Source organism: Paracoccus sp. 22332 (assembly GCF_052045125.1).
GTDB classification, from domain to species: domain Bacteria; phylum Pseudomonadota; class Alphaproteobacteria; order Rhodobacterales; family Rhodobacteraceae; genus Paracoccus; species Paracoccus haematequi_A.
Genome location: NZ_JBQEOI010000008.1, coordinates 111343 through 164753, shown reverse-complemented (window position 1 = coordinate 164753; position 53411 = coordinate 111343). Strand labels below are relative to the sequence as shown.

Here is a 53411-nt window from a genome sequence, read left to right as displayed (position 1 = left end):
TGGCCTCTCTGGCGCCGGGCGCGTCCCAGGTGCTGACGGCGAGCTATGATCTGACCCAGGCCGATCTGGACGCGGGTCAGGTCGAGAATACCGCGACGGCCGAAGGTGAGGCGCCGGATGGCGGCACGGTCGATGATGTTTCCGGCACGGACGCGACGAACGACGATCCGACCATCACCGGCCTGACGGCGCAGCCTGCGATCACCCTGGTCAAGGCGGCGGATGACAGCGGCATCTCGTCCCCCGCAGCGGTGGGCGACCCGATCACCTACAGCTTCACCGTGACCAATACCGGCAGCGTGACACTGAAGAATGTCGTGTTGACCGAATCGCTGGCCGGGGCGGTCGTGACCGGCGGCCCGATCGCCGCGCTGGCGCCGGGGGCGGTCGATACGGCCAGCTTCACCGCGACCTATCGCCTGACCCAGGCCGATATCGACGCGGGCGAGGTCAGGAACAGCGCCACCGTGACCGGCACGCCCGACAGCGGCGGCCCCGTCTCGGACGTTTCGGGCACGACCGCCGGGGATGACGCGCCGACCCTTGTCACCATCGCGCCCCAGACCGGGATCCGGCTGGTGAAGTCGCTGACCGGGGTCGAGGACAGCAACGGAAACGGCATTCAGGACATCGGCGATCTGGTCCGCTTCGGCTTTGAGGTGACCAATACCGGCAACGTCGCGCTGCGGGTCGAGACCATCGCGGATGCCACGGCCAGCGTGTCGGGCGGGCCGGTGACCATCGCGCCGGGCGCGACCAACCGGGGCAGCTTCACCGCCATCCATGTCCTGACGCAGGCGGACCTGGATCGCGGCCACGTGCAGAACAGCGCCACGGTCGAGGGCCTGGCGGTGCGTGGCGACGGCAGCCCGATCCTGGGCAGCGACGGCGTGCCGCTTCGGGCCAGCGACGTGTCGGATGCAGGGACGGATCCCGAAGGGGCGGCCGTCGGCGATCCGGCGGCGGTGGAGACCCCCGACGGCGCGGGCGCGCGCGACGGCGATCCGGGCAACGATCCGACCGTGGCGCTCTTGACCCGCACGGCGGCGGTCGAACTGATCAAGAGCTATCTCGACTTCACCGATGCCAACGGCAACGGCGTCGAGGATGCGGGCGATACGCTGCGCTTCGGCTTTGCCGTCACGAATACCGGCAATGTCGCGCTGCGGATCGACACCGTCGAGGATCCGCTGGCGGCGGTCGCGGGCGGACCCGTGACCCTGGCGCCGGGCGAAACCGACGCGGCGGCCTTTACCGCCACCTATCTGCTGACCGACGAGGACATGCAGCGCGGATATGTGCAGAATTCGGCCCGCGTCACCGGCCAGACGGTCACGGCGGACGGCACGCCGATCCGCGACGGCCAGACGCCGCTGCAGGCCGCCGATGTCTCGGACGCGGGCACCGATCCCGAAGGCGCGGCCCTGGACGATCCGCAGGCGGTGGAGACACCCGATGGCGAGGACCGCACCGACGGCGACGGGACCAACGATCCTACCGTGGTCAAGCTGGGCTGGCCCGAGATTCTGCTGAAGATCTCGATTCTCGACACGCCCGACAGCAACGGCAACGGCATTTTCGACGCGGGCGACCGGATCGTCTATGCCTTCACCGTGACCAATACCGGCAACGTCCTGCTGGAGAATGTCACCGTCGATCCGGCCAGCCTCAGCCTGGACCTGCCCGGATTCTCCTGTCAGCCGATCCGGCTTGACGTGGGCGAAAGCGCGGTGCTGACCTGCACCGGCAACCTCTATACCGTCACGCCCGAGGATGCGCGCCGCGGCACGATCAATCTGGCCGCAACCGCGACCGGCAGTTCCATCGCAGGCGTGCAGGCCTCGTCCGATCACGCGGTCGTCTCGCCCACGATGGAAGCGGGCGGGCTGACGCTGACCAAGACGGCAGATCGCAGCACCGCGCTGGCGGGCGATCTGGTCGGCTATGTGCTGGAGCTTGGCAACGACGCCTCGGGGATCGCCACGATCACCGATCTGGTCGACACGCTCCCTTCGGGCTTCAGCTATCGCTCGGGCAGCGGCACGGTCGGCGGCAGCAAGGTCGAGCCCGAGATCCAGGGCAACCGGCTGATCTGGCGCGACCTGCGGCTGGCGGCGGGGGAAACCCTGCGGGTGCGGATCGAGGTTCTGGTCGGCGGCGGCGTCGAGCCGGGCGCCTATGTGAACCGGGCGCAGGCCTTCAGCCCCGCCACCGGCCGGCCGGTGACGCCCGAGGCCACGGCCACCATCCGGGTCGAGGCCGATGCGGTCTTTGCCTGCGCGACGGTCATCGGCCGGGTCTTCGACGACCTCAACCACGACGGCTATTACAATGGCCAGCCGTCGCGGCAGAGCCTGCGTCCCGATCAGGGCAGGCTGCCCGCCGCCGAGGGGGCCGAACGGGGCCTGCCGGGCGTGCGGCTGGTGACGCCGAACGGGCTTGCGGTGACGACCGACCGGCATGGCCGCTTCAGTCTGCCCTGCGCCGCCCTGCCGCGCGACATCGGCGCCAACTTCATGCTGAAGCTGGACGAACGCACGCTGCCGCTGGGCTATCGGCTGACCTCGGAAAATCCGCGCGTGGTGCGGCTGACGCCGGGGATGCTGACGAAGATGAACTTCGGGGCCACCCTGTCGCAGGTCGTGCGCGTGGATCTGTCGGCGCGCGCCTTCGACGGCCGCGACCTGCGCCCCGAGCTTGAGGCGGGCCTGCGCCAGCTGGTCGGCCAGATCGCGTCGAAGCCTTCGGTGCTGCGGCTGGGCTACCAGCTGCAACCGGGCGAGGCGAAGGGCGATGCCCGGTCCCGGCTGCGCCAGGTCGAGGCGGCGCTGCGCCGGTTGTGGCCTGCGAACGGCCGCTTTGCCCTGAATGTCGAGACGGCCGTGGAAACCGCTCCGGCCCGTGCGCGGAACCAGTAAAGATGGCGAATTTTCCTATCATGAACCCGATTGCTTCCTTCCGTCTGACGGCCTGTTCCGCCCTGGCGCTGATCCTGTCGCTGCAATCCACGCTGGCGGATCCGGCCGGCAGCCGGGGCTGCGCGCTGATCCAGGGCGAGTTGCCCGGCGACTGCGCCCATGACAATGCGGGCACCGTCGTCTCGCGCGAGCTGCCGGCCAATGCCCGGCACGAACCGGCGGGCGACCTGGGGCCGCTGGGCTTCTCGATCTCGATCGAGGCGACCCCGGCCGAGCCGCGCCGAACCGTCGCGGGCGCGGCCCCCGCGCCCGACCGGCTGCGCGAGATGGACCAGGATCTGGACCGGCTGGGACTTAGGGTCAGCGTCGACGGGCTGGGCGCGCGGCCGATCCTGAACGTAGCGACTGCCGATCTGCGCAGCAGCTATGGTCCGGGGCAGGCGGTGGTGTTCCGAACCTCGTCGAACTATCCGGGCTGGATCGCGCGGGCGCAGGTGATCGTCATCGATCCCGACCGCCCCGGCCATCCGCTGGCGGTGCTGCCGGCATCGCCGAACGGGCTGACCGAATGGCGGATGCCCGCCGAGGGCCCGGAGGAGATGACCTATGTCCTGCGGGTCGAGGACCGCGAGGGACGGCGCGACGAGACCGTGCCCCTGCCGCTGCGGCGCGCCTCGGCCGTCCTGGACGGCGCGGATCTGACCGGCCCGATCATCGCGCCCGGCGAGGGCGAGGACCGCACCGCCCGGCGCGGCATCCCGGTCCATGGCGCGGTGGTCACGGTTTCGGGCGAGGATCTGCCCGCCGGGGGGCGGCTGACCGTGCTGGGCGAACCGGCGATCCCCGATGCCGGCGGCCGCTTCGTGCTGCAACGCATCCTGCCGCCGGGCGAACATGACCTGCGCATCGCGATGGGCGACCAGGCCCAGACCCGCCACGTCACCGTCCCGCAGCGCGAGCTGTTCGCGACCGGCATCGCCGAGATCACCCTGGGTCGCGACCAGGTCAGCGACGAGACCTGGCGCTATGGCCGGGTGGCGGGCTTCGTCCAGGGCGTGCTGGCCGACGGGACCAAGGTGACGGCCTCGGTCGATACCCGCGATACCGAACTGCGCGACATGTTCCGCCATGTGACGCGGCGCTTCCCCGACCAGGTGCTGCGCCAGATCGAGGACCGCGACGTCTGGGTCACGACCGGCGACGACAGCACGGTCGAGAACCTGGCGCCGACCTCGGGGCGGCTGTTCGTGCGGCTGGAAAACGACCAGAGCTATGCGATGTGGGGCGATTTCCGCCCCGAGGGCGATCTGGACCGGATGGTGCGCAGTGACCGCACACTCTACGGCGCTTCCGCCGGGTGGCGTTCGGCCGAGACGGCCGCCGATGGCAGTCCACGGCAGAAGATCGGCGCCTATGCGGCCTCGACCGACCGGCTGAGCCAGCGCGACGTGTTCCGCGGCACCGGCGGCAGCGCCTATTTCCTGTCCCACCGCGACATCGAGGCGGGAACCGAAACGCTGCTGGTCGAAATCCGCGACCGGGTCTCGAACACCATCGTGTCGTCCCGCCGCCTGGTCGAGGGGCGGGACTATCGCATCGACTATGTGCAGGGCGTGGTGATCCTGAACGCGCCCTTGTCGCCCTCGGCGGGCGGTCCGGGGCTGGTCAGCGACAGCGCCCTGGGGGACCAACTGGTCAACCTGGTCGCGCAATACGACTATGTCCCGGCGAACGGCGCGGATTCCAGCGACAGCTATGGCGCGCGGGCCGAAAGCTGGGTCACGCCGCGTCTGCGCTTTGGCGCCACGCTGGCGCAGGAAGGGGCAGGGGGCGCCGACAACCGCCTGGGCGGTGCCGACCTGCTGTGGAAGCGCAGCGAGGACAGCTGGTTCTCGGCCGAACTGGCCGAGAGCGAGGGACCGGGCCTGGGCCAGGCCCTGTCTCTGACCGGCGGGCTGGATCTGGATCCGGCCAGCCCCACGGCGGGCGTCAAGGGGCTGCGCGCCAGGGGGATGCATGTCGAGGGGCGGCTGGATCTGGCCGAAATCGGCGGCGCGGGCCATGTCACCGCCTTCTGGGATCGCCGGGACGAAGGCTTCGTCTCGCCCGACTGGAACGTGACGGTGGGCCAGCGCAGCGGCGGTCTGGACGGCCGGGTCGAGATCGGCGGCGCGACTGCCCTGACCTTCGGCGCCACCCGGTTCCGCGACGATGCGGGCAAGCGCGACGACCGCGAACGCATCGGCATCGACCACTGGCTGAGCGGCGCCTGGCAGGTCGAGGCCGAGATCGCGCATCGCGACCTGGCCAATCCCACGGCCTTGGTCCAGGGAGAGAACGGCAAGTCCACCGACGCTGCCCTGCGCCTGACCTGGCATCGCGACGATGATCTGTCGGCCTGGGTCTTCGGGCAGGCGAACCTGTCGCGGTCTGGCGATGTGCTGCGCGACGACCGGGTGGGGATCGGCGCCGAGGCCGCGGTCACAGATCGGCTCAGCGCGCTGTCCGAAGTGTCGGACGGCACCCAGGGCGTCGCCGGGCGGCTGGAACTGGCCTGGGCCAAGGATGCCGCCACGACCTATACGCTGGGCTGGCGCGAAGATCCGACGCAGATCGACAACCTCGCCAGCGGCGAGCGGCGCGGCCTGACCTTCGGCGCGCAGCGGCAGGTCAACGACCGCTGGGCCTATACGACCGAGACGATCCGCAGCGGCGTCACCAGCCGCCGGTCGCTGGCTTCCAGCTATGGCGTCAGCTACACGCCGGACGAACGCTGGCGCCATGATGTCGGGGTGGTCACCGGCCGGACGCTGGAACAGGACGGCAGCCGGATGCGGCGCACCGGCCTGTCGCTGGGCACCCAGTTCTCGAACGGCGAGGATCAGGCAGCCAGCCTGCGCGGCGAATGGCGGCGCGAACGGTCGGACGACGCGCTGCAACCGATCCGCCGCAAGACCTGGATGGTCACGGGCGAGGACGACCTGCGCGACGGCCGCTATATCGAGGCGATGCTGGGCTACGCCTATCGCCCGGTCCATGACGACCGGCTGAACGCGCTGTTCAGCTATACCTATCTGGAGGATCTGCCGGGGGCCGATCAGGTCAATATCGACGGCGAGACGGACGGGCCGCGCCAGCGCAGCCATATCCTGAACGCGGCCTTCAGCTATGACCTGGACCAGCGGTGGACGCTGGGCGGCAAGTACGGCTTCCGCACCCGCCAGCAGGCCGACCGGGACGATTCGGATTTCACCCGTTCCACCGCGCATCTGGCGGCGCTGCGGGCCGATTACCACATCGTGCATCGCTGGGACGCCATGGCCGAGATCCGCGCCTTCCACGCGCCCCGCGCCGAGATGACCGAATATGGCGCGCTGCTGGCCGTCTATCGCGAGGTAACGCCCCATGCCCGGTTGGGGGTGGGCTATGCCTGGGGCGGCATCTCGGACGACCTGCGCAAGATCGAACCGGCCAAGCGGGGGATCTTCGTGAACCTGATCGGCAAGTTCTGACCCCCCTTAAGCAGGCCGCGACGCCGTTCCGTCGGCGCTGCGGCCTGCAACTTCTCGCCCCGGCCCCCGGCGGCCTGGGGCCACTGGGTTTCGTCGTGCTGGTCGCGCCGACATCCGGCAGGGCTGTGGCGGGGACCGGATTGCCGGCTGATCCTGCCATTCGCGGCGCTTCGCGGACGGGTGCCGGGCGCGACCATCTGGCCCCAAGCCGGGACGCGGCGCCGCGAATTGCTGGACCGAGGGCCGGGTGCCGCCCACCGGGCAGGGGCAAGGCTGACCTGATGCAGGGGCGATCCGGGCTGAGGCCTCTCAGTGCCCGCCGCCGCCCGCCGCCCCGCAGGCGGGGGGCTTCATCGCCAGGGCCATCACGGCAAGGCCCACGAACAGCATCGTCAGCAGGGTGAACACGTCGATGAAGGACATGATCGTGGCCTGTTGCGCCACCCGCCCCGCCATCTGCGCCAGGGCGCCGTCAACGGGCAGACCGTGGCTGGCCAGGTTGCGCTGCATCATCTCAAGCTGGCTCAGCGCCTGCGGGTTGGCCCAGGTCACGGATTCGTCCAGTCGGGCGGTGTGCAGCGCGCGGCGGTCGGTCAGCACGGTGTTGATCATCGCCAGCCCGACCGCGCCGCCCAGGTTGCGCATCAGGTTGTAAAGCCCGGACGCGCCCTTCATCTTGGCGGGCGGCAGCGTGCCCAGAGCCAGATTGTTGATCGGAACCATGCAGATCATCAGCGACAAGCCGCGCAGCACCTGCGGCCAGAACAGTTCCTGAAAGTCCCAATCGGCGGTCATGCCGGTCAGCATCCAGGACGAAATCCCGAAGCCGACGAAGCCGCACAGCAGCATCAGGCGCAGATCCATCCTCGACGCCAGGATCCCGGCCAGCGGCGCCGACACGAACATCGCCAGCCCCGAGACGAACACCGTCTCGCCGATCATCAGGCTGTCATAGCCCCGGATCGCCGAGAGATAGAGCGGATAGAGATAGGTCATCCCGTAAAGCCCGATCCCCATCACGAAGGAAAACACCGATCCGACCGCGAAATTGGTGTTCGCGAAGGCCGAGAAATCCACCAGCGGCTCGTCGCGGGTGAAGGCGCGCCAGAAGGTGACGATGCCGCCCAGGACCATCACCACGAACAGGATCGCCACGGCCTCGTCCTGGAACCAGTCGTTGCCAGGCCCTTCCTCCAGCACGAATTCCATCGCGCCCAGAAAGGCCGCCAGGGCGACCAGGCCGGTCCAGTCGAACTTGCCCCACAACGACCATTCCGGCTTGTCGAAATCCACAAGCGCCAGAACGCCCAGGGTGACGGCGATCCCGGCGGGGACGTTGACCAGGAACAGCCAGTGCCAGGACAGCGCATGGCTGAGATATCCGCCCACCGTCGGCCCCACGGTCGGGGCCAGCGTCGCCACCAGCCCGATCATGGGCGAGACGACGTTGCGCTTCGCAGGCGGAAAGATCGTGAAGGCGGCGGCAAACACGGACGGGATCATGCCGCCGCCCAGAAACCCCTGGACGCCGCGCCACAGGATCATCTCGTCGATGGACGACGAGGTGGCGCACAGGAAGGACGCTGCCGTGAACCCCGCCGCCGAAATGGCGAACAGGTATCGCGTCGACATCATCCGGCCCAGGAATCCCGACAGCGGGATCATCACCACCTCGGCGATCAGATATGAGGTCTGCACCCAGGAGATTTCGTCCGAGGAGGCGCCCAGCCCCGCCTGGATTTCCGGCAGCGATGCCGAGACGATCTGGATGTCCAGGATCGCCATGAACATGCCGAAGACCATGATGAAGAAGGCGGCGACCCGGCGCGGCGTCAGTTCGGGCGCGGCAGCCTGATCGGCAGGGGCGGCGGGGGCGGCCATCTATCCGGCGGCGGCCAGGGCCGCGTCGGGGCCGGTGCGGGTGTCGATCTCGACCTCGACCGACAGGCCCGCGCGCAGGCCGGGCGTGCCTTCGGGCAGTTCGATCCGAACCGGCACGCGCTGCACGATCTTGGTGAAATTGCCGGTCGCGTTCTCGGCCGGCAGCAGGGAAAACACCGCGCCGGTGGCAGGGGCGACCGACACCACGCGGCCCTCGATCGCGGGGCCGTCGAAGGCATCGACGGACAGGTGGGCGGTCTGGCCCGCGCGAACCTCGGCCAGTTGGGTTTCCTTCAGGTTGGCCTCGACATAGAGGCCCCGGTCGGGGACCACCGCCGCCAGCCGCGCGCCCGCGCTGACCAGTTCGCCCTGCTTGATGGCGATGTTGGCGACGGTGCCGTCAAAGGGCGCGCGCAGCGTGGTGAAATCCAGATCGCGCTGCGCCTGCGCCACGGTCAGTTCCAGGGCGCGGCGGGTCGCCCCTGCCTCGGCCCGCTGGGCCTTCAGCACCTCGACCTGGGCAAGGGCGCCCGCGATGGCGGCATTCGCGGCGTTGCGGTTTGCTTCGGCCGTGGCCAGGGATTCGTTGGCGTCGTCAAGATCCGCCTGCGATGTCACGCGCCGCCCCGCCAGATCGCGCGCCCGTTCGGCCGAGGCGCGCGCGGCCGTCAGCACCGCGTCGGATGCGGCAAGCTGGGCCTTCGCCTGATCCACGCCGCTTTCCGCCGCAGCGACCTGCGCGTCGATCCGCGCCAGCGTGCTGGACAGTTCGGCCAGCCGGGCCTGCGCCTGTTCCAGGGCGATGCGGTGATCGCCGTCGTCGATGCGCAGCAGCACCTCGCCCGCCCGGACATGCTGGTTCGCCGAAACCGGAATATCGGCGACATAGCCGGTGATCTTGGCCGAGATCAGCGACAGATCCGCCTGCACATAGGCATCGTCGGTCGAAACCAGGAACCGCCCCTGGGACCACCAGTGCCAGCCCTCGTATCCCCCCGCCAGCAGGGCTGCCGCCGCCAGCCCGCCCAGGATCCGCATCTTGCGGCCCTTCTGGGCAGCGGCTTGGGCCTTGGGGGATTCCGAACCGGGCGTGTCGGCGTCGGGCGGGGTTACGGGCCGGGTGGCCTCGGGACGTTCGTGGCGTGACACTGATGCTCACCCTGCGCTGGGGACATCGAACCATCCGGTTCGAAGCGCCGAAATAACCCGTCGCCGCGCGGTTTTCAATATTCCATCGAACCCCCCGGTTCGATTAAAATCGGAATCATGACAGACGATCCGCGCCGACCTGACGACACCCCCCCACGCCGCCACGCCGCCGGAGAGGATCCGCAGAAGCGCGACCAGATCCTGGCGGGGGCCTGGCAGGAATTCATGGCCAAGGGCTTTGACGCCGCCACGATGAACGGCATCTGCCGCGCGGCGGGCGTGTCCAAGGGGACGCTGTATGTCTATTTCCGCAACAAGGAGGATCTGTTCGTGGCCCTGGTCGAACACCGCCGGGTCCAGATCTCTGAACAGCTGCGCGCCGCCCTTGCCGTCCCCGGCGGGATCGAGGCGCGGCTGACCGCCTATGCCGCCGCGATCATCCGAATGCTGACCTCGGCCGAGGTGCTGCGGTCGCAGCGGATCGTGGTGGCGATGGCCGAACGGATGCCAGACCTGGCGCGCCGCTTCTATGACGCCGGAGCGCGCCAGGTGCTGAACGGCCTGGGCCGCTGGCTGACCGAGGCCGAGGAGGCGGGCCTTCTGCGCATCCCCGATGCCGAACGCGCGGCCCACCAGTTCGTGGAACTGGCCACGGCGGGGGTCTGGCGACAATATCTGTTCGGCCTGCGCAGCGATCCTCCCCGTCAAGGGGAAATCGACGCGCTTGCGGCGGATGCCGTGCGGATCTTCATGGCGGCCCACCGTTCCCCGCCCGCGGGTTAGGGGGCGTCATCGCCCCGCCTGGGCGGTATCCACGTGGACGACCACCGACATGCCGGGGCGCAGGTATTCGGCCATCTGCTGGCCGGGGTCGATGGCGATGCGCACCGGCAGGCGCTGCGCGATCTTGGTGAAGTTTCCGGTCGCGTTGGTGCCCGCCAGCAGGCTGTATTCCGATGCCGTCGCGGGCGAGAAGGAATCGACCCGTCCGGTAAAGGCGCGGTCCTGCATGGCATCGACGGTAAAGCGTACCGGCTCGTCCGGGCGCAGGCCGGTCAGGTGGGTTTCCTGGAAATTGGCGATGATCCAGATTTCGGTCCCGACATGGGACACAAGCGCGGTGCCCGGCGTCACATATTGCCCGACCCGGACCGAGACCTGCCCCAGATGCCCGTCCGAGGGCGCGCGGATGACGGTGTTGTCCAGGTCGATCTGCGCCAGTTCGACGGCCGCCTGAGCGCTGGCGATGTCGGCGCGGCGCGATTGCAGGGCTACGCGGGCGGATTTCACCGCCTCGGTCTGCACGTCCAGTTGCGCCTGGGTCTGGGCGACGGCGGCCTGGGCCTGCTGCAAGGCCAGTTCAGACTGATCGGCCGAGGATTGCGAGGCCACGCCGCGCGTGCGCAGCGCCTGCGCGCGGTCCCAGCTGGTCTGCGCCGTGGCCAGGGCCGATCGGGCCGATTCCGTCGCCGCCTCGCTGGCCCGCGCCGCAGCCTGGGCCGAGGCGACGCCCTGGGTCGCCACCTGCAACGCGGCCTGGGCGGCGGCCAGTTGCGCCTGGGCCTGGGCCAGCTTCTGCCGGGCGATGCGGTCGTCGATGCGCGCGATCACCTCGCCCGCCTTCACGGGTTGGAAATCGGTGACCTCGACGGCGCTGACATAGCCGGCGACCTGCGGGGCGACCGTCGTGACCTTGCCCCGGATATAGGCGTTCTCGGTCGTCGGTTGGGACGGCTGGAACGGGGGCAGGTGCCAGGCGAACAGCAGCAGCAGGACGCCTGCCGCGCCGATGACCAGGGCGATGACGGTGGGGATCAGGTTTTCTTTTTTCATGGGTTCGGGTCCGGTTTGGGCGCCATCCGCAGGGCCAGCCGGTCGCGCAGCAGGTGCAGGACTAGGGCCGAGGCGGCCGCAAGGGCGATCAGCGCCGTCAGGGCATAGGCGTCGTTATAGGCCATCACCCAGGATTGGGCGGACGCCTCTTGCGCGACCTGCTGGACGGCCTGCGCCCGGCGCGCGGCGGCATCGGGGATCGCCGCCGTCAGCGCCGCGGCGGCGCCGGCGATGGCCTGGAGGGTGACGGGATCGCTGGCGGCAAGCTGTTCGGTCAGGGTCGCGTAATGGGCGGCCTGGCGGTGGTTGATGAAGGTCGTGAACAGCCCCGACCCCAGCACTCCGCCCAGCGACTGGGTCGAGATGAAGACGATCACGAAGGACAGCAGGTATTGCGGCCCGCGCGCCAGGGCCTGGACCAGGCCCGCCATCATCGCGGGCGGCAGGAACAGCATTCCGGCAAATCCGATCAGCGCCTGGCTAACGATCATCTGCTGGGGCCGGGTGTCGATGGTGGCCTGCGCATCCATGAACGCCCCCGCCGCGATCAGCAGCAGCGCCGTCAGGTGCAGCGCGGGCACGCGGTTGGGGCGCATCCAGGCCACGCAGGCCAGCCCGCCCAGCAGGCTGGCCGCGACGATGACCGCGAACAGCCCCGTCATCTGCGCGGGCGCCACGCCAAGCGCCTGGAACATGCGCGGCGCGCCCGCGCTTTGTTCCGACAGGATCAGCCGGAACAGGAACAGCGTCGCGGTCAGGTGCAGCATCGCCGGGCTGACCAGCCAGCGGATGTCCAGAAGCGGCGCGGCGCGGTTCAGTTCCAGCGCGACCGCCACGGCCAGCGATCCGGCCGATGCCGCCAGCAGCATCCCGATCCAGGCCGCGTCGGTCCAGGAGTGGATCGGCCCCATGACGAAGCCGATGGTCAGCCCGGCGAAGCCGAAGCCGATCAGCGCGAAGCTGACGAAATCCAGCGCCTGGATCACCTTCTGATGCGGCACCGGGCGCAGCGGCAGGCGGAACACCAGCATCAGCGACACCATCGCCATGCCAAGCGCGGTCAGATGCACCCCGGTCAGCCCGCCGTCGCCGATCAGCGCGGGCGACACCACGCGCGCCAGGGTCGGCCCCGACATCATCACGGCCATCGCGGCGGGCAGGCCCAGGCGCATCTTCCAGTGCTGGGGCAGGGGTTCCAGCATGTACAGAAAGGCCAGCGTGGACAGAGGCGCGGCCGCCGCGCCCGACAATGTCTGGACCACCACCGCCGACCGGAAATCGCTGATCCAGACCGAGGCGAAGGCCACCACCACATAGGCGATGATCCCCAGTTCGGCGAAACGGCGCAGGCCGTACTGGGTGCGGATCTTGATCAGCAGCAGGGGCAGGGATGCGCGCGGGATCATGTAGGCCGCGACCAGCCAACTGGCCTGGGTGGTGGTCGTGCCCAGGTCGCCCGCAAACTGTGGAATGTTGGCCGACACGAAGCCCTGGCCCAGCCCCTGGGACAGGGCCAGCATCACGGACGCGCCCATATAGGCCAGGGCGCGGGGCACGGGCAGCGGCGGGTGGACCACCGGCGGCGGGGGCGCGGCATCCGTCATGGGCGGTCCAGCCGGGCGATATTGGCGGCGATGCGGTCCAGGACGGATTGCGCCACGGCCAGATCCTCGGCCGGGATGCCTGCCACCAGATCGGCCCGCATCCGGCGGGTGAAATCGACGATGCCGCTGTCCTGGCCGCGCGGGGTCAGGAACAGGGCGTTCTTGCGCCCGTCGCCCTGGGCCGGGCGGCGTTCCACGAAACCGGCCCGTTCCAGGGCGTCGATCTGGCGCTTCAGCGTCGGCGCCTCGATGTCGAGGGCGGCGGCCAGTTCGGCCTGCGTGGCCCCGTCCATCCGCGACAGCGTGGTCAGCGCGCGGGCGCGCGACAGGGTCAGGCCCATGGCCTCGGCCCGCGCGTCATAGCTGCGGCGCAGCAGCCGCATCAGTTGCAGCAGGGTGTCGAAGAAATGTGAGGATTGCGGCATGGCCAGGTTCCGATTATTCGTTAGCTAGCTAATGACATGGACCGCCGCCGTCAAGGACGGGCGCCCGTTCGGCCGGGTCTTCATCAAAGATCAATCGGGCAGGGGCCGCGCAGATCTGCCGCGCGGCAAAAAACGCCCGGCGCCGCGAACAATGCGGCCCGCCGCGCGTTACCTCGCCATAGTCACGAATTTCCAAGCGAGCGAGCATCATGTCAGCCAAGGACTATACCACCGAGACCGGCAGCGGCGGAGAGCTTCACCAGAAGGCTGGGGGCGACGTGCCGCCGCTGACCACGCAGGTCGGCACGCCGGTTTCCGACGACCAGAACAGCCTGCGGGTGGGGCGTCGCGGCCCGACCCTGATCGAGGACCAGGCCTTCCGCGAAAAGATTTTCCATTTCGATCATGAACGAATCCCGGAACGGGTCGTCCATGCTAGGGGCTATGGCGCGCACGGCTATTTCGAGACCTATGAAAGCCTGTCCGACATCACGGCGGCCGACATCTTCCAGCGCGCCGGGGAAAGGACCGAGGTGTTCGTGCGGTTTTCCACCGTGGCGGGAAACAAGGGGTCGATGGATCTGGCGCGCGACGTGCGCGGCTTCGCGGTCAAGTTCTATACCAAGGAAGGCAACTGGGATCTGGTCGGCAACAACATCCCGGTGTTCTTCATCCAGGACGCGATCAAGTTTCCCGATCTGGTCCACGCCGCCAAGCAGGAACCCGACAGCGATTTCCCGCAGGCCCAGACGGCGCATGACAACTTCTGGGACTTCATCTCGCTGATGCCGGAATCCATGCACATGATCATGTGGATCATGTCCGACCGGGCGATCCCCCGGTCGTTCCGCTTCATGCAGGGCTTCGGCGTCCATTCCTTCCGCTTCGTGAACGCGGCGGGCGAGGCGCGGTTCGTCAAGTTCCACTGGAAGCCCAAGCAGGGCTTGCAATCCGTGCTGTGGGACGAGGCGCTGCGCATCAACGGCGCCGATCCCGATTTCCACCGCCGCGACCTGTGGACCGCCATCCAGTCTGGCGATTATCCCGAATGGGAACTGGGCGTGCAGGTCTTCGACGACGCCTTTGCCGACCAGTTCGATTTCGACGTCTTGGACGCCACCAAGATCATCCCCGAGGAGATCCTGCCGGTCCGCCCTATCGGCCGGATGGTCCTGAACCGGATGCCCGACAACTTCTTCGCCGAGACGGAGCAGGTCGCCTTCCAGACCGGCAACATCGTCCCCGGAATCGATTTTTCCGAAGATCCGCTGCTGCAAGGGCGGAACTTCAGTTATCTGGACACGCAGTTGAAGCGGCTGGGCAGCCCCAATTTCAACCATATCCCGATCAACGCGCCGCGCTGTCCGTTCCACCACTTCCAGCAGGATGGCCACATGGCCATGCACAATCCGCGCGGGCGCGCGAATTACGAACCGAACAGTTGGGGCGGCGACCAAGGCGGCCCGCGCGAGGTCGCGCAGGGTGGCATCCGCGCGGTGCCGGTTGCCTATAGCGGTGAAAAGGCGCGGATCCGGTCGGAAACCTTCGCCGACCATTACTCGCAGGCCCGGCAGTTCTATATCAGCCAGACCCCGGTCGAGCAGAAGCACATGGCCGACGCGCTGACCTTCGAATTGTCGAAGGTCAAGACCAAGCCGATCCGGCTGCGGATGCTGGCCCATCTGCTGAACATCCATGAGGATCTGGCCCAGGCGGTGGCGGCGGGCCTTGGCGTCAAGGACATGCCCGCGCCCGCCCAGCCCGCCGTTCCGCCCCGCACCGACCTGCCGGAAAGCCCGGCCCTGTCGATCCTGAAGAACGGTCCCGACAGTTTCGCGGGCCGCAAGATCGGCATGTTGCTGACCGACGGATCGGACGTGGCCCAGGTCAAGGCCATCGTCGATGCCGCTCAGGCCGAAGGCGCGATGGTGCAGTTCATCGGCCCGATCGCGGGCAGCGTGGTTCTGTCGGACGGCACCGAACTGGACCTGGACGAGATGGTCGAGGGTGCGCCTTCGGCGGTCTTCGACGCCGTGGCGATCCTGCCGTCCGACGATCAGGCCGAGATGCTGGCCAGGATGGCCGCCGCCCGCGATTTCGCCGCCACCACCTGGGCGCATTACAAGTTCGCGGCCTTCAACGACGCGGCGCGCGTGCTGTTCGCCAAGGCCGGGCTGCCGCAGGAACTGGACGAAGGCTTCATCCCGGCCTCGGACGCCAAGGGCTTCATCGCCGCCTGCCGCGACCTGCGCTTCTGGGGACGCAAGAACGCAGCCTGACCGGCCACTCTACGAACGGCTGCGGCGGGCGGGCATGGTCAGCCCGCCGCATTCCGGCGGCCCTTGCCATTCGTCTGGATTGTCCCGATAGTGAATCATGACAATCTGGCGCCCCGACCCCCTGGCCTTGTATCGCCCCGCCTATCTGTCCCTGGCCGAGCAATATGCCCGCGCCATCCGGGACGGGCAGCTTCCCGCAGGATCGCGCCTGCCGCCGCAGCGCAAGCTGGCCGACGATCTGGGGCTGTCGGTGCAGACCGTCTCGCGTGCGTATGAGGATCTGATCCGGCGCGGGCTGGTGGTGGGCGAGGTGGGGCGCGGATCCTTCGTCCTGCCCGCCGGATCCGAGAATTCGCCCCCGTATCTGGCCGAACGGCCGGGCGGGCTGGTCGATCTGTCGATCTTGAAGCCGGTGACCGGGCGGATGCATGTCGACATCTTCCGCGAAGGTCTGCACTGGGTGGCCGAGAACCTGACCGCGCCCGCCGCCCTGTCGTTCCGGCCGAATTCAGTCCTGCCGCAGCATCGCCGGGTGGCGGCTGACTGGCTGCGGCGCGGCGGCCTGGACGTGGCGCCCGACTGCATCACCCTGACCGACGGCGCGACCTCGGCCATCACCACCGCGGTGATGAGCGCGGTTCCCCCCGGCGGCACGCTGGCGGCGGCGGCGCTGACCCATCATCTGCTGATGCCGCTGTGCAAATACCTGGGCCTGCATCTGGAAGGCCTGCCGGTGGACCATGACGGCATCGTCCCCGAGGCCCTGGACCATCTGGCCCGCAAGGGCAGCCTGCGCGCCCTGTATATGCAGCCTTCCGCGATCAATCCGATGGCGATCATGACCAGCCTCGACCGCCGCGCCGAACTGGTTCAGATCGCCCGCCGCCACGACCTGCTGATCATCGAAAACGACATGCTGAACACGCTGATCCAGGATCGCCCGCCGCCCATGGCGGTGCTGGCGCCGGAACGTGTGCTGCATATCCAGGGCTTCACCAAGACCACCCTGCCGGGCTTGCGCATCGGCTGGCTGGTGTCGCCGTCGCGCCTGGCCCCGATCGCCGCGAACCGGCATCTGGTCACGAACTGGATGGCGACGCCCGCGATGGTCGAACTGCTCAGCCATTGGATCAGCGACGGCACGGTGGACCGGCTGATGTCCTGGCAACGGGACGCGCTGCGCGAACGCCACGCCATCGCGAGAGAGGTTCTGGGATCCGCGCCCTTTCACGCCCATCCGCAAAGCCTGCATGTCTGGCTGGAACTGCCCCCCGGCCGCGACGAGGAGGAATTCGTGGCCCAGGCAAGGCAGCGGGGTGTGGCGGTCGCCTCGGGACGGGCATTCCGGCTGGACGAACGCGGGCGGCGGGACGCGGTGCGAATCGCCCTGGGTTCCACCGGAGCCGAGGATCTGCGGCGCGGATTGCGGCTGGTCGTGGAAACCCTGGGCAGCAATGCCGAGCCGGTTCTGACGCTGGTTTAGGCAAAGCGCCCCGAATAATTGTCATGATATTATTTTGTGATTGACCTGATATAATCCCGCTGCAAAGTTCCGCTGTGACAGCACGGGGAACGCATGGACCAACCGATCATCCGAATCCAGAACCTGCAAAAGTCCTTCGGTACGCTGAAGGTCATCGACGGGCTGAACTTCGACGTGATGAAGGGCGAGAAGCTGGCCCTGATCGGCCCGTCGGGATCGGGCAAGACCACCATCCTGCGCATCCTGATGACGCTGGAGGATATTTCCGGCGGCCGGATCGAAATCAACGGAGAGCCGCTGTATCACATGACCAAAGGCGGCGCCGAGGTGCCTGCGGACGAGGCGCATCTGCACAAGATGCGCCGCCATGTCGGGATGGTGTTCCAGCACTTCAACCTGTTTCCGCACAAGACCGTCTTGCAGAACATCACCCTTGCCCCGGTCCTGACCCAGGGCGTCGGCCGCGCGGCGGCCGAGTCCCGTGCCCGCGAATTGCTGGACATGGTGGGTCTGGCCGACAAGGCCGCCTATATGCCCAGCCAGCTTTCCGGGGGCCAGAAGCAGCGCGTGGCCATCGCCCGCGCCCTTGCCTTGCAGCCGCAGATCATGCTGTTCGACGAAGTGACGTCGGCCCTGGACCCCGAACTGGTCGAGGAGGTGCTGGAGGTGATGCAGCGTCTTGCGCGGGAAACCGACATGACCATGCTGCTGGTCACGCACGAGATGGGCTTTGCCCATGACTTCGCCGACCGGGTTCTGTTCTTCGACAAGGGCCGGATCGTCGAACAAGGCCCGCCCGACCAGATCTTCACCGCGCCGCAAGAGGACCGGACGAAGTCCTTCCTGCGCAAGATCATCGCCGCCGGACAGCGCGTGTGATGGACACCCAACAGGAGAAAGCCATGAAAACCACCCTGATCGCCGCCCTGCTGCTGGCGGCCCCGCTGCCCGCGCTGGCGGACAAGCTGGACGACCTGAAGGAAGCGGGCACCGCCCGCATCGCCATCGGCAACGAGCCGCCCTTCACCGCCATCGGCGCCGACGGCAAGGTTTCGGGCGCCGCGCCCGACGTGGCCCGCGCGGTCTTCGCGGCGTTGGGCGTGGCCGATCTGGAAGCCTCGATCCTGGATTACGGCGCCATGATCCCCAGCCTTCAGGCGGGCCGTGTCGATGCGATCACGGCGGGTCTGTTCATGAAGCCCGAACGCTGCGACGCGGTGGCCTATTCCGAACCGATCCTCTGCGATGCCGAGGCGCTGCTGCTGCCCAAGGGCAACCCCAAGGGCTTCAAGTCCTATGCCGATTTCGCCAACGATCCCGAAGCCCGTCTGGGCGCGCCCGGCGGCGGAACCGAGGAGAAGCTGGCCCTGGACGCGGGCGTGCCGCGCGACCGGCTGGTCGTGGTGCCCGATGCGCAATCGGGGCTGAAGATGGTGCAGGACGGCCGCATCGACGCCTATTCGCTGCCGGTTCTGTCGCTGAATGACCTGCTGGCGAAATCCGGCGACGCCAGCCTGGAGGTCGTGGCCCCGGTCCAGGGGGCGCCGGTCTATTGCGACGGCGCGGCCTTTAACAAGCGCGACACCGCGCTGCGCGACGCCTTCGACGTGGAACTGGCCAAGCTGAAGGAATCGGGCGAATTCGCCAGGATCATCGAACCCTACGGTTTCTCGGCCGAGGCGGCGATCTCGACCAACCGCGAGGCGCTTTGCGCGCAGCAGTGACGTGACGGGGGCGGGGCGCGGCCCCGCCCGATCATCCGACAGCAGAAAGGCAGGCATCAGCGCATGGGCGACTGGTCTGGATATCTGACGCTTATCCTTCAGGGGGCATGGGTCACCGTCAAGCTGACGCTGATGGGATCCGCGCTGGCGCTGGTGGTGGCCTTCATCGCCGGGCTGGGCCGCATCTCGGGCCACGCCGCCCTGCGCTGGCTGGCGACCGGATATATCGAATTCTTCCGGGGCACCTCGATCTTCGTGCAGCTGTTCTGGATCTATTTCGTGCTGCCGATGACCGGGCTGTGGGCGCCGACGCCGATGCAGGCGGGCGTCCTGGCGCTGGGCCTGAACGTGGGCGCCTATGGGGCCGAGGTGGTGCGCGGCGCCATCCTGGCCGTGCCGCGCGACCAGTACGAGGCCTGCACCGCCGTCAACCTGACCCGCTTCCAGCGGATGCGCCACATCATCCTGCCCCAGGCGCTGCCGCTGATGCTGCCGACCTTCGGCAACAACGCCATCGAACTGCTGAAGGCCACGTCGGTCGTGTCGTTGATCTCGTTGGCCGACATGACCTTCCAGGCGCAGGTGGTGCGGTCCCAGACCGGCAACACGCTGCTGCCCTTCGTCACGATCCTGCTGCTGTATTTCGCGATGTCCTCGGTGATTTCCTTCGCCATCCGCCGGTACGAGCGGCGCGTGACGCGCGGCCTGGACGGGGTGCGCTGATGGAATGGGATTGGGAATTCGCCGCCTCGATCATGCCGCAACTGCTGGCGGGGTTCAGGATCACGCTGATCGCCACCGCGCTTGGCGCCGTGGTCGCCGCCGTGCTGGGGCTGGTCTTTGCCATCCTGCGCCGGTCGCGGAATCGGATCCTGTCGCGCGGCACGGGCTTCGTGGTGGAATTCATCCGCGGCACGCCGCTGCTGGTGCAGCTTTACTTCATCTTCTACGTCCTGCCCGATCTGGGCATCCGCCTGCCCGCGCTGACGGCGGGGGTGATCGGCATGGGCCTGCATTACGCGACCTATGCGTCCGAGGTGTATCGCGGCGGGATCGAGGCCGTGTCGCGCGGTCAGTGGGAGGCCGCGAAGGCCACCAACCTGAACGCCCGCCAGACCTGGATCCACGTCATCCTGCCGCAGGCGGTGCCGCCGATGATCCCGGCCATGGCGAATTACCTGCTGGCGATGTTCAAGGAAACGCCGCTTCTGTCGGCCATCACCGTGCTGGAACTGATGAACCAGGCCCGGTCGGTCGCCAACAGCTCCTATCGCTATGTCGAGCCGATGACCCTGGTCGGGGTGATGTTCCTGATCGTCAGCGTGATCTCGGTCATCGGGCTGCGCTGGCTGGAACGGCGCTATGGCGGGGTGGGGAAATGACCGTGGTTCTGGACGACCGTCCCCTGCCGCATCGCCTGGGCCTGGTGACGCTGGCCACCGACCACACGACCGAGGTCGACTTCGCCGCCCTGCCGCCGCATGGCATCGGCGTCTATGCCACCCGGATTCCCTTCGCCAACCCGGTCACGCCCGAAACGCTGGCCGCGATGGCGGGCGACGTGACGCGGGCGGCGGCGCTGATCCTGCCGGATCAGGAACTGGACGCGGTGGTCTACAGCTGCACCTCGGCATCGGTGGTCATCGGCGACGACAAGGTGCGCGCTGCGATCGCGGCGGGCAAGCCGGGGGCGGCGGCGATCACACCGATCTCGGCCGGGTTCGCGGCGCTGCGGGCGCTTGGCGCGGACCGGATCACGCTGCTGACCCCCTATGACGCCCAGACGACCCGGCCGATGGCCGAGTGTTTCGAGGCGGGCGGCTTTGCGCTGCAAGCGGTGTCCTGCCTGGGCCTGACCGACGACCGCGACATGGCCCGCATCAGCCACGCCAGCATCGTCGAGGCCGCGCGGGCGGCCGTTGCCCCCGGCAGCCAGGCGCTGTTCGTGGCCTGCACCGCCGTCCGCGCCGCCGGGATCATCGACCGGATCGAAAACGCCGTGGGCATCCCCGTCGTCTCGGCCAATTCCGCGACGCTGTGGACCGCCGCGCGCGCCTGCGGCGTTGTGGGCGCCCTTGCCCCCGGCCAGTTGATGAGGCTGCCATGACGCTGGACGACATCCGGGCCGCCGCCGCCCGCCTTCGGGGCCATGTCGCGGAAACGCCATTGGTGCCCGACGAGGCGCTGTCGGCGCGGCTGGGCCATCCGGTCCTGATGAAATGCGAATACCGCCAGCCGACCGGCGCCTTCAAGCTGCGCGGCGCGACCAACGCGATCCTGTCGCTGCCCGCCGGGGTGCGGGGGGTGGTCACGGCCTCGACCGGGAACCATGGCCGGGCGCTGGCCCATGCGGCCCGCGCGCTTGGCGTGCCTGCCACGGTCTGCCTGTCGCGGCTGGTGCCCGCGAACCAGGTCCAGGCGATCCGCCACCTGGGCGGCCTGGTGCGGATCGTCGGCGACAGCCAGGACCAGGCCATGGCCGAGGTCGCGCGCCTGGTGGCCCAGGACGGCCTGACCCAGATCCCGCCCTTCGACCACCCCGATGTGGTCGCGGGCCAGGGCACCATCGGGTTGGAGATCGGGATGCCCGAGGCCGTGCTGGTGCCGCTGTCCGGCGGCGGGCTGGCGGCGGGGATCGCGGTGGCGATCAAGGCGGTCTCGCCCGCGACCCGCGTGATCGGCCTGACGATGGAGAACGGCGCGGCCATGGCCGCCAGCCTGCGCGCGGGCCGCCCCGTCGAGGTGGCCGAGGTCGCGACCCTGGCCGATAGCCTGGGCGGCGGCATCGGGCTGGACAACCGCGTCACCTTCCCCCTGTGCCGCGATCTTCTGGACGATGCGATCCTGCTGACCGAGGCGGAAATCGCCGCCGCCATCCGCCATCTGGGCCGCGCCGGCCATGTGGTCGAGGGCGCGGCGGCGGTCGGCCATGCCGCGCTGCTGGCCGGGAAATTCGTGCCTCGGGGTCCGACCGTCACCATCCTGTCCGGCGGCAATATCGACCCCGCCCAGCACGCCCGCCTGATGCAGGAGGACGCCGCATGAGACCGCCCGTGAAGATCCTGACGGAATCCGACCTGCGCGCCCTGATGCCCCTGGATACCGGGGCCGTGGCCTGCATCCGCGACGCCTTCCTGGCGCTGGCGACGAAACCCGTCGCCATGCCGCCGATCCTGCGGCTGGACATCCCCGAACACCGGGGCGAGGTCGATGTGAAGACCGCCTATGTCCCCGGTCTGTCGCATGTCGCGATCAAGATCTCGCCCGGCTTCTTCGGCAATCCGGTGCTTGGCCTGCCGTCCACCAACGGCATGATGGTGGTGCTGTCGGCCAAGACCGGCCTGGTCGAGGCGCTGCTGCTGGACAACGGCTGGCTGACGGATGTGCGCACCGCCGCCGCGGGGGCGGTCGCCGCCGATGCGCTGGCGCGGGCCGATGCGGCCACCGCCGCGATCCTGGGCGCCGGGATGCAGGCGCGGATGCAGTTGCAGGCGCTGACGCTGGTTCGCCCGCTGACCCGCGCCACCGTCTGGGCGCGCGATCCGGCAAAGGCGCGGGCCTTCGCCCAGGACATGACCGCCGCGCTGTCGATCCCCGTGACCGCCGCCGTCTCGGTCGAGGATGCCGTGCGCGATGCCGGGATCGTCGTGACCACCACGCCCGCGGAAAGCCCGATCCTGCACCGGGTCGCGCCGGGCACCCATGTCACCGCCATGGGGTCGGACGCGCCGCACAAGAACGAGATCGCCCCGGACCTGATGCGGGCCGCGCATTACGTCGCCGACCGCCTGTCCCAGACCCGCACGCTGGGCGAATTGCGCCATGCCGGACTGGACGGCGATTTGCCCGAACTGGGACAGATCCTGGCCGGATCGGCCCCCGGCAGGACCAGCCCGGATCAGATCACCCTGGCCGACCTGACCGGCACCGGCATCCAGGACACCGCCATCGCCACCCTTGCCCTGGCCCGCGCGGCCCAGGCGGGGGCAGGCCACGACTTCACCCTCTGAAAGCAACCCCCATGACAGATGTCGCATTGAAATTCACCCGCGAGGAATACGCGCAACGCCTCGTCAAGACCCGCCGGGCGATGGAGGCCGGTGGCGTCGACCTGCTGATCGTCACCGATCCGTCCAACATGAACTGGCTGACCGGCTATGACGGCTGGTCCTTCTATGTCCATCAATGCGTGGTCGTGCCCCCGGACGGAGAGCCGATCTTCTTCGGGCGCGGCATGGATGCCGTGGGGGCGCGCTTCACCGCCTATCTGAACGACGCCAACATCATCGGCTATCCCGACGATTATGTGCAGAACACCCAGAAGCATCCCATGGACCTGCTGTCGCAGATCCTGACGGACAAGGGCTGGGGCGCGAAACGCATCGGCGTCGAGATGGACAATTACTGGTTCACCGCCGCCGCCTTCGCCGCCCTGCAAAAGCACCTGCCCAACGCGACGTTCAGCGACACGACCGGGCTGGTGAACTGGCAGCGCGCGGTGAAATCCCCGACCGAGCTGGACTATATGCGCAAGGCCGGTGCCATCGTGACGAAGATGCACGAACGCATCTTCGAGAAGATCGAGCCGGGGATGCGCAAATGCGACCTGGTGGCCGAGATCTATGACGCGGGCATCCGCGGCACCGAGGGCTTCGGCGGGGATTACCCGGCCATCGTGCCGCTGCTGCCCTCGGGGCGCGAGGCCGCGGCGTCGCACCTGACCTGGGACGACCGGCCGATGCGCGCGGGCGAGGGGACGTTCTTCGAGATCGCGGGCTGCTATAACCGCTATCACGCGCCGCTGTCGCGGACGGTGTTCCTGGGCAAGCCCACCCAGGTGTTTCTTGACGGCGAAAAGGCCGTGCTGGAAGGCATGGAGGCCGGGCTGGAGGCCGCGCGTCCCGGCAATACCTGCGAACAGTTCGCGGGCGCCTTCTTCGCGGTGCTGAAGAAATACGGCATCGTCAAGGACGGCCGCACCGGATACGGCATCGGCGTCAGCTATCCCCCCGACTGGGGCGAACGCACCATGTCGCTGCGTCCGGGCGACACCACCGTGCTGCAACCCGGCATGACGTTCCACTTCATGACCGGCCTCTGGTCCGAGGACATGGGGCTGGAGATCACCGAAAGCATCGCCATCACCGAGGGCGCGCCGGAACTGCTGGCCTCGGTCCCGCGCAAGCTGTTCGTGAAGGACTAGGCCATGCTGCCCCTTCAGATGCAACTGACGCCGTCGCCCATCACGGCGACGGTCGATTTCGCGGAACCGGGCGTCCGCCACGGCTTCCTGCGCCTGCCCTATTCGCGCGACGACGCGGCCTGGGGGTCGATCATGACCCCCATCACCGTGGTCGTGGGCGGCGAAGGGCCGACCGTGCTGCTGACCGGCGCCAATCACGGCGACGAATACGAAGGTCCGATCGCGCTGTTCGACCTGGCCTCGACCGTCCGGGCCGATCAGGTGACAGGCCGGATCATCATCGTGCCGGCAATGAACTATCCGGCCTTCGGGGCGGGGACGCGCACCTCTCCCATCGACCGGGGAAACCTGAACCGCAGCTTTCCGGGCCGCCCGGACGGCACGGTGACGCAGAAGATCGCGGACTATTTCCAGCGGGTTCTGCTGCCCATGGCCGATGTGGTGGTGGATTTCCATTCCGGCGGCAAGACGCTGGATTTCCTGCCCTATTGCGCCGCCCACATCCTGCCCGACAAGCGGCAGGAGGGGCAGAGCTTCGATCTGGTGCGGGCCTTCGGGGCGCCCTGGTCGGTCAAGATGCTGGAGATCGATGCGGTCGGCATGTACGACACCGCCGCCGAGGAGATGGGCAAGGTCTTCGTCACCACCGAACTGGGCGGCGGCGGCACCGCGACCGCGCGCACGGCGGGCATCGCCAAGCGCGGGCTGAAGAACCTGCTGATCGCGGCGGGCGTCCTGCGCGGCGAGGTTCAGGCCCAGCCGACGCAATGGCTGGACATGCCCGACGCCGATTGCTTCACCTTCGCGGAAGACGGCGGGCTGATCGAATTCCTGGTGGATCTGGGCGATGCCGTCGCGCAGGACCAGCCGGTCGCCCGCATCTTTCCCGTGACCCGCACCGGGCTGCCGCCCGTGACCGTCACCGCCGCGCGCGCCGGGCTGATGATGGCGCGGCATTTCCCCGGCATCGTGAAACCCGGCGATTGTGTCGCCGTCATCGGCGTAGAGGTGGACGAATGATTGCCGACAAGACCCTGATGCGCCCCGACGCCTTCGTGAACGGCGCCTGGATCGGCGGCGACCGTTTCGCCGTCACCGATCCGGCCACCGGCGGGACCGTCGCGCAGGTCGCGAAACTGGATGCGGCGGGCGCCCGCGCCGCCGTGGATGCCGCCGACGCGGCCTTCCCGGCCTGGGCCGCCGCGCTGCCGCAGGAACGCGCGGCGATCCTGTTCCGCTGGTTCCAGCTGATCCGCGACAACCGCGAGGATCTGGCCCGGATCATGACCGCCGAACAGGGCAAGCCGCTGTCGGAATCGCGGGGCGAGATCGACTATGCCGCCAGCTTCGTCGAATTCTATGCCGAGGAAGCCAAGCGCCCCAATATCGAAAGCGTGACCTCGCACCTGTCCACGGCCGAGATGGAGCTGTGGCGGGAACCCGTGGGGGTCGCGGCCTTGGTGACGCCCTGGAATTTCCCCTGCGCGATGATCACCCGCAAGGCGGCTGCGGCCCTGGCTGCCGGCTGCACGGTGGTGATCCATCCCTCTGCCGAAACGCCGCTGTCGGCGACCGCGCTTGCCGAACTGGCGGATCGCGCCGGTTTCCCTGCCGGGGTGTTCAACGTGGTGACGGGCGAGGCGCCGGAAATCGTCGGGGAATGGTGCGCCGATCCGCGGGTGCGGGCGCTGTCCTTCACCGGATCCACCGAAATCGGCAGGCTGCTGTATCGCCAATCTTCGGACACGGTAAAGCGGCTGGTGCTGGAGCTGGGCGGCCATGCGCCTTTCATCGCCTTCGCCGATTGCGATCTGGACCTGGCGGTGGAAGAGGCGATCAAGGCCAAGTTCGCGACCTCGGGCCAGGATTGCCTGGGTGCCAACCGCTTCCTGGTCGAACGCCCGATCTATGACGAGTTCTGCCGCCGTTTCGCGGACGCCGCCGCCGCGCTGACGCTTGGCCCCGGCGAACAGGACCGCGACCTTGGCCCGCTGATGAACGAAGGCGCGGTCCGCAAGCAGGAAGAACATGTGGCCGACGCCCTGTCGCGCGGCGCCCGGCTGCTGACCGGCGGCGGGCGCGACCCGCAAGGTCCGCTGTTCTATCAGCCGACGGTGCTGGCCGATGTCCCCGTCGATGCGCTGATCTTCCGCCAGGAAACCTTCGGCCCAGTCGCCGCCATCGCCCCCTTCGAGACCGAGGACCAGGCGGTGCGGATCGCCAACGACACCGAATACGGCCTTGTCGCCTATGTCCATTCCCGCGACCCGCGCCGCATCTATCGCCTGTCGCGCGCGCTGCAATTCGGCATGGTCGCGGTCAACCGCACCAAGGTCACCGGCGCGCCGATCCCCTTTGGCGGCATGAAGCAGTCCGGCCTCGGCCGCGAGGGCAGCCGCCACGGTTTGGAGGCCTTCACCGAAATCAAATACGTCTGCCGCGACTGGGCAGAGCACAGGAGGGCATGAGAATGCTGACGAATGACGAACTGGCGAAATGGGACCGCGAGAGCTTTTTCCATCCCTCGACCAACCTGGGCCAATTCGCCCGCGGCGAAGGCGCGCAGCGCATCGTCAAGGGGGCCGAGGGCGTCCATATCATCGACCGCGACGGCAACCGCCTGCTGGACGGGTTCGCGGGGCTTTACTGCGTGAACGTGGGCTATGGCCGGACGGAAATCGCCGACGCCATCGCCGCGCAGGCGCGCGAGCTGGCCTATTACCACGCCTATGCGGGGCACGGATCCGAAGCCGCGATCACGCTGGCGAAGATGGTCATGGACCGCGCCCCCGACGGCATGGCGCGGGTCTATTTCGGGCTTGGCGGGTCGGACGCCAATGAAACCAACATCAAGCTGGTCTGGTATTACAACAACATCCGCGGCCTGCCGCAGAAGAAGAAGATCATCAGCCGCTGGCGGGGCTATCACGGGTCGGGCCTGATGACCGGCAGCCTGACCGGGCTCGAGCTGTTCCACAAGAAGTTCGACCTGCCCCTGGCGCAGGTGATCCACACCGAGGCGCCCTATTACTTCCGCCGTCCCGATCCCTCACAAAGCGAAAGCAGCTTCGTGGGCTATTGCGTCGACAAGCTGGAGGCGCTGATCAAGGCGGAAGGCCCCGACACCATCGCCGCCTTCATCGGCGAGCCGGTGCTGGGCACCGGCGGCATCGTGCCCCCGCCCCAAGGCTATTGGCCCGCGATCCAGGCGGTGCTGGACAAGTACGACATCCTGCTGATCGCCGACGAGGTGGTGACGGGCTTCGGCCGCCTGGGGTCGCTGTTCGGGTCCGATCATTACGGCATGAAGCCCGACATCATCACCTGCGCCAAGGGGCTGACCAGTGCCTATGCCCCCCTGTCCGGGTCGATCGTCGGTCAGCGGGTCTGGGACGTGCTGATGCAGGGCACCGACGAGAACGGCGTCTTCGGCCATGGCTGGACCTATTCCGCCCATCCGATCGGCGCGGCGGCGGGGATTGCCAACCTGAAGCTGATCGACGAACTGGGGCTGGTGCGCAACGCGGGCGAGACCGGCGCCTATCTGAACGCGCAGATGCGGGCCGCGCTTGGCGATCATCCCCATGTCGGCGAGATCCGGGGCGAGGGGATGCTCTGCGCCGTGGAACTGGTCCGCGACCGGGATTCGCGGACGTTCTTCGACGCGTCCGAAGGCGTGGGGGCCAGGATCGTGGCGGCGATGCTGAAGCGCGGCGTGATCGCGCGGGCCATGCCGCAAGGCGACATCCTTGGCTTTGCGCCGCCGCTGTGCCTGACCCGCGCCGAGGCCGACACCATCGTCGCCGCCGCCGCTGAATCCGTGCGCGAGGTGCTGGGCTGAGCCGCCGGGGGACTTCGCGTCCCCCGGACCCCCTGCGGGATATTTGGACAAAGGAGAATGAGGCCGGCCGGGCTTGACAAGAGAGGTCCCGCCGCCGCTTCAATTCCGGGGCATGGGTCAGGACAGCCGCCGATGACGCGCCAACTTCTCGGAACCGTTTTTCGCAGCCTTGGGGGCAGGGGGCTTGCCCGATGATCGTCCGCCCCCGGCCCGGCCTGCTGACGCTGTTCTTCGTCCTGAAGGGGTCGATCATCCTGCGCACCTGGCCGCAGCTTGCCGCCGTGGGCCTGTTGTCGCTGGTCGTCGTGGCCGCCCACCGTCATGCGCCGCAGGTGGTGCCGGGAATCAATCCGGCACCGCTGACCCTGATCGGCATCGCGCTGTCGATCTTTCTCAGCTTCCGCAACAATGCCTGCTATGACCGCTGGTGGGAGGCCCGAAAGCTGTGGGGCGGGATCATCCACTCGGCCCGCGACGTCGCCCGGCAGACGGTGGTCCTGGATGACGGCCCGGACGGCCCGTCGCCCGAACGGCGCGAAATCCTGACGGCCATCATCGCCTTTGCCCATGCGGCGGTCGCGCAATTGCGGCACAGGACCAGCCTTCAGGCGGCGGGCGCGCCTGCCGTCTCGGCCCGGCCGGCGGACCGGATCCTGCATGAGGTCGCCGGGCTGGTCGGCCGGCTGCTGCGCCAGGGCCGTCTTGCCCCGGTCGAGGCGCTTGCCCTGAACGACAGCCTGGGGCGGCTGACGCAGGCCCTGGTGGGTTGCGAGCGTCTGGCCAACACGCCCTTGCCCTTTGCCTATACGCTGCTTCTGCACCGCACGGCCTATCTGTTCTGCTTCCTGCTGCCCTTCGGCCTTGCCGACATGCTGGGCTGGTCCACGCCCCTGGCCGCCATGCTGGTCGCCTATACCTTCTTCGGCCTCGACGCCCTGGGCGAGGAACTGGAGGAGCCGTTCGGCCTGATGCCGAACAACCTGCCGATCGCCGCCTATGCGACGGTGATCGAGATCCACCTGCGATCCGCCCTGGGCGAGACGGACCTGCCCGCCATGCCGGTCCCGCAGGATTACGTGCTGACCTGATGCAAGCATCGGCCGCCGCACGAAACCCTTTGGCGGGGTTCGGTATTATCCTTGGACAGCCTGCGGCCCCAGCCCGACGGAAAGCGAGGATCCATGAGTCAACCCTATTGCGGACCGGGCGCAGCCCCTGGCGGGTTATGGACCGCCTGGAATCTCGATCCGCCGCTGCTGGCCGGGCTGGCGCTGCTGTCGCTGGCCTTGTGGTGGCGTCAGGCGGGCAGGGCGGGCGGAGTCGCGGTCCTGGCGCTTGTTCTGGCCTTCGTGTCGCCCCTTTGCGCGCTGACCGTTTCGCTGTTTTCGGCCCGCGCGCTGCATCACCTGGTCCTTGCCGGGGTGGCCGCGCCCGCCCTGGCGCTGGCCTGGCCGCTGGCCGCGCGCTGGCCTGCGCAAATCGGGGCGGCGGGGATGGCCCTGGCGATGGCGGCCTGGCACCTGCCTGCGGTCTATGACGCGATCTGGCGATCCGATGCGGTCTATTGGCTGATGCAGGCGGCGCTGCTGCTGCCCGCGTGGGCCTTCTGGTCGGCGGTGTTGGCCGGGCCGCGCCATGCGGTCCTGGGCCACAGCTTCCTGACCATGGGGCTGGCGGGGGTGATGGGCTTTCTGGGTGCGGTGCTGACCTTCGCGCCCGCCGTCCTCTATGTCCAGCATGTCGACGGCGCGGCGCTGTGGGGCATGACCGCGCTGGACGATCAGCGGCTGGCCGGGCTGATCCTGTGGGTGCCGGGCTTCCTGCCGATGGCGGCCTTTGCGGGCTGGATGCTGCGCCGAGGCTGGCAGCGGGGCTTCGCGGCATGATCGCGGCGCTGAAGGCCATCCATATCGCCGCGATGCTGTGCTGGTGCGCCGGGCTGATCGCCCTGCCGCTGTTGCTGATCGCCTATGGCCACGCGCGGCGCCAGGTCCGCTATTCCGAATTCCGGCTGCTGACGCATTACGGCTATATCGGCTTCGCGACCCCCGCAGCGGTCATCGCCGTGGTCGCGGGAACCGCGCTGATCTTCGCGGCCGAGGTGTTCGATCTGTGGTTCGTCGCCAAGCTGGCGTTCGTCAGCCTGATGGCGCTGACCCATGCCTGGATCGGCCACCTGATCGAGCAGTCGGGCCTGCAACGCCAGGGCAGGGGCAGCGATCCGGGCCGGGGCTATGAGATGCCGTGGCCGGGCATCGCCCTGGCCATCGGCCTGCCGTCGATGGCGGCGGTTCTGTGGCTGGTGCTGGCCAAGCCGGATCTGGCCTGGGTCGCGGATCTGCTGCCGGACATCATGCAGGCGCCCCGGGATCAGCTGCCATGATCCCGTTGCGTGCCGATCTGATAGTCGAAGACCAGCTTGCCGCCATGCCAGCCGGTGACCGTCGTCAGCCCCACCCCCAGGGCCGAGATCAGGATCCCCACCGGCAGCACCGCCGCCTGCGGGTCGGGCAGGCGGAAGCCCCAATTGACACCCAGGACCGAAAGCAGCGTGCAGGCCAGGATGAAATGCGTCCAGCTGGGCGCGCGGATGCGGATGCCCGGAACGATCAGCAGCTCGACCGTACCGGCGATGCCGGCCAGCACGCCCATCACGAAGGCGATGCCTGCCGTCCAGACCGCCATGCGCGGCCAGAAGGCGTCGCCCGTCCACCAGAACATGCCGTCGGCGAACAGCGTCAGGAAGGCCAGGGCGATGGGATAGGTGATCAGCATCGCGTGGATCGGATGGCCCGCCAGGGCGATGGTGGATTCGGTATCGTCGAAGGCCGAATGCTCCTCGATCGGGTCGGAAAGGCGGCGGCGTTGGCTCCAGGTCCGTTTGGGTCGCATCGGCAGTCTCCGTCGGGGTTGCACAAGGGGAAGTTTTGGGCGGTCCTTGCGGTTCCCCTGCTGGCCGGTTGCGACGGCGGCGCAAGCGCGCTGTCCCCGGCCGGACCCGCCGCCCAGCAGATCGCCACGCTGTGGTGGGCGATGCTGGCCGGGGCGGGGCTGATCGCCCTTCTGGTGCTGGTGCTGACGGCCCTTGCGCTGTGGCGCGGCCCGCGCCCGACCGGGGAACGCGGCTGGATCGTCTGGTGGGGCCTGGGCTTCACCATGTCGGTGCTGGCGGTCCTGCTGGGCTTCGCGCTGTGGACGGGCGAGCGGATGATCGCGCGCGGCGACGGCGCCATGCAGGTCCAGGCCGAGGCCTACAACTGGGGCTGGCGCTTTACCCAGCCCGGCCCGGACGGACCCGTCGTGACCGAGGGGATCCTGTATGTCCCGGCAGGCCAGCCCTTCGACATCGTGCTGACCAGCCCCGATGTGATCCATTCCTTCTGGGTGCCCCAGCTTGGCGGCAAGATGGACGCGATCCCCGGCCATCGCAACGTCCACCGCCTGCAGGCCGACGCCCCCGGACGGCACGAGGGGCTGTGCGCCGAATTCTGCGGCCTGGGCCATGCCGCCATGCGGTTCGAGGTGGTCGTCTATGACCCCGCCGCGCCGCCTGCCTTCATCTCTGCCGAAAGGGCGCCATGACCGAGGACATTCCCGCCAATCCCGCCCGCAAGGCGCTGCGCCTGCACCGCGAGATGGACCGCATCTGGTCCGACCTGCCCGGTTGGCGGGGCAGCTTCGCCTCGGTCAACCACAGCACGATCGGGCTGCGGTTCATGGCGACTTCCTTCGTGTTCTTCGCCATCGGCGGCGTTCTGGCGATGCTGATCCGGGCGCAGCTTGCGACGCGGGACGGGGCCTTCTTGGACACGGCGCTGTATAACCAGATCTTCACGATGCACGGCAGCATCATGATGTTCCTGTTCGCCATCCCCATGCTGGAGGGGCTGGGCATGTGGCTGCTGCCCAAGATCCTGGGTGCGCGCGACCTGGCCTTTCCGCGCCTGGGGGCGCTTGGCTATTGGTGTTACCTGTTCGGCGGCACGATCATCCTGGCGTCGCTGCTGCTGGGCATGGCGCCCGATGGCGGCTGGTTCATGTATGTGCCCCTGTCCGGCAAGACCCACACCCCCGGCGTCAGCGCCGATGTCTGGCTGCTGGGCGTGACCTTCGTCGAGATCTCGGCCGTGGCGGCGGCGGTCGAGATCATCGTCACGATCCTGCGGATGCGCCGGGCGGGCATGGGCCTGACGCGGATGCCGCTGATGGGCTGGTACATGCTGGGCACCGCCGCGATGATGCTGGTGGGATTTCCGCCGCTGATCCTGGGATCGATCCTGCTGGAACTGGAACGCGCCTTCGACTGGCCGTTCTTCGACATCCTGCGCGGCGGCGATCCCCTGCTGTGGCAGCACCTGTTCTGGCTGTTCGGCCACCCCGAGGTCTATATCATCTTCCTGCCCGCCGCCGGGGTGCTGTCCACGATCATCCCGGTCTTCGCGCGGGTGCCGATTCTGGGATACGGCGCCATCGTCGCGGCGGTGCTGGGGCTGGTGTTCCTGTCCTTCGGGCTGTGGGTGCATCACATGTTCACCGTGGGCATCCCGCATATGGCGCTGGCGTTCTTTTCGGCGGCCTCGGCCCTGGTGGCGGTGCCGACCTCGGTCCAGATCTTCGCCTGGATCGGCACGATGTGGGCGGGCAGGGTAGAGTTGCGCCTGCCGATGCTGCATGTGATCGGCTTTTTCCTGACCTTCGTGATGGGCGGGCTGACCGGGGTGATGCTGGCCATGGTGCCCTTCAACTGGCAGGCCCATGATACCGCCTTCGTGACCGCGCATCTGCATTACGTCCTGGTCGGCGGCTTCGTCTTTCCGATGATGGCCGGGATCACCTACTGGATGCCGATGATCAGTGGCAGGTTCCGGGTCCGCGCCCTGGGCGAGGCCGCCTTCTGGCTGATCCTGCTAGGCTTTCACGGCACGTTCTTCCTGATGCACCTGACCGGGCTTCTGGGGATGCCGCGCCGGATCGATCGCTATCCGGGCAACCCGGAATGGGAATGGCTGAACTTGGTGTCGTCCATTGGCGGGATGGTGATGGCGGCGGGCTTCGCGCTGTTCGTGATGGATATCGGGATGCAATGGCTGTTCGGTCGGCGCAGCCACCGCAACCCATGGCGGGCCGAGACGCTGGACTGGGCGATGGCGCTGCCCGCGCCGCCCTACAACTTCGCCTCGCTGCCCGGACCGCGCCATCCCGACAGCAGCGCGATCCTGCCCCTGGCGCGGGGCGAGGGCCTGCTGCCCGGCGCCCCCCGAGACCGGCGAGAGGTTCTGGTGACGGACGCAGGCACCGGCCGCCCCGATCACGTCGCCGTGGTGCCGGGAAACACCGTGTTGCCGATCTGGACCGCCGCCGCGCTTGGCAGCTTCTTCCTGCTGATGCTGGCGGGGCTTTACTGGCTGACGCCTCTGGCCATCGCGGCGATCCTGTGGGCGGGATGGCAGTGGGGCGGCTTCATGGGCAGTCCGCGCGACGCGGCGCCGATCCCCGTCGCGCCCGGCCTGTCCCTGCCCGAGCATTGGCAGATCCGCCAGACCCTCGCCTATAGCGGGACCGTGACGCTGCTGGTGGCGGACGGGACGCTCTATGCCTCGCTGCTGTTCGGGGTAGGTTTCCTGACCGTCATCGCCCCGAACTGGCCCGCCCCGGAAAGCGGCCTGGGCCTTGGCGCGCTGCTGGCCGCCGGAGGGGCGCTGCTGTCCATCGCCGCCGCCACCTTGGCCGCCCGCCTGGCCGAGACGCGGCGCGACAGGCCGACCGGCGCCACTGCCGCCCTGACGGGAGTGCTGGCCGCGGGGCTGGCGCTGGCGCTGCTGGGCGTGCTGGCCTGGCAGTTGGACGATCCGCGCCGCCACGCCCGCGACGCCCTGCGCGGGGTTCTGCTGGGCCATGCGGTGTTCCACGGGGCTGTCGCGCTGATGCTGGGGCTGCGCAGCCTGTGCGATGCCCGGCAGGGACGGACCAGCCGGTTGCGCCGGGGCGCCGCGCCGGTCTGGCAACTGTTCCAGGCCTTCTGGCTGGCGACCGCCGCCCTGTCGCTGGGCCTTGTCATCCTGCAGGAGGTCGGCTGATGGCCTGGGTCTTGCGGATGCTGGCGGGACCGCTGCTGTGGGGCGCGCTGTTTTCTGCCGTCTATGCGCTGCACGGGCTGGGCTGTGCCTGGGACTGGCCCGCCCGCGCAACGCCCGCCGGGTCGCTGCATCCCCTGGCGATGATCCTGCTGTGGCTGGCCGGGCTGGCCCTGCACGGCGCCTTGATCCTGTGGAACAGGGCCGATGGCAGCGCGAGGCAGGCGCTGCTGGTCCGCGCGGGCAACTGGATCGGCGCGGTCGCCAGCGCCGCCACGCTGTTTCCGGTGATCGTCCTGTCGACCTGCGGCTAAAAGGCCGTTTTGCGGGTTATTGCATATCTTCGAAGAAGCGCATACATCAAGATCCGCACAGGCCCACAGACAGTCCGAGGGACAGGCAATGACCCACACGCCCGAAGTCACCGGCTTTTACGAGTCCCGCACCGGATCGGTGCAATACGTGGTGGCCGATCCGGCGGCCGGGGCCTGTGCCATCATCGATCCGGTGCTGGATTTCGACGACAAGTCGGGCGCCGTCGCGACGGCCCAGGCCGACCGGATCCTGGATTTCGTGGCGACGAAGGGCTATCGGGTGGACTGGATCCTGGACACCCATCCCCATGCCGACCATTTTTCGGCCGCCGACCACATCAGGCGGAGGACCGGCGCGCCCACCGGCATCGGCGCCCAGGTCGTGCAGGTCCAGCGGCTGTGGAAGGGCTTTTACAACTGGCCGGATTTTCCCGCCGACGGATCCCAGTGGGACAGGCTGTTCGACGATGGCGACCGCTTCGCGGTCGGGTCCATCCCGGCGCGGGTGATGTTCTCGCCCGGCCATACGCTGGCCTCGATCACCTATGTCATCGGCGACGCGGCCTTCGTGCATGACACGCTGTTCATGCCCGACAGCGGCACCGCCCGAGCCGATTTTCCGGGCGGCGACGCAGGGCAGCTATGGCGCTCGATCCAGGCGATCCTGGCCCTGCCGGACGACACGCGGATCTTCACCGGCCACGATTATGGCGAGGGCGGCCGTCCGCCCCGCTGGGAATCGACCGTGGCCGAGCAGAAGGCCGTTAACATCCACATCGCCCGATACCGGACCGAGGACGCCTTCGTCGCGGCCCGGCAGGCACGAGACCGGACACTGCCGATGCCCCGGCTGATCCTGCATTCGTTGCAGGTCAACATGAATGCGGGTCGCCTGCCCGACGCGGAATCGAACGGGCGCCGCTATCTGAAAATTCCGCTGAACCTTCTGGAGGCCCCGTGGGAATGAGCGACATGACTGCCTTCACCCCCATCCAATCGCTGCTGGGCGGGGCGCTGATCGGCCTGTCGGCGGTGCTGCTGATGGCCTTTCACGGCCGCATCGCCGGGATGACCGGCATCCTGGCCGGCCTGCTGCCGGGGCAAGAGGGGCGGGGCTGGCGGCTGGCCTTCCTGGCCGGGGCCGTCCTTGCGCCCCTGCTGGCGACGACGCTGGGCGGCATCGAGATTCCGTTTTCCAGCCAGACCCCCTTGCCCTGGATCGTCGTCAGCGGGCTGGCGGTCGGCATCGGCACGACCTTCGGCGGCGGTTGCACGTCGGGGCACGGAATCTGCGGCAATGCCCGGCTTTCGCGGCGCTCGATCCTGGCGACGCTGATCTTCATGCTGGCGGCGGGACTGACCGTCTATGCGATCCGCCACGGGATCGGGGGGGCATAGGGATGGCCGTTCCGCTTGCTTTCCTGATCGGGCTGGTCTTTGGAACCGGGATCATGGTCTCGGGCATGGCGAACCCCGCCAAGGTGTTGAATTTCTTCGACATCGCCGGAACCTGGGATCCGTCGCTGGCCTTCGTGATGGGCGGCGCGCTGACCGTGGCCCTGATCGGCTATCGCATCGTGTTGCGGCGGCCTCGGCCGGTGCTGGACACCTGCTTCCACCTGCCGACGCGGCGCGACCTCGACCCCGCGCTGATTGGCGGTTCGGCGCTGTTCGGGGTCGGCTGGGGGATCGCGGGTTTCTGCCCCGGCGGCTCGATCCCCGCGCTTGGCCTGCTGCGCCCCCAGGCGGCGGTGTTCGTCTGCGCGATGCTGGCGGGCATGGCGATCGCCCGCAGGCTGCGCGCCCGCCGCGCCGCGCCGCGACCCAGGCTGTCCTGAGTCCTGCCCCGCCTTACGCCCTCTGCCGCAGACGCTGCGCGCAGACCGGGATGCCCAAGGCCTCGCGGTATTTGGCAACGGTGCGCCGTGCCAGCGGCTTGCCCTCGCGGCACAGGGCGGCGGCCAGTTCCGCGTCGCCCAAGGGGGCGGCCGGATCATCGGCCGCGATCAACTGCCCCAGCCTGTGGCGGATCGCCGCCGCGGCGGGCTGAGCGCCGGGCCGCCTGTCCGGTCCCGCCCGGACCGGGCCGCCGTCGAACAGGCTGCACAGGGTCCGCAGCCCGTGCGGCGTGTCGACCAGCAGATCCCGCGCCACCCGCCCGACCGTGCTGCCATGCAGGCCCAGATCGGCCGCAATCCCGGCCCGGCTGAGGGTCAGCAGCGCGCCGGGACCGTGATCCAGAAAGCCGCGCTGCCGGTTCAGGACCGCCCGCGCCACCGCCAGCACCGTGCGGTTGCGGCGTTCCACGATGGACGACAGCCATTCGGCCTCGGCCCGGATCGCGCCCATCCCCTTGGCCGCGCGGGCGTCGGGGATCACGTCCAGAACCGGCAGCGTGGCGCGGTTCAGGGCCACCTGCCAGCCTTGCGCCGCGCGCGAGACGATCACGTCGGGCGCCCTGACCGGCGCGGGGGGGCCGCCGAAGGCCAGTCCGGGGCGCGGATCCATGCGCCGGATCCGCGCCAGGCAAGCCGCCACCTGGTCCGGGTCCAGCCCCGCAGCCTTTGCCACCGCGGCGGCCCCGCCCTGGGCCAGAAGGTCAAGATGGCGCAGCACCGCCGCCATCGCGGGCGAATGCTGGTCGCGGTCGATGGCCTGAAGGCGCAGGCAATCGGCCAGGCCGCTGGCGAACAGACCGGCAGGCTCGATCCCCTGTTGCAGGGCCGTCAGCATGGTTTCAGCCTGGGCAAGCGACCGCTGGGCACTGGCCGCGATGTGGGACAGCGGACGGTCCAGCCAGCCGTTGCCGTCCAGGGCTTCCACAAAGGCCAGGGCAAGCGCCTCGTCCGCCCGCGCCGCACCGATCAGCCGCAACTGCGCCGTCACATGGGCATATAGCCCGCCTTGGGAATCGGCCAGATCCTCGGTCCCCGGCGAAGCGGTCCCGGCAGGCAGGCGCAGCCGCAGAAAGGGGTTCTGCGCCGCGCGCCGTGCCAGATCGGCGGCCAGATCCTCGTTCGTCAGCCGCAAGAGCGCGATGCCCTGGATCTGGCGGAACCCCAGGCTTTGCCGCTGGCTTTGCGTCAGGCGCAAGGACATTCGGCCCGGTCCCGTCAGTGGGGCGCCGTGGGGCCGCCCATCTTGTCGCTGGCGATCCAGCGCGCGGCCAGCACCAGGGTGCCCATCGCGAAATCCTTGCCATGGACCTGAATCATCTCTTGCGAGATTTCCGCGATGCGGGCGAAGAAGGCGTCCTTGCTGGCATCCTCGGGGGTCGGTTTGGCCTGGGCGTTGGTCATGCTGTGTCCTTTCGTCATTTGAAAAGCTGCGGCGGCAGGGTGACAAGCGCCGCCTGGCCGTCCGCCGTGCCGATGCCGAGATGAAGCCCGTCGCGCGACCAGCCAAGCGCGGTCACGGCGTGGCCGTCGGGCTGGCGCAGGGCCATCTCCTCGGAACGGCCCGCGCGGGCGATCTGGACTGCGCCATCGGCGGCGCCGAAGGCGATCAGGTCGCGGGTCGGGTGGGCGGCGATCCTGTCGATCAGCACCAGCCCCGGCCGCCCGGTCCGCAGTGCGCCGGTTGCCTCGTCATCCCAGGGCGGCGTCTTCAGCGACCATCCCGCCGCGCGGAAGGCGCCCGAGGCGAACACCGCCCCGGCCGGGCCGCTGAAGGCGAGCGAGGAGGGGGCTGCGCGGAACCTGCCGATCCGGGCGATCCGCCCGTCACCCCGCCGCAGCAGCCACAGGCCGTCCCGGCCGTTCGACCCGGCCAGCCAGCCACCATCGGCCGAAAAGATCAGCGGCCCGCTGCCGCCGACCAGCGGGTGCATGGTCGGCCCGTCTTCGGGTCGGCCCAGCAGCAGGGCCTGTGGCAGCAACGCCGCCAGGGTGCCGTCATCGGCGAAGGCCAGCGCCTGGGCCGGGGCCGGCACCGGCAGGCTGGCGAGCCGGACCATGTCCTGTTCTTCATGCAGATCGACCGCCCCCTGTCGCGCCAGGGCCAGGCGGCCTGCCCGGTCCGAGGCGATGGCCAGGATCGGGCCGTCCGGCACCGGCAGGGCAATGACCTGGCCGCGCGGGGTGACGCGGTGCAGGCGGCCGTCGCGCCCGGCGGCGACCAGCCCGATCACGCCTGATGCCGCCAGCAGCGGCGCGCCCCGCGCCAGTTCCGGGGTCAGGACCGGCGGGGCGGGGGGCTTTTCGCGGGGGCGGATGGTGCTGCGGCCCGAATCCGCTTCGACCCGCATCCGCGACAGGGCCGAGTCCGGATCGTCCAGCGGCGCCAGTGCCAGCCGTCCGTCGTTCAGCGCGAAGCCCGCCAGCTTGCCCGCGCGGTCGAAGGCGATGTCGGTAATGGCCGCGCCCAGCATCCAGTTGCGCGCCAGCAGATCGAACAGCGGCGATTGCGGCGGCGGGGCCGCGACATCGGGGAAGGCGGTTTCGGTCATGCGATGATCCTCATGTCGATGCGGCCAGTTCCCGCCCAAGGGCCGAAAGGCGCTTTTCCAGGTCGATGATCTGCAAGGCGCAGGTCTCGGCGGTCTGTTTCGCGGCCTGTTCGGCGCACTGGGCCAGGGCCAGGGTTTCGGGGGCGGCATCCTCGGCCATTTGCCGGGCAAAACCGGCGGCGGCCACCTGCTGCAGAAGCCGGTGGTATTCGCCGGTCAGCGCGCTCAGCTGGGCGGTGATGCGGAACTGATCCGCCAGAACCTCTTGCGCGCCGCGCCCATCCCTTGTCATGCTGTCCCCCATGCGCCGAACGCGCCCCCCAGCAGGAGCCGCCGATGCCCGGCGCGGCCCCGTCGGGCGGGATGCCGTGACCGGCTCATGACCGGGCCTCGCGCAGGGCGGTCTCTTCGGCGCGCAGGCCCGCGACCACGCGGTCGATTCCTTCGCTGAACCGCTTCTCGGCCATCTCGATATGGGCGGCGATGGCGTCCCAGATATCGACCCGCATCAGGGTTTCAACGTCGCCGGTCAGGATCTCGATCTCGTCCAGGCGGAAGCTGCGGGTCAGCGACACGCCGGTGGCCACGAAGTCGCGCAGCTCGACCGCGTGGCTGTCGATGAAGAAGGGCAGCAGGGGATGGCCTTCCGGGGTCACTCCGGCCTGGGCCAGCCGCGTTTCCAGGAAGCGGCGGAAATGGCTGTGCAGGATCTCTTGGCTGTGGCCCAGGAAGCGCATGGTGAAGACCAGATCCTGGGGCGCGCGGGCGACCATCGCCTGGGCGGTCAGGCGCGGCGCGTTCTGATCGGGGGGCAAGGGATCTGGCATCGGAACATCCCGCGGAAAAGAGGGCCGGACGGCGCCGGCGGTCCTGCCCAGATTACCACCCGCCAGCTTGCCAGGACATGTTTTTGTGACGGTAACTTCATGTTTTTTAAAACTAAAAACGGCATTCAGCGTTACGGTTGTAACGTTTCGTTCCAGCCGTCCGTTACAGCTTTGCGGCGGCTTTACATGCTGCGCTGCGGCATGGGAATCCGGCGCGCAGTGGCGGACGGTTCAGGCGCGAATCGGCCCGCACGGGGCCCTTATGGACGAAATGTTACAGTTTTGTGCAGCGCAGCCCGGATGGACGTGACAGGTGTAACGTTTTGCAACGCCGCGCGCGGCGCAGGACCGGATCGGCCGGGCGCCAAGCGGCAAAAAATCTTGAAAAAATAAATCTTTTTATTTCAAATTACTATCGAAAAATGACGGATGAACAGGCGCGATTTTCCGCGCCGGTGCCGCCGTCTGGCACGCGTTCTGCATGTATCCCCATCACAATAAGGCGGCTGGCCCGATGGCCTGACCCCGAAAGAACGAAGGAATGGGAGGAGACGCGAGGCCACCGGGGACGGCAGCACGCAGGACGTTGCGCCGAACCGGATCCAGGCCCGCAGCCCGGAAACCTTTGCCGTGACCTGACCCGGCCGATCGGCCGGAAAAACCGGGGCGGTCAAGCCGCCCAGCGGCCCGGAATGCCACCCGTGCCGTCAACATCAGGAGATTCATGGCATGACGCAACTGACGCTCAACAAGATCACCGCGCAGCGCGGGATTTCGGTCGGGGAGGCAACGAAGAAGATCTCGGATCTGGGCTGGAACCCCAGCTATGTCCAGGAAGCCGCGACCTTCCCCACCGATTACAAGATCGCCAAGGCGCCGCGCGATCCGATGAAACAGGTGCTGCGGTCCTATTTCCCGATGCAGGAGGAAAAGGACAACCGCGTCTATGGCGCGCTGGACGCCGCCCTGCGCGGCGACATGTTCCGCAACGTCGAACCCCGCTGGGTGGAATGGATGAAGCTGTTCCTGGCGATCATCCCCTTCCCGGAAATCTCGGCCGCGCGGTCGATGGCGATGGTCGCCCGCATCGCACCGGGCGAGGATCTGCGCACCGGATTCACCATGCAGATGGTGGACGAATTCCGCCACTCCACGATTCAGATGAACCTGAAGAAGTGGTACATGGAGAACTATATCGACCCGGCCGGTTTTGACATCACCGAGGAAGCCTTCGGCAAGTGCTATGCCACCAACATCGGCCGCCAGTTCGGCGAGGGCTTCATCACCGGCGACGTGATGACCTCGGCCTGCATGTATCTGACGGTTGTCGCGGAAACCGCCTTCACCAACACGCTGTTCGTGGCCATGCCGTCCGAGGCCGCGCGCAATGGCGACTATGCGCTGCCCACGGTGTTCCTGTCGGTGCAGTCCGATGAAAGCCGCCACATCGGCAACGGCCATTCGCTGCTGATGGCCGCCCTGAAAGAGCCGGAAAACCACCTGCTGCTGGAACGCGACCTGCGTTACGCCTTCTGGCAGAACCACGCCATCGTCGATGCCGCCATCGGCACGCTGATCGAATACGGCACCACCAACCGCGACAAGGACAAGGAATCCTATGCGGAGATGTGGCACCGCTGGATCTTCGAGGATTACTATCGCACCTACATGCTGCCGCTGGAGAAATACGGCATCAAGGTGCATCACGACGATGTCCAGGAAGCCTGGAACCGCATCACCAAGAAGCATTACGTCCACCGGGTCGCGCAGTTCTTCGCGGTCGGATGGCCGGTGAACTTCTGGCGGATCGAGGCGCAGACCGACAAGGACTTCGAGTGGTTCGAGCACAAGTATCCGGGCTGGTATGCCGAATTCGGCGAGTTCTGGAAATGGTATGCGAAGCTGTCGAAGCCGGGCCAGAAGGTCATCACCTTCAACGAGGAGACCGGCTATGTCTATCCGCATCGCTGCTGGTCCTGCCTGGTGCCCTGCCTGATCCGCGAGGACATGGTGGTGGACGAGATCGACGGCCAGATCCACACCTTCGCCCATGAGCTGGACCGCTGGACCGCGGTCGAGGCCTTCGCGAACGAATACCAGGGCCGGCCCACCCCGGCGATGGGCAAGTTCTCGGGCAAGCGGGAATGGGAGACGCTGTATCACGGCTGGGATCTGGCCGATGCGATCAAGGATCTGAACTTCGTGCGCGACGACGGCAAGACGCTGGTGCCGCAGCCGCATCTGCGCTTTGACGACAAGGACATGTGGACGCTGGACGACGTGCGCGGCCACACGCTTCTGTCGCCGCTGACCTTGCTGCGCGAGATGACGCCCGAGGCGCGGGCCAAGCACATCGCCGAATACCAGGCGGGCTTCACCATCAACCCCTGCAACTGATGCGGGCGGGCGGGGGCCGGGCCGGTCCCCGCCGATCACCGGACTTGAACGGGGCGGCCGCAAGGCTGCCGGACTGACGGCGGGGAGGCCGGACAGAATGGGAGAGGTTTATACCGTAAGGCTGGAACCCGTGGGGGTGGAATTCGAGGTGGACGAGGACGAGACCGTCCTGGACGCCGCCTTCCGCCAGGGCATCGCGCTGCCCCACGGATGCAAGGAGGGGCAATGCTCGGCCTGCAAATGCGTGCTGCTCGACGGCGAGGTCGAGATGCTGAAATACTCGACCTTCGCGCTGAACGACGGCGACCGCGACAGCGGCCAGATCCTGATGTGCCGCGCCAAGGCCTTCGACAATCTGACCATCGACCTTTTGAACTATGACGAGGAGGTGCTGTCGAAATCCATCCCCGTCAGGCAGTTCCAGGGGCGGATCACCGATTTCCGCAAGCTCACGCATGACATCCGCGGCGTCGAGGTCGAGCTGAACGCGCCGCTCAAGTTCTGGGCGGGTCAGTATGTCGACATCACAGTCACCACGGAAGAAGGGGAGACGATCACGCGTTCGTTCTCCATGGCAAATCCGCCGAGCGAAACCCAAAAGCTGTCCTTCATCATCAAGAAATACCCCGAAGGAAAGTTCTCCAACCAACTCGACAACGGAGGAATCCGCGCCGGAGCGGAAGTGACCGTGACCGGCCCCTATGGCATGTGCTTCCGCCGAGAGGGGCGCGCGGGGCCGGTGGTGCTGGTCGGCGCGGGGTCGGGCATGTCGCCGGTCTGGTCGATCCTGCACGACCATATCGAAAGCGGCGAGGATCGGCCGGTCTATTTCTTCTATGGCGCGCGCACCCAGGACGACCTGTTCCACCTGGACCGGCTGGCCGCGATCACCGCCGACCATCCGTCGGTCGAATTCATCCCGGTCCTGTCCCACGCCCCCGAGGACGGCGGCTGGCAGGGCGAGCGCGGCTTCGTCCACGAGGCGGTCGACCGCAGGCTGAAGGCGCTTGGGATCGGCGGGCAGGGCGATGTCTATGCCTGCGGCCCGCCGCCGATGATCGACGCACTGACGCCGACGCTGTTCATGCTGGATTACGAAAGCGAGCGGATTTTCTACGACAAGTTCACCACCACCTCGGGCGCCTCGGGCCACTAGGCCACGCCGCATCATCACGACCACCAAGGGAGGAAGACCAAATGGCATCAACAGCAAGTGCCGTCGCATCGGGTGCCGCAGGCGCCGCGATCTTTGCAGGCTCGACCAGCCGCAAATACAACTATTTCGAGCCGCGCGGCAAGCGCGCCACCCATTACGAGGATGTCACCTGCGACGTGCAGCCCGATCCCGAACGCTATCTGATCCAGGACTGGATCATCAGCTTCGGCGACGGCAAGGGCGCCTATACCAAGGACAATACCCGCGCGCTGAGTTCCAACTGGCACCTGTTCCGCGCGCCCGACCAGGAATGGGAACGCACCCATTACCAGCGTCAGTCCAAGATCGAGACGATGGTCCAGGCGGTGATCGGCAACGCCCGCAAGGCCGGCGCGCATCTGGTCTTCGACAAGGTCTGGCAGCGCGTGTTGCAGACGCATCTGGGCGCCTGGAAGCATGTGGAATTCGGCCTGGGCACCTCGCTGATGCAGGCGCAGCGGTATGGCTATACCCAGATGATCAACAACGCCACGCTGACGAATTCATCCTACAAGATGCGGCTGGCGCAGGACATCACCCTGTATCTGGCCGAGATCGGCATGGACATTCCCGGCTGGGACGACGAGCTGGGCAAGAAGGCCTGGCTGGAGGATCCGATCTGGCAGCCCACCCGCCTGGCGGTCGAGACGATCATGGGTGCCGAGGATTACCTGGAGCAGTATTTCGCCATCAACCTGGTCTTCGAGCCCCTGGTGGGCGAGCTGTTCCGGTCCGGCTTCCTGATGCAGGCGGCGGCGGCGAACAACGACTTCATCACCCCGCCTGTGATCTCGGCGGCAGAGGCGGACTATGAACGCAACCTCGCCAACACCATCGACCTGATCTACCTGCTGGCCAACGACGAAAAGCACGCTGCCCACAACCGGGCGCTGTTCGGGGCCTGGGTCAGGAAGCATGGCGACCTGGCCGACAAGGCCGCCGCCGCGTTGCAGCCGATCTGGTCGCAGCCCCATTCGAAACCCGTGTCCTTCGCCGATGCCCAGGCCGCCTCGCACGAGCGGCTGGCCCAGATCCTGGGCGAAATCGGCCTGAGCCGCTGAACAGGAGACAGAGAGCATGTCCACGACCGCCCGCGACAGCACGAAAAGCAACATCTTCAAGTCGATGAAGGACATCACCTTCGACCAGACGATCTCGCATCAATGCGGCGTCACCATGAACGATTCGGTCGAGGCGCGCGCCATCGCCGAATACATGGACCAGGATCCGAAGGTGACGGTGACCTATAACCCGGCCACCATCCGCATCGACGGCGAAGGCAGGCTGATCTTCAAGATGGACGACATCAGCGAATATCTGGGCCGCGAGATGACGGCCGAGATCTTCGAGGTCAACACCTCGACCCATTACGGCCGGATGGTTCGGATCGACGACAACACCGTGATCCTGTTCGGGAACATGGACGAAGTTTTCGAATACATCTGACCGTTTTCAGGGATGCGCCCTCCCCGCGCATCCCTGATCCGTTCCAGCAGGAGATGACATGGCAAGCATGATGAAAGCGGCGGTCTTCGTGGAGAAGGGCCGCATCGTCCTGGAAGACAAGAAGATCCCCGATGTCGGCCCGAACGACGCGCTGATGCGGGTGACGACGACCACGATCTGCGGCACCGACATCCACATCCTAAAAGGCGAATACCCGGTCGAACGCGGGCTGACCATCGGCCACGAGCCGGTCGGCGTGATCGAAAAGCTGGGCTCGGCCGTCAAGGGCTTCCGCGAGGGGCAGCGCGTCATCGCCGGGGCGATCACGCCCTCGGGCTGGTCGAATGCCTGCCTGTGCGGCTTCTGCTCGCAGGACGGCGCGGGCACCCCGCACGGCTGGAAGGCCATCGGCGGCTGGAAGTTCGGCAATACCATCGACGGCTGCCAAGCCGAATATGTGCTGGTGCCGGACGCGATGGCGAACCTGGCGCCGATCCCCGACGACCTGACCGACGAAGAGGTGCTGATGTGCCCCGACATCATGTCAACGGGCTTCGTCGGCGCCGAGAACGGCAATATCCGCATCGGCGACACGGTGGCGGTCTTTGCCCAGGGACCGATCGGATTATGCGCCACCGCGGGCGCGAAGCTGATGGGCGCCAGCCGCATCATCGCGGTCGATACCGTGCCCGCCCGGCTGGAGATGGCCCGCCGCATGGGCGCGGACGAGGTGGTCGATTTCAAGGCCTCGAACGACGTGGTGGGCACCATCCTGGAGATGACCGACGGACGCGGCTGCGATGTCGCCATCGAGGCGCTTGGCCTGCAGGCGACCTTCGAATGGGCGCTGCGTTCGATCCGGCCGGGCGGCACGCTGTCCAGCCTGGGGGTCTATTCAAGCGACCTGAAGATCCCGCTGGACGCCTTTGCGGCGGGCTTGGGCGAAAAGACCATCCGTTCCGCCCTGTGCCCCGGCGGCAAGGAACGGATGCGGCGGATGATGGACGTGGTCCGGGCGCGCCGCGTCGATTTCAGCGCGCTTGTCACCCACCGCTTCGGCCTCGACCAGATCGAGGAAGCCTACGAGCTTTTCGCCAATCAGCGCGACGGCGTGCTGAAGGTCGCGATCAGCACCTGACCGACCCACCAAGACGACATCCAGGGAGGAAGACGATGTACAAGACAGCCGACGGGAAAGAGATCTTCGTTCTGGACTGCCATACCCATTTCTGGAACGGCAGCCCCGAAAACCAGCGCAACATCCATGGCAAGCAGTTCATCGACTGCTTCTATGCCTATCACACCGGCCTCAGCCCCAAGGAACAGCTTTGGGAAAAGGCCAGGTTCGAAAAGCAGACGGTGGAACAGGTCTATCAGGATCTGTTCATCGACGGGCCGGATGACATGGCGATCATCCAGTCCACCTATCTGCGCGATTTCTACAAAGAGGGCTTCAGCTCGATCGAGCGTTCGACCCAGCTGGCCCAGGTTCATCCGGGGCGCTTCATCGTCAACGGATCCTTCGATCCGCGCGACGGGGAAAAGGCGCTGGAATACATCCACTACATGAAAGAGACCTTCGATATCAAAGGGGTCAAGATGTATACCGCCGAATGGCACGGTGAATCCCGCGGCTGGAAGCTGACCGACCCTTCGGCCTACAAATGCTTCGAACTGTGCGACAAGCTGGGCATCCGCAACATCCACGTCCACAAGGGCCCGACGATCCGGCCGCTGTCCAAGGACGCCTTCGCGGTGGGCGATGTGGACGACGCCGCGACGGATTTCCAGAACCTGAACTGGATCATCGAACATTGCGGCCTGCCGCGCCTGGACGATTTCTGCTGGATCGCCACCCAGGAAAGCAATGTCTATGCCGGTCTGGCCGTCGCCTTGCCCTTCATCCATTCGCGCCCGCGCTATTTCGGCGAGATCATTTCCGAACTGCTGTTCTGGATCGGCCCGGACAAGATCCTGTTCGGGTCGGACTATGCGATCTGGACGCCGCGATGGCTGGTCGAGACGTTCTGGAACTTCCAGATCCCCCAGGACATCGCCCAGGAACGCGGCGTTCAGTTGACCGATCAGATCAAGGAGCAGATCCTGGGCCTGAACGCGGCGCGGCTCTACGACATCGACGTGGCGGCGAAACGGGCCGAACTGGCGCAGTCGCCCATCCGCTTTGCGGCAGAGTGACGCCATGGGCCTGCCGCAGATCCGGGGCGCGCAGGCAAGGGAGGTGTGGCGGCGCCTGGGCGCCGTCACCGACCCCGAGCTTGACGAGCCGATCACCGACATGGGTTTCGTCGAACGCCTGGAGGTCAGGCGCGGCGAGGTCGAGATCGCCTTCCGCCTGCCGACCTATTGGTGTTCGCCGAACTTCGCCTTCCTGATGGCGGACGGCATCCGCCGGGCGGCGCTGGCGCCCGCCTGGGTGACGGGGGTGCGGGTCCAGCTGATGGACCATTGCTATGCCGACCGGGTGAACGCCGCCGTCAACGGCGAGCAGTCCTTCGATGCGGTCTTTGCCGAACTGAGCGACGGCGCCGACCTGTCCGAACTGCGCGAGACCTTCCGCGAAAAGGCCTTTCTGCGCCGGCAAGAGGCGGTTCTGCGCGGCCTGCTGGCGATGGGCTGGGACGCGGCGGGGATCACCGGGCTGACGCTGGCGGGCTTCGATGCGCTGAACCTGGCCGACAGCCCCGAGGCGGCGGCGCAGAAGCCCCGCTATCGCGAGATCCTGCTGGACGAGGGGCTGGCGATCCTGCCCCAGGATCCGGCCTTCGTCACCTGGGGCGGCGATCCTCTGGCGGCCGGGGAGCTTGGCGATCACCTGATGCGGCTGCGCTCGATCCGCATCAACATGGAGTTCAACGGCGCGCTGTGCCGGGGCCTTGCCGCCGCGCGCTACAAAGAGGTCGATCTGTCCGGGGACGAACCGGGGCTGGTCGATTTCATCCTGGGGCGGGTGCCGCCACGGGACCGGGGGACCGGACCCGACTGCCGGACCTGATCCCCGGACCGATCATCACCACGAAGAAAAGCCGGCGCGCGCGGCGCGTCCGGCCACCAAGGGAGGATTACCCATGCCGAATTTCCTGCTTCACAGCACCGATGCCCGCCGGGCCTTGGCGCGCGGCGTCGCGCGCCTGGCCGCCGCGGTGGAACCGACGCTTGGCCCCAAGGGCCTGAACGCGATGATCGACCGCCCGGTCGGAACGCCGCTGATCACCCGTGACGGCGTGTCCATCGCGACCGAGATCGAACTGCCCGACCGCTTCGAGAACATGGGCGCGCAGGTGGTGCGCGAGGTCTCGATGCAGACCAACGAGGTGGCGGGCGACGGCACCACCACCGCCATCGTGCTGGCCAATGCGATGATCCAGCAGGGCGTGACCCAGGCCGAACGCGGCGCGCGGGCGGTGGATCTGTGCCGGGGAATCGAACTGGCGGTCGGCCGCGTCGTCGAGACGCTGCGCGCCAATGCCGTGCCGGTCAAGGACAATCCCTGGCTGCTGGGCGCGGTCGCCAATATCGCCGCCACCGATCCGCGCCTGGGCGAGATCGTGGCCCAGGCGCATGGCCGGGTCGGCAACGACGGCATCATCACCGCCGATTTCTCGGTCACGGTCGAAACCACGCTGGAGGTGATCGAGGGCATGTCCTTCGACCGCGGCTATATCTCGCATCACATGGTCACCGACCAGGACGAGATGGAGGCCGTGCTGGACAAACCGCTGATCCTGCTGACCGATCAGAAGATCCTGTCGCCCTCGGCCCTGGACGGCGCGCGCCGCATCGCCGATGCCGAGGGGCGGTCGCTGCTGATCGTGGCCGAGGAGATCGCCCCTGAGGTGGTGGTGACGCTGCTTGAGGCCGCGCGGCCCGGCAAGTACCTGATCGTGCATCCGCCGGAATACGGCCATTGGCGCAAGGCGCTGATGGACGACCTGGCGATCCTGACCGGGGGTGAGGTGCTGGCCCGCGATCTGGGCCGGAAGATCGAGACCGTCACCCGCGAACAGCTGGGCGCGGCCCGGCAGGTGCGCGCCTCGGCCAGCCAGACCACGGTGATCGGCGGGGCAGGGGACGCGGGCGCCATTGCCGCGCGCCGGTTGCAGGTGCAGCGCCAATACGACATCGCGCCGCCGAACATCGAACAGGACAAGCTGCGCGAACGGCTGGCCAAGCTGTCGGGCGGGACCGCCGTGATCCATGCGGGCGGCCTGACGCCGGTGGAACAGAAGCGCAAGATCCAGTTGATCGAGGATGCGCTGCACGCGATCCGCGCCGCCGTTGACGAAGGCGTGGTGCCCGGCGGCGGCTCGGCCCTGGCCCATGCCGCGACGGCGCTGGACGGGCTGGTGGCCGAGACCTCGGGCGATGTCTCGGCGGGGGTCGAACTGGTCCGTTCGGTCCTGACGCGGCCGCTTGCGCGGATCGCGCTGAATGCCGGCTCGGATCCGAACGCGGTCATCGCCGAGGTGATCCGGTCGGGCGACGGCATGGGGTTCGATGCGGCCCAGGGCCGGTTCCGCGACATGATCGAGGCAGGCATCGTCGATCCGGTCCGGGTCACCTGTTCCGCCCTGGCCAACGCGGCCTCGGTCGCCAGCCTGATCCTGACCACCGAGACGGTGATCGGCCATGCCGAGGATTATGTCGATCCGACCGCCGGTCCCGCCCTGGGCGGCGGCGCGGAACGGCTGGGCCGGCAATAGGCGCGCGGCGGGCGGCCTGCCGGGCCGCCCCCGATCCCAACCCTTCAGGACAAGGAGCGTGCCATGAAGGCCGCAAGACTTTACGACTATGACCCGGCGATGAACGTCAAGCTGGTGATCGAGGACATTCCCAGCCCCACCATCGCCGCCCCTGACGAGGTGATCGTGCGCGTCGGGGCGGCCGGGCTGTGCCGCACCGACCTGCATATCATCGAGGGCGTCTGGCGTCCGATCATGGACCCCGACAACACGCTGCTGCCCTATGTGATGGGCCACGAGAACGCCGGCTGGGTCGAGGATGTCGGCAGCAATGTCCGCACCGTCAAGCCCGGCGACGCGGTGATCTGCCATCCGCTGCGAACCTGCGGCGTCTGCCTGAACTGCCATCACGGCTACGACATGTATTGCGACCACGGCCTGTTCCCCGGCCTGGGGCTGGACGGCGGCTTCGCGGAATATTTCAAGACCAGCGAACGCTCGCTCATCAAGCTGAACACCGACATCGCGCCCTTGGACGTGGCGCCGATGGCCGATGCCGGGATCACCGCCTATCGCGCCGCCAAGCGTGCGGCCAAGATGCTGCCGCCGGGCAGCTGGTGCGCGGTGCTGGGCGTCGGCGGGCTGGGCCATATCGCGCTGCAATCGCTGCGCGCGCTGTCGGGCTGCCGGCTGATCGCCATCGACCGCGAACCGGGCGCGCAGGTGCTGGCGCGCGAACTGGGCGCCGATGTCGTGCTGGACGGCGGCCCGAACCTGATCGCCGAATTGAAGGACATCACCGGCGGCGGCGCCCATGTGGTGATCGACTTCGTGGGCGAACTGGGCGTCGAGAACATCTGCTGGAAGCTGTTGCGCAAGGGCGGCGAATGCATCGTCGTCGGCTATGGCGGCACGGTCGAGGTGCCGACGCTGGAACTGGTCGCCAACGAGATCAGGATCGGCGGCAGCCTGGTCGGCGATTACACCGAACTGGTCGAACTGATGGAGCTGAATTCCGACGGCAAGGTGAAGATGCACTATACCGCCTACAAGCTGGACGACATCAACACGGCCATCGACGATTTCAAGAACCGCCGCTTCACCGGGCGCGGAGTGATCGTGCCCTGAACCCCATCGGAAAGGGCGCCCCCGTGCGCCCTTTCCCGTTCGCCTCATTCATAGGTGCGGCGGATCCCGTAGGTCTTCAGCTTGCGGTACAGCGTCGGGCGAGAGATGCCCAGAACCTGGGCCACGCGGGTCAGGTTGCCTTCCTCGGCGGCCAGGGCGTGGCGGATCGCCTGTTCCTCGAGATCGGTCAGATTGGCGGGGCCGGGCTGCGGCTCGGGCGCGACGGCCGCCGGGTGGCGCGGCGCATTGCGGAAGGCCGGGGGCAGATCCTCGGGCGTGACCATGTCTTCCGCGACCATCAGGTGCAGCCGCTCGAACAGGTTGCGCATCTCGCGCACGTTGCCGGGCCAGGCATAATCGATCAGCAGTCGCGCGGCGTCCTGGGACAGGACCAGCGGCTCGCGGCCCATCCGGGCGGCGACCGCGCGGTTGAAGTGATCGGCAAGGCAGGGAATGTCGCAAGGCCGTTCGCGCAGCGGCGGCACCTCGATGGTGATGGCGCCCAGCCGGTAATACAGGTCGCGGCGGAACCGCCCGGCCTCGACCTCTTGGCCCAGGTCGCGATTGGTCATGGCCACCAGTTGCACATCGACCTGGCGGCGACGCGAACAGCCGATCCGATAGACCGCGCGCTGTTCCAGAACCCGCAGCAGATAGGGTTGCAGATCCAGCGGCATCTCTCCGATCTCGTCCAGGCACAGCACGCCGCCGTCGGCCTGTTCGAACTTGCCGGGCTTGCCCTCGCGCGTGGCGCCGGTGAAGGCGCCGGGGGCGTGGCCGAACAGTTCGGACCCGAACAGCTCGGCCGAGATGGCGCCGCAGTTCACGGTGACGAAGGGCGCGCGGCCCTGATGCGCCGCCGAGGTATGGATCAGCCGGGCGAACAGTTCCTTGCCCGCGCCGGTCTCGCCCTGGATCAGAACCGCCGATCCCGCCGCCGCCGCGCGCCGCGCCATCTGGACCGCGGCGGTGAATTTCGGCGCCTGGCCGATCATCAGAAGCTCGTCCCGCTCGGCCCCTGCGCGGGGCGGGATGCGCAGCGCCTCGGCGGGCGCGGCCGGGCGGGCGGCGGCGCTGGCGGGGCGGGGCGGCAGGATCAGCGCGGCGCCGCTGAATTCGCCGTCCAGGAACAGGCGGCTGATGCCCTTGGGGCGCAGATCGGGCGGCGTGGCCCGCGCGATGTCCTGATCGCTCATGGAACCGGACAGCGGGATGAACTGCTGGCCCGGCGACAGCTTCGGCGCGCGCGGGTCGGGCGCGTCGCCCGAGGGCGCGCGGTGGTACATCACCCGCCCGAAGCAGTCCAGGATCACCACCGCGTCGCGGCTGCTCTGCGCGGATCCGCTGTCCAGGAACGCCTCCAACAGGCGGATGCGGCGCATCTCCTGTCGCTCGGCCAGCGCCGCCTCGATCTCGCGCGCGACCGAGGCGATCATGGCGACGTTGTGCGGCCGGAAGATCGACGGCGGGCCGGACAGGTCGACCGCGCCGATGATGCGCTGGTCCACCGGATCGCGCACCGGGGCGGCCGCGCAGGTCCAGCCCTTGATGCCCTGGCAGAAATGTTCATAGGCGTGGACCAGCGTCGGGCGCCCGGCACGGATCGCGGTGCCGATGCCGTTGGTGCCGATCGCGGCCTCGTCCCATTTGCCGCCCTGGATCAGGTGGATGCCGCGGGCCGCGTGATGGGTGCGCAGATCGCCGATCTGGTCCAGCACCAACCCGTCGGCATCCGTCAGGATCAGCAGCACGTTGGCTTCCGACAGCAGCGGCTCGATCTTCTGAAACGGCTTCTGGGCGGCGGCGCGCAGGTCGGCATTCTTCTGCCGCGCGTCGTCCAGCAGTTCCTCGGTCTCGTCCATCGGCGCAAGCCCGGCCGTGGCGTCGATCCCCGAGGCGAGGCTGCGCGACCAGGATTCCAGGATCTCGCGGCGCACGCCCGAGGTCCGGCTGTGGTCGAGATCCCGATAGGTCAGGAAATCCTCCCAGGCGCGCATGATCGCGCGTTGGTCGAGCCAGTCGTCGAACATGCCGGTTCGGGTCTGATATCCCGAAAAGAGATCGGTCATGCGTCCTCATACAGGGCTGGCGCGGGGTGTCGCCCTTGCTGATCGGGCAGTTCGCAACAGGGCCGGCAGCCGCGACGCGGGCGCCGGAGAATCGGCTGACGCAGCGGTCAGCTAAGGCCGAGTCGGTCCGCGATCTCGCCTGCCAGCAGGCTTTCGGGGCAAGCTTGGTCGATGATCTGGCCGTCCAGTTCGGCGATCTTTCCGGCCATCTCGTCGGGCAGGCCCGACAGGAATCCGTTCTCGCGCGTGGCAAGCGCGAAATAGCGGGTGCCCTGCTGGCGCCGGATCTCGCCCAGCAGGTGCATCTGCCGGCCCGAGCCGCTGTCATAGGCGACGACGCGGTTGTTCACGCTGACCTTGACCCGGATATCCCCCGACTCGGGCCCCAGGCGCGCGCCGGAGGACAGGTCGTGGAACCGCCTGCCTGACTCGGGCGGCGGGGCGTTGCAAGCCTCGGCCTTGGCGCGCCGGGACGCGCTGTAGCCGCCTTGGGTCAGATGATCGGCGATCTGGGTGATGGCGCCGCGATTCGCCTGGATCATGTGCCGGGCGCGTTCGTCCTCGCGGCGCGGGCCGTCGCGTTTCGATATGATGTCGACCATGGTCATCCTCCCAAATGGCCAGTGATCTCTCTGTCTTGTCGACGCCGCCCGCTTCCTCTGGGCCGGTCTCCCCTCCGGCTTTTCGGGCGCGTCGCGGCCCTGTGGCAGGGGCGCGTGGCGTCGTCGTGGTGGAACAAGGCTACAGACCGGACTGCTTTTCAGCAAGCGTTTCCGCGCGGCTGGGCAAAGTCGCGCCCGGCGCGGGCGCCGTCAGCCGGGGCGCCAGCCGGGCAGGGCGGTCAGCCCGCTGGCCCGCCGCAGCGCCAGGCCGCCCTCTCGGACGACCTCGGCGATCTGCATCAGTTGCGCCTCCATCGCGCTGGATTTGCGCCAGACCATGCCGATCCGGCGGGTCGGCTG

48 protein-coding genes (1 of these 48 running past the window's edge) are annotated in these 53411 nt (G+C 68.1%); 34 read left to right on the top strand and 14 right to left on the bottom strand.

Going from position 1 to position 53411, the window contains the following annotated elements; genetic code table 11:
• Positions 1–2918 (top strand): DUF7507 domain-containing protein (locus tag ACTJI6_RS11705; protein ID WP_440800889.1); only part of this gene is annotated, 2918 nt, incomplete at its 5' end.
• Positions 2919–2920: 2 nt separating this feature from the next.
• Entirely contained in the window at positions 2921–6430 is a 3510-nt protein-coding gene (locus ACTJI6_RS11700) for a hypothetical protein (RefSeq protein ID WP_440800888.1), read from the top strand.
• 309 nt (positions 6431–6739) lie between these two features.
• Here ACTJI6_RS11700 and ACTJI6_RS11695 read toward each other — a convergent pair whose 3' ends face one another.
• Both ACTJI6_RS11695 and ACTJI6_RS11690 read right to left on the bottom strand, forming a co-directional pair.
• Complete coding sequence (locus ACTJI6_RS11695; RefSeq protein WP_440800886.1) at positions 6740–8311, bottom strand: DHA2 family efflux MFS transporter permease subunit; 1572 nt, start codon at positions 8309–8311, stop codon at positions 6740–6742.
• Positions 8312–9460, bottom strand: coding sequence for an HlyD family secretion protein (locus ACTJI6_RS11690; RefSeq protein ID WP_440800885.1), 1149 nt, complete (start codon positions 9458–9460; stop codon positions 8312–8314). It lies immediately after the preceding gene.
• 117 nt (positions 9461–9577) lie between these two features.
• Between ACTJI6_RS11690 and ACTJI6_RS11685 the strand changes: the two genes are divergently transcribed.
• On the top strand, positions 9578–10243 hold the full coding sequence (locus tag ACTJI6_RS11685) for a TetR/AcrR family transcriptional regulator (RefSeq protein ID WP_440800883.1): 666 nt from the start codon (positions 9578–9580) through the stop codon (positions 10241–10243).
• A gap of 6 nt (positions 10244–10249) precedes the next feature.
• On the opposite strand, the gene ACTJI6_RS11680 is transcribed toward ACTJI6_RS11685, so the two are convergent.
• Genes ACTJI6_RS11680 through ACTJI6_RS11670 form a run of 3 tightly spaced genes read right to left on the bottom strand, consistent with a single transcriptional unit; the run spans position 10250 to position 13322 of the window.
• Positions 10250–11293 (bottom strand): HlyD family secretion protein, encoded by a 1044-nt coding sequence (locus ACTJI6_RS11680; RefSeq protein WP_126153152.1) that lies wholly within the window; start codon positions 11291–11293, stop codon positions 10250–10252.
• The gene (locus tag ACTJI6_RS11675; RefSeq protein WP_440800882.1) at positions 11290–12897 is read right to left on the bottom strand and encodes an MFS transporter; all 1608 of its coding nucleotides are present in this window, start codon (positions 12895–12897) and stop codon (positions 11290–11292) included. Before ACTJI6_RS11675 ends, ACTJI6_RS11680 begins: the two co-directional genes overlap by 4 nt.
• On the bottom strand, positions 12894–13322 hold the full coding sequence (locus ACTJI6_RS11670) for a MarR family winged helix-turn-helix transcriptional regulator (protein ID WP_440800880.1): 429 nt from the start codon (positions 13320–13322) through the stop codon (positions 12894–12896). Before ACTJI6_RS11670 ends, ACTJI6_RS11675 begins: the two co-directional genes overlap by 4 nt.
• A 209-nt stretch (positions 13323–13531) precedes the next feature.
• On the opposite strand from ACTJI6_RS11670, the gene ACTJI6_RS11665 reads away from it, so the two are divergent.
• From ACTJI6_RS11665 to ACTJI6_RS11590, 16 genes are all read left to right on the top strand, one after another.
• Entirely contained in the window at positions 13532–15601 is a 2070-nt protein-coding gene (locus ACTJI6_RS11665; RefSeq protein WP_440800879.1) for a catalase, read from the top strand.
• Between the two features lie 97 nt (positions 15602–15698).
• Positions 15699–17084, top strand: coding sequence for a MocR-like ectoine utilization transcription factor EhuR (locus ACTJI6_RS11660; RefSeq protein ID WP_126153155.1), 1386 nt, complete (start codon positions 15699–15701; stop codon positions 17082–17084).
• Positions 17085–17177: 93 nt separating this feature from the next.
• Complete coding sequence (gene ehuA, locus ACTJI6_RS11655; RefSeq protein WP_440800877.1) at positions 17178–17963, top strand: ectoine/hydroxyectoine ABC transporter ATP-binding protein EhuA; 786 nt, start codon at positions 17178–17180, stop codon at positions 17961–17963.
• Positions 17964–17986: 23 nt separating this feature from the next.
• The gene (gene ehuB / locus ACTJI6_RS11650) at positions 17987–18808 is read left to right on the top strand and encodes an ectoine/hydroxyectoine ABC transporter substrate-binding protein EhuB (RefSeq protein ID WP_241232651.1); all 822 of its coding nucleotides are present in this window, start codon (positions 17987–17989) and stop codon (positions 18806–18808) included.
• Positions 18809–18871: 63 nt separating this feature from the next.
• A complete protein-coding gene (gene ehuC / locus ACTJI6_RS11645) occupies positions 18872–19531 on the top strand; it encodes an ectoine/hydroxyectoine ABC transporter permease subunit EhuC (RefSeq protein WP_126153158.1) in 660 nt (219 codons plus the stop codon).
• Positions 19531–20190 (top strand): ectoine/hydroxyectoine ABC transporter permease subunit EhuD, encoded by a 660-nt coding sequence (ehuD, locus tag ACTJI6_RS11640; protein WP_440800876.1) that lies wholly within the window; start codon positions 19531–19533, stop codon positions 20188–20190. The genes ehuC and ehuD overlap by 1 nt, the downstream gene beginning before the upstream one ends.
• The gene (locus tag ACTJI6_RS11635) at positions 20187–20915 is read left to right on the top strand and encodes an ectoine utilization protein EutA (protein ID WP_440800875.1); all 729 of its coding nucleotides are present in this window, start codon (positions 20187–20189) and stop codon (positions 20913–20915) included. Before ehuD ends, ACTJI6_RS11635 begins: the two co-directional genes overlap by 4 nt.
• Positions 20912–21853 carry a hydroxyectoine utilization dehydratase EutB gene (gene eutB / locus ACTJI6_RS11630; protein WP_440800873.1) on the top strand — a complete coding sequence of 314 codons (942 nt, stop codon included), beginning with the start codon at positions 20912–20914 and terminating at the stop codon, positions 21851–21853. Before ACTJI6_RS11635 ends, eutB begins: the two co-directional genes overlap by 4 nt.
• A complete protein-coding gene (locus ACTJI6_RS11625; protein WP_440800871.1) occupies positions 21850–22818 on the top strand; it encodes a cyclodeaminase in 969 nt (322 codons plus the stop codon). Before eutB ends, ACTJI6_RS11625 begins: the two co-directional genes overlap by 4 nt.
• Before the next feature lie 11 nt (positions 22819–22829).
• A complete protein-coding gene (gene doeA / locus ACTJI6_RS11620) occupies positions 22830–24011 on the top strand; it encodes an ectoine hydrolase DoeA (protein ID WP_440800869.1) in 1182 nt (393 codons plus the stop codon).
• Positions 24012–24014: 3 nt separating this feature from the next.
• Positions 24015–25031: a N(2)-acetyl-L-2,4-diaminobutanoate deacetylase DoeB gene (gene doeB, locus ACTJI6_RS11615; protein ID WP_241232652.1), complete on the top strand. Its 1017-nt coding sequence runs from the start codon at positions 24015–24017 to the stop codon at positions 25029–25031.
• Positions 25028–26479, top strand: coding sequence for an NAD-dependent succinate-semialdehyde dehydrogenase (locus ACTJI6_RS11610; protein WP_126153164.1), 1452 nt, complete (start codon positions 25028–25030; stop codon positions 26477–26479). The genes doeB and ACTJI6_RS11610 overlap by 4 nt, the downstream gene beginning before the upstream one ends.
• 2 nt (positions 26480–26481) lie before the next feature.
• Entirely contained in the window at positions 26482–27852 is a 1371-nt protein-coding gene (locus ACTJI6_RS11605; protein WP_126153299.1) for an aspartate aminotransferase family protein, read from the top strand.
• 191 nt (positions 27853–28043) lie between these two features.
• Entirely contained in the window at positions 28044–28940 is an 897-nt protein-coding gene (locus ACTJI6_RS11600; protein ID WP_126153165.1) for a bestrophin family protein, read from the top strand.
• Positions 28941–29033: 93 nt separating this feature from the next.
• On the top strand, positions 29034–29738 hold the full coding sequence (locus ACTJI6_RS11595; protein WP_440800867.1) for a cytochrome c oxidase assembly protein: 705 nt from the start codon (positions 29034–29036) through the stop codon (positions 29736–29738).
• The gene (locus ACTJI6_RS11590; RefSeq protein ID WP_440800865.1) at positions 29735–30235 is read left to right on the top strand and encodes a CopD family protein; all 501 of its coding nucleotides are present in this window, start codon (positions 29735–29737) and stop codon (positions 30233–30235) included. The genes ACTJI6_RS11595 and ACTJI6_RS11590 overlap by 4 nt, the downstream gene beginning before the upstream one ends.
• Here ACTJI6_RS11590 and ACTJI6_RS11585 read toward each other — a convergent pair.
• Complete coding sequence (locus tag ACTJI6_RS11585) at positions 30223–30744, bottom strand: DUF2231 domain-containing protein (protein ID WP_126153168.1); 522 nt, start codon at positions 30742–30744, stop codon at positions 30223–30225. The genes ACTJI6_RS11590 and ACTJI6_RS11585 overlap by 13 nt on opposite strands.
• 18 nt (positions 30745–30762) lie before the next feature.
• On the opposite strand from ACTJI6_RS11585, the gene ACTJI6_RS11580 reads away from it, so the two are divergent.
• The 6 genes from ACTJI6_RS11580 to ACTJI6_RS11555 all read left to right on the top strand — a co-directional run bounded on the left by ACTJI6_RS11580 (position 30763) and on the right by ACTJI6_RS11555 (position 36078).
• Positions 30763–31434: a cytochrome c oxidase subunit II gene (locus tag ACTJI6_RS11580; protein ID WP_440800862.1), complete on the top strand. Its 672-nt coding sequence runs from the start codon at positions 30763–30765 to the stop codon at positions 31432–31434.
• Positions 31431–33929, top strand: a complete 2499-nt coding sequence (gene ctaD / locus ACTJI6_RS11575; RefSeq protein WP_440800860.1) for a cytochrome c oxidase subunit I — start codon at positions 31431–31433, stop codon at positions 33927–33929. The genes ACTJI6_RS11580 and ctaD overlap by 4 nt, the downstream gene beginning before the upstream one ends.
• Positions 33929–34240 (top strand): hypothetical protein, encoded by a 312-nt coding sequence (locus tag ACTJI6_RS11570; RefSeq protein ID WP_440800859.1) that lies wholly within the window; start codon positions 33929–33931, stop codon positions 34238–34240. Before ctaD ends, ACTJI6_RS11570 begins: the two co-directional genes overlap by 1 nt.
• Before the next feature lie 88 nt (positions 34241–34328).
• Complete coding sequence (locus ACTJI6_RS11565; RefSeq protein WP_440800858.1) at positions 34329–35207, top strand: MBL fold metallo-hydrolase; 879 nt, start codon at positions 34329–34331, stop codon at positions 35205–35207.
• A gap of 5 nt (positions 35208–35212) precedes the next feature.
• A complete protein-coding gene (locus ACTJI6_RS11560) occupies positions 35213–35638 on the top strand; it encodes a YeeE/YedE family protein (protein ID WP_126153300.1) in 426 nt (141 codons plus the stop codon).
• A gap of 2 nt (positions 35639–35640) precedes the next feature.
• Entirely contained in the window at positions 35641–36078 is a 438-nt protein-coding gene (locus tag ACTJI6_RS11555; protein ID WP_440800856.1) for a DUF6691 family protein, read from the top strand.
• Between the two features lie 13 nt (positions 36079–36091).
• Here ACTJI6_RS11555 and ACTJI6_RS11550 read toward each other — a convergent pair whose 3' ends face one another.
• The 5 genes from ACTJI6_RS11550 to ACTJI6_RS11530 all read right to left on the bottom strand — a co-directional run bounded on the left by ACTJI6_RS11550 (position 36092) and on the right by ACTJI6_RS11530 (position 39514).
• Entirely contained in the window at positions 36092–37339 is a 1248-nt protein-coding gene (locus tag ACTJI6_RS11550) for an RNA polymerase factor sigma-54 (RefSeq protein WP_440800854.1), read from the bottom strand.
• A gap of 14 nt (positions 37340–37353) precedes the next feature.
• Positions 37354–37539 (bottom strand): hypothetical protein, encoded by a 186-nt coding sequence (locus ACTJI6_RS11545; RefSeq protein WP_126153175.1) that lies wholly within the window; start codon positions 37537–37539, stop codon positions 37354–37356.
• Between the two features lie 14 nt (positions 37540–37553).
• Positions 37554–38687, bottom strand: coding sequence for a WD40 repeat domain-containing protein (locus ACTJI6_RS11540; RefSeq protein ID WP_440800852.1), 1134 nt, complete (start codon positions 38685–38687; stop codon positions 37554–37556).
• A gap of 10 nt (positions 38688–38697) precedes the next feature.
• On the bottom strand, positions 38698–38979 hold the full coding sequence (locus ACTJI6_RS11535) for a hypothetical protein (protein WP_440800851.1): 282 nt from the start codon (positions 38977–38979) through the stop codon (positions 38698–38700).
• 85 nt (positions 38980–39064) lie between these two features.
• On the bottom strand, positions 39065–39514 hold the full coding sequence (locus ACTJI6_RS11530; RefSeq protein ID WP_440800850.1) for a hypothetical protein: 450 nt from the start codon (positions 39512–39514) through the stop codon (positions 39065–39067).
• A 729-nt stretch (positions 39515–40243) separates the two neighbouring features.
• On the opposite strand from ACTJI6_RS11530, the gene ACTJI6_RS11525 reads away from it, so the two are divergent.
• From ACTJI6_RS11525 to ACTJI6_RS11485, 9 genes are all read left to right on the top strand, one after another.
• Entirely contained in the window at positions 40244–41911 is a 1668-nt protein-coding gene (locus ACTJI6_RS11525; RefSeq protein WP_440800848.1) for an aromatic/alkene/methane monooxygenase hydroxylase/oxygenase subunit alpha, read from the top strand.
• 97 nt (positions 41912–42008) lie between these two features.
• Positions 42009–43067 (top strand): NADH:ubiquinone reductase (Na(+)-transporting) subunit F, encoded by a 1059-nt coding sequence (locus ACTJI6_RS11520; RefSeq protein WP_440800846.1) that lies wholly within the window; start codon positions 42009–42011, stop codon positions 43065–43067.
• 41 nt (positions 43068–43108) lie between these two features.
• Positions 43109–44167 (top strand): aromatic/alkene monooxygenase hydroxylase subunit beta, encoded by a 1059-nt coding sequence (locus tag ACTJI6_RS11515; RefSeq protein WP_126153181.1) that lies wholly within the window; start codon positions 43109–43111, stop codon positions 44165–44167.
• 16 nt (positions 44168–44183) lie between these two features.
• Positions 44184–44552, top strand: a complete 369-nt coding sequence (locus ACTJI6_RS11510; protein ID WP_126153182.1) for an MmoB/DmpM family protein — start codon at positions 44184–44186, stop codon at positions 44550–44552.
• Positions 44553–44610: 58 nt separating this feature from the next.
• Positions 44611–45690 carry an NAD(P)-dependent alcohol dehydrogenase gene (locus ACTJI6_RS11505; RefSeq protein ID WP_440800844.1) on the top strand — a complete coding sequence of 360 codons (1080 nt, stop codon included), beginning with the start codon at positions 44611–44613 and terminating at the stop codon, positions 45688–45690.
• 35 nt (positions 45691–45725) lie between these two features.
• On the top strand, positions 45726–46748 hold the full coding sequence (locus ACTJI6_RS11500; protein WP_126153184.1) for an amidohydrolase family protein: 1023 nt from the start codon (positions 45726–45728) through the stop codon (positions 46746–46748).
• Positions 46749–46752: 4 nt separating this feature from the next.
• A complete protein-coding gene (locus ACTJI6_RS11495) occupies positions 46753–47565 on the top strand; it encodes an iron-sulfur cluster assembly protein (RefSeq protein WP_440800842.1) in 813 nt (270 codons plus the stop codon).
• A 73-nt stretch (positions 47566–47638) separates the two neighbouring features.
• On the top strand, positions 47639–49273 hold the full coding sequence (locus ACTJI6_RS11490) for a molecular chaperone GroEL (protein WP_440800841.1): 1635 nt from the start codon (positions 47639–47641) through the stop codon (positions 49271–49273).
• Positions 49274–49336: 63 nt separating this feature from the next.
• Positions 49337–50380 (top strand): NAD(P)-dependent alcohol dehydrogenase, encoded by a 1044-nt coding sequence (locus ACTJI6_RS11485; protein ID WP_440800839.1) that lies wholly within the window; start codon positions 49337–49339, stop codon positions 50378–50380.
• Between the two features lie 44 nt (positions 50381–50424).
• Here ACTJI6_RS11485 and ACTJI6_RS11480 read toward each other — a convergent pair whose 3' ends face one another.
• From ACTJI6_RS11480 to ACTJI6_RS11470, 3 genes are all read right to left on the bottom strand, one after another.
• Positions 50425–52449 (bottom strand): sigma-54-dependent Fis family transcriptional regulator, encoded by a 2025-nt coding sequence (locus ACTJI6_RS11480; RefSeq protein ID WP_440800837.1) that lies wholly within the window; start codon positions 52447–52449, stop codon positions 50425–50427.
• A gap of 107 nt (positions 52450–52556) precedes the next feature.
• Positions 52557–53051, bottom strand: coding sequence for a hypothetical protein (locus ACTJI6_RS11475; RefSeq protein WP_440800835.1), 495 nt, complete (start codon positions 53049–53051; stop codon positions 52557–52559).
• 210 nt (positions 53052–53261) lie between these two features.
• A protein-coding gene (locus ACTJI6_RS11470; RefSeq protein ID WP_126153189.1) for a hydrogen peroxide-inducible genes activator crosses the window boundary here: on the bottom strand, positions 53262–53411 show its end. The gene runs 789 nt beyond the window's last position; 150 of the gene's 939 nt are visible here — the last part of the coding sequence; its start codon lies beyond the right edge, outside the window; its stop codon occupies positions 53262–53264.

Bases quoted from the DNA above. Each gene is read 5' to 3' on its own strand.
- ehuA (WP_440800877.1), top strand. From the start codon at position 17,178: ATGGACCAACCGATCATCCGAATCCAGAACCTGCAAAAGTCCTTCGGT.
- ACTJI6_RS11505 (WP_440800844.1), top strand. From the start codon at position 44,611: ATGGCAAGCATGATGAAAGCGGCGGTCTTCGTGGAGAAGGGCCGCATC.
- doeB (WP_241232652.1), top strand. From the start codon at position 24,015: ATGCTGCCCCTTCAGATGCAACTGACGCCGTCGCCCATCACGGCGACG.
- ehuD (WP_440800876.1), top strand. From the start codon at position 19,531: ATGGAATGGGATTGGGAATTCGCCGCCTCGATCATGCCGCAACTGCTG.
- ACTJI6_RS11675 (WP_440800882.1), bottom strand. From the start codon at position 12,897: ATGACGGATGCCGCGCCCCCGCCGCCGGTGGTCCACCCGCCGCTGCCC.
- ACTJI6_RS11535 (WP_440800851.1), bottom strand. From the start codon at position 38,979: ATGACAAGGGATGGGCGCGGCGCGCAAGAGGTTCTGGCGGATCAGTTC.
- ctaD (WP_440800860.1), top strand. From the start codon at position 31,431: ATGACCGAGGACATTCCCGCCAATCCCGCCCGCAAGGCGCTGCGCCTG.
- ACTJI6_RS11525 (WP_440800848.1), top strand. From the start codon at position 40,244: ATGACGCAACTGACGCTCAACAAGATCACCGCGCAGCGCGGGATTTCG.
- ACTJI6_RS11565 (WP_440800858.1), top strand. From the start codon at position 34,329: ATGACCCACACGCCCGAAGTCACCGGCTTTTACGAGTCCCGCACCGGA.
- ACTJI6_RS11605 (WP_126153299.1), top strand. From the start codon at position 26,482: ATGCTGACGAATGACGAACTGGCGAAATGGGACCGCGAGAGCTTTTTC.
- ACTJI6_RS11510 (WP_126153182.1), top strand. From the start codon at position 44,184: ATGTCCACGACCGCCCGCGACAGCACGAAAAGCAACATCTTCAAGTCG.
- ACTJI6_RS11515 (WP_126153181.1), top strand. From the start codon at position 43,109: ATGGCATCAACAGCAAGTGCCGTCGCATCGGGTGCCGCAGGCGCCGCG.
- ACTJI6_RS11490 (WP_440800841.1), top strand. From the start codon at position 47,639: ATGCCGAATTTCCTGCTTCACAGCACCGATGCCCGCCGGGCCTTGGCG.
- ACTJI6_RS11540 (WP_440800852.1), bottom strand. From the start codon at position 38,687: ATGACCGAAACCGCCTTCCCCGATGTCGCGGCCCCGCCGCCGCAATCG.
- ACTJI6_RS11595 (WP_440800867.1), top strand. From the start codon at position 29,034: ATGAGTCAACCCTATTGCGGACCGGGCGCAGCCCCTGGCGGGTTATGG.
- ACTJI6_RS11585 (WP_126153168.1), bottom strand. From the start codon at position 30,744: ATGCGACCCAAACGGACCTGGAGCCAACGCCGCCGCCTTTCCGACCCG.
- ACTJI6_RS11590 (WP_440800865.1), top strand. From the start codon at position 29,735: ATGATCGCGGCGCTGAAGGCCATCCATATCGCCGCGATGCTGTGCTGG.
- ACTJI6_RS11665 (WP_440800879.1), top strand. From the start codon at position 13,532: ATGTCAGCCAAGGACTATACCACCGAGACCGGCAGCGGCGGAGAGCTT.
- ACTJI6_RS11670 (WP_440800880.1), bottom strand. From the start codon at position 13,322: ATGCCGCAATCCTCACATTTCTTCGACACCCTGCTGCAACTGATGCGG.
- ACTJI6_RS11475 (WP_440800835.1), bottom strand. From the start codon at position 53,051: ATGGTCGACATCATATCGAAACGCGACGGCCCGCGCCGCGAGGACGAA.
- ACTJI6_RS11485 (WP_440800839.1), top strand. From the start codon at position 49,337: ATGAAGGCCGCAAGACTTTACGACTATGACCCGGCGATGAACGTCAAG.
- ACTJI6_RS11635 (WP_440800875.1), top strand. From the start codon at position 20,187: ATGACCGTGGTTCTGGACGACCGTCCCCTGCCGCATCGCCTGGGCCTG.
- ACTJI6_RS11680 (WP_126153152.1), bottom strand. From the start codon at position 11,293: ATGAAAAAAGAAAACCTGATCCCCACCGTCATCGCCCTGGTCATCGGC.
- ehuC (WP_126153158.1), top strand. From the start codon at position 18,872: ATGGGCGACTGGTCTGGATATCTGACGCTTATCCTTCAGGGGGCATGG.
- ehuB (WP_241232651.1), top strand. From the start codon at position 17,987: ATGAAAACCACCCTGATCGCCGCCCTGCTGCTGGCGGCCCCGCTGCCC.
- eutB (WP_440800873.1), top strand. From the start codon at position 20,912: ATGACGCTGGACGACATCCGGGCCGCCGCCGCCCGCCTTCGGGGCCAT.
- ACTJI6_RS11560 (WP_126153300.1), top strand. From the start codon at position 35,213: ATGACTGCCTTCACCCCCATCCAATCGCTGCTGGGCGGGGCGCTGATC.
- doeA (WP_440800869.1), top strand. From the start codon at position 22,830: ATGACAGATGTCGCATTGAAATTCACCCGCGAGGAATACGCGCAACGC.
- ACTJI6_RS11480 (WP_440800837.1), bottom strand. From the start codon at position 52,449: ATGACCGATCTCTTTTCGGGATATCAGACCCGAACCGGCATGTTCGAC.
- ACTJI6_RS11700 (WP_440800888.1), top strand. From the start codon at position 2,921: ATGGCGAATTTTCCTATCATGAACCCGATTGCTTCCTTCCGTCTGACG.
- ACTJI6_RS11520 (WP_440800846.1), top strand. From the start codon at position 42,009: ATGGGAGAGGTTTATACCGTAAGGCTGGAACCCGTGGGGGTGGAATTC.
- ACTJI6_RS11530 (WP_440800850.1), bottom strand. From the start codon at position 39,514: ATGCCAGATCCCTTGCCCCCCGATCAGAACGCGCCGCGCCTGACCGCC.
- ACTJI6_RS11545 (WP_126153175.1), bottom strand. From the start codon at position 37,539: ATGACCAACGCCCAGGCCAAACCGACCCCCGAGGATGCCAGCAAGGAC.
- ACTJI6_RS11570 (WP_440800859.1), top strand. From the start codon at position 33,929: ATGGCCTGGGTCTTGCGGATGCTGGCGGGACCGCTGCTGTGGGGCGCG.
- ACTJI6_RS11685 (WP_440800883.1), top strand. From the start codon at position 9,578: ATGACAGACGATCCGCGCCGACCTGACGACACCCCCCCACGCCGCCAC.
- ACTJI6_RS11555 (WP_440800856.1), top strand. From the start codon at position 35,641: ATGGCCGTTCCGCTTGCTTTCCTGATCGGGCTGGTCTTTGGAACCGGG.
- ACTJI6_RS11600 (WP_126153165.1), top strand. From the start codon at position 28,044: ATGATCGTCCGCCCCCGGCCCGGCCTGCTGACGCTGTTCTTCGTCCTG.
- ACTJI6_RS11660 (WP_126153155.1), top strand. From the start codon at position 15,699: ATGACAATCTGGCGCCCCGACCCCCTGGCCTTGTATCGCCCCGCCTAT.
- ACTJI6_RS11625 (WP_440800871.1), top strand. From the start codon at position 21,850: ATGAGACCGCCCGTGAAGATCCTGACGGAATCCGACCTGCGCGCCCTG.
- ACTJI6_RS11695 (WP_440800886.1), bottom strand. From the start codon at position 8,311: ATGGCCGCCCCCGCCGCCCCTGCCGATCAGGCTGCCGCGCCCGAACTG.
- ACTJI6_RS11550 (WP_440800854.1), bottom strand. From the start codon at position 37,339: ATGTCCTTGCGCCTGACGCAAAGCCAGCGGCAAAGCCTGGGGTTCCGC.
- ACTJI6_RS11610 (WP_126153164.1), top strand. From the start codon at position 25,028: ATGATTGCCGACAAGACCCTGATGCGCCCCGACGCCTTCGTGAACGGC.
- ACTJI6_RS11500 (WP_126153184.1), top strand. From the start codon at position 45,726: ATGTACAAGACAGCCGACGGGAAAGAGATCTTCGTTCTGGACTGCCAT.
- ACTJI6_RS11495 (WP_440800842.1), top strand. From the start codon at position 46,753: ATGGGCCTGCCGCAGATCCGGGGCGCGCAGGCAAGGGAGGTGTGGCGG.